Source organism: Marinobacter sp. es.048 (assembly GCF_900188435.1).
Lineage (GTDB): Bacteria > Pseudomonadota > Gammaproteobacteria > Pseudomonadales > Oleiphilaceae > Marinobacter.
This window is the reverse complement of sequence record NZ_FYFA01000001.1, coordinates 1,432,792-1,486,401: the sequence shown is the minus strand read 5'-3', so window position 1 is coordinate 1,486,401 and position 53,610 is coordinate 1,432,792. Positions and strand designations below refer to the sequence as shown.

The 53,610-nt window shown below is 55.6% G+C and carries 61 protein-coding genes and 4 pseudogenes (2 of these 65 cut by a window edge); 28 read left to right on the top strand and 37 right to left on the bottom strand.

What is annotated here, in order from left to right; genetic code table 11:
- Window positions 1-193, top strand: partial view of an MgtC/SapB family protein gene (locus CFT65_RS06865; protein WP_088827220.1) — the 3' portion only. Its footprint begins 260 nt before the window's first position; 193 of the gene's 453 nt are visible here — the last part of the coding sequence; the start codon falls outside the window, past its left edge; the stop codon is at window positions 191-193.
- Between the two features lie 83 nt (window positions 194-276).
- Here CFT65_RS06865 and CFT65_RS06860 read toward each other — a convergent pair whose 3' ends face one another.
- Complete coding sequence (locus tag CFT65_RS06860; protein ID WP_088827219.1) at window positions 277-711, bottom strand: SRPBCC family protein; 435 nt, start codon at window positions 709-711, stop codon at window positions 277-279.
- A 121-nt stretch (window positions 712-832) separates the two neighbouring features.
- Between CFT65_RS06860 and CFT65_RS06855 the strand changes: the two genes are divergently transcribed.
- On the top strand, window positions 833-1,123 hold the full coding sequence (locus tag CFT65_RS06855; RefSeq protein ID WP_088827218.1) for a DUF3175 domain-containing protein: 291 nt from the start codon (window positions 833-835) through the stop codon (window positions 1,121-1,123).
- A gap of 63 nt (window positions 1,124-1,186) precedes the next feature.
- Here CFT65_RS06855 and CFT65_RS06850 read toward each other — a convergent pair whose 3' ends face one another.
- From CFT65_RS06850 to CFT65_RS06835, 4 genes are all read right to left on the bottom strand, one after another.
- Window positions 1,187-2,215, bottom strand: coding sequence for a class I SAM-dependent methyltransferase (locus CFT65_RS06850; RefSeq protein ID WP_088827217.1), 1,029 nt, complete (start codon window positions 2,213-2,215; stop codon window positions 1,187-1,189).
- 209 nt (window positions 2,216-2,424) lie between these two features.
- Window positions 2,425-3,282 (bottom strand): ion transporter, encoded by an 858-nt coding sequence (locus CFT65_RS06845; RefSeq protein ID WP_088827216.1) that lies wholly within the window; start codon window positions 3,280-3,282, stop codon window positions 2,425-2,427.
- A 57-nt stretch (window positions 3,283-3,339) separates the two neighbouring features.
- On the bottom strand, window positions 3,340-3,804 hold the full coding sequence (locus CFT65_RS06840; RefSeq protein WP_088827215.1) for an AtaL-like protein: 465 nt from the start codon (window positions 3,802-3,804) through the stop codon (window positions 3,340-3,342).
- Window positions 3,805-3,854: 50 nt separating this feature from the next.
- A complete protein-coding gene (locus CFT65_RS06835) occupies window positions 3,855-4,157 on the bottom strand; it encodes a hypothetical protein (RefSeq protein WP_088556508.1) in 303 nt (100 codons plus the stop codon).
- Between the two features lie 83 nt (window positions 4,158-4,240).
- Here CFT65_RS06835 and CFT65_RS06830 point away from each other — a divergent pair, with 83 nt between their 5' ends.
- Both CFT65_RS06830 and CFT65_RS06825 read left to right on the top strand, forming a co-directional pair.
- A complete protein-coding gene (locus tag CFT65_RS06830) occupies window positions 4,241-4,840 on the top strand; it encodes an NUDIX hydrolase (protein ID WP_088827214.1) in 600 nt (199 codons plus the stop codon).
- Window positions 4,830-5,855, top strand: a complete 1,026-nt coding sequence (locus tag CFT65_RS06825) for an MBL fold metallo-hydrolase (RefSeq protein WP_088827213.1) — start codon at window positions 4,830-4,832, stop codon at window positions 5,853-5,855. Before CFT65_RS06830 ends, CFT65_RS06825 begins: the two co-directional genes overlap by 11 nt.
- An 11-nt stretch (window positions 5,856-5,866) precedes the next feature.
- On the opposite strand, the gene CFT65_RS06820 is transcribed toward CFT65_RS06825, so the two are convergent.
- Window positions 5,867-6,856, bottom strand: coding sequence for an aldo/keto reductase (locus CFT65_RS06820; RefSeq protein WP_088827212.1), 990 nt, complete (start codon window positions 6,854-6,856; stop codon window positions 5,867-5,869).
- 231 nt (window positions 6,857-7,087) lie between these two features.
- On the opposite strand from CFT65_RS06820, the gene CFT65_RS06815 reads away from it, so the two are divergent.
- On the top strand, window positions 7,088-7,264 hold the full coding sequence (locus CFT65_RS06815; protein WP_088827211.1) for a DUF1328 domain-containing protein: 177 nt from the start codon (window positions 7,088-7,090) through the stop codon (window positions 7,262-7,264).
- A gap of 52 nt (window positions 7,265-7,316) precedes the next feature.
- Window positions 7,317-7,766, top strand: a complete 450-nt coding sequence (locus CFT65_RS06810; protein WP_088827210.1) for an MgtC/SapB family protein — start codon at window positions 7,317-7,319, stop codon at window positions 7,764-7,766.
- A gap of 100 nt (window positions 7,767-7,866) precedes the next feature.
- On the opposite strand, the gene CFT65_RS06805 is transcribed toward CFT65_RS06810, so the two are convergent.
- Window positions 7,867-8,274 (bottom strand): glucosaminidase domain-containing protein, encoded by a 408-nt coding sequence (locus CFT65_RS06805; RefSeq protein ID WP_172408431.1) that lies wholly within the window; start codon window positions 8,272-8,274, stop codon window positions 7,867-7,869.
- Window positions 8,275-8,544: 270 nt separating this feature from the next.
- Between CFT65_RS06805 and CFT65_RS06800 the strand changes: the two genes are divergently transcribed.
- Entirely contained in the window at window positions 8,545-9,447 is a 903-nt protein-coding gene (locus tag CFT65_RS06800) for a substrate-binding periplasmic protein (RefSeq protein WP_141103804.1), read from the top strand.
- A 146-nt stretch (window positions 9,448-9,593) separates the two neighbouring features.
- On the opposite strand, the gene CFT65_RS06795 is transcribed toward CFT65_RS06800, so the two are convergent.
- From CFT65_RS06795 to CFT65_RS06785, 3 genes are all read right to left on the bottom strand, one after another.
- Window positions 9,594-11,324, bottom strand: a complete 1,731-nt coding sequence (locus tag CFT65_RS06795) for a mechanosensitive ion channel family protein (protein WP_088827207.1) — start codon at window positions 11,322-11,324, stop codon at window positions 9,594-9,596.
- Between the two features lie 302 nt (window positions 11,325-11,626).
- Window positions 11,627-12,058: a pyridoxamine 5'-phosphate oxidase family protein gene (locus CFT65_RS06790; RefSeq protein ID WP_088827206.1), complete on the bottom strand. Its 432-nt coding sequence runs from the start codon at window positions 12,056-12,058 to the stop codon at window positions 11,627-11,629.
- A gap of 33 nt (window positions 12,059-12,091) precedes the next feature.
- A protein-coding gene (locus CFT65_RS06785) for an IS3 family transposase (RefSeq protein ID WP_088826071.1) occupies window positions 12,092-13,299 on the bottom strand; the annotation gives its coding sequence in 2 pieces (ribosomal slippage) (window positions 12,092-12,972 and window positions 12,972-13,299; 1,209 coding nt in all).
- Window positions 13,300-13,660: 361 nt separating this feature from the next.
- On the opposite strand from CFT65_RS06785, the gene CFT65_RS06780 reads away from it, so the two are divergent.
- Complete coding sequence (locus CFT65_RS06780) at window positions 13,661-14,137, top strand: gamma-glutamylcyclotransferase family protein (RefSeq protein WP_088827205.1); 477 nt, start codon at window positions 13,661-13,663, stop codon at window positions 14,135-14,137.
- A gap of 46 nt (window positions 14,138-14,183) precedes the next feature.
- Here CFT65_RS06780 and CFT65_RS06775 read toward each other — a convergent pair whose 3' ends face one another.
- Window positions 14,184-14,666, bottom strand: coding sequence for an FKBP-type peptidyl-prolyl cis-trans isomerase (locus CFT65_RS06775; protein ID WP_088827204.1), 483 nt, complete (start codon window positions 14,664-14,666; stop codon window positions 14,184-14,186).
- 159 nt (window positions 14,667-14,825) lie between these two features.
- Between CFT65_RS06775 and CFT65_RS06770 the strand changes: the two genes are divergently transcribed.
- The gene (locus CFT65_RS06770; RefSeq protein WP_088827203.1) at window positions 14,826-17,486 is read left to right on the top strand and encodes a cation-translocating P-type ATPase; all 2,661 of its coding nucleotides are present in this window, start codon (window positions 14,826-14,828) and stop codon (window positions 17,484-17,486) included.
- A 52-nt stretch (window positions 17,487-17,538) separates the two neighbouring features.
- Here the strand turns inward: CFT65_RS06770 and CFT65_RS06765 are convergent, their stop codons facing one another.
- Window positions 17,539-19,308 carry a DEAD/DEAH box helicase gene (locus CFT65_RS06765; RefSeq protein ID WP_088827202.1) on the bottom strand — a complete coding sequence of 590 codons (1,770 nt, stop codon included), beginning with the start codon at window positions 19,306-19,308 and terminating at the stop codon, window positions 17,539-17,541.
- Window positions 19,309-19,589: 281 nt separating this feature from the next.
- On the opposite strand from CFT65_RS06765, the gene CFT65_RS06760 reads away from it, so the two are divergent.
- The 3 genes from CFT65_RS06760 (at window position 19,590) to CFT65_RS06750 (ending at window position 21,302) form a co-directional block, all read left to right on the top strand.
- Window positions 19,590-19,976 (top strand): DUF4398 domain-containing protein, encoded by a 387-nt coding sequence (locus CFT65_RS06760; RefSeq protein WP_088827201.1) that lies wholly within the window; start codon window positions 19,590-19,592, stop codon window positions 19,974-19,976.
- A 27-nt stretch (window positions 19,977-20,003) separates the two neighbouring features.
- Window positions 20,004-20,813: an OmpA family protein gene (locus tag CFT65_RS06755; protein ID WP_088827200.1), complete on the top strand. Its 810-nt coding sequence runs from the start codon at window positions 20,004-20,006 to the stop codon at window positions 20,811-20,813.
- Between the two features lie 282 nt (window positions 20,814-21,095).
- Window positions 21,096-21,302, top strand: coding sequence for a cold-shock protein (locus CFT65_RS06750; RefSeq protein ID WP_088827199.1), 207 nt, complete (start codon window positions 21,096-21,098; stop codon window positions 21,300-21,302).
- Between the two features lie 90 nt (window positions 21,303-21,392).
- Here CFT65_RS06750 and CFT65_RS06745 read toward each other — a convergent pair whose 3' ends face one another.
- From CFT65_RS06745 to CFT65_RS06735, 3 genes are read right to left on the bottom strand one after another with little or no spacing between them, the layout of a single operon-like run.
- The gene (locus CFT65_RS06745; protein WP_088827198.1) at window positions 21,393-21,767 is read right to left on the bottom strand and encodes a hypothetical protein; all 375 of its coding nucleotides are present in this window, start codon (window positions 21,765-21,767) and stop codon (window positions 21,393-21,395) included.
- The gene (gene yidD / locus CFT65_RS19510) at window positions 21,745-22,002 is read right to left on the bottom strand and encodes a membrane protein insertion efficiency factor YidD (RefSeq protein WP_088827197.1); all 258 of its coding nucleotides are present in this window, start codon (window positions 22,000-22,002) and stop codon (window positions 21,745-21,747) included. The genes CFT65_RS06745 and yidD overlap by 23 nt, the downstream gene beginning before the upstream one ends.
- A gap of 3 nt (window positions 22,003-22,005) precedes the next feature.
- Complete coding sequence (locus CFT65_RS06735) at window positions 22,006-22,227, bottom strand: DUF4177 domain-containing protein (protein ID WP_088827196.1); 222 nt, start codon at window positions 22,225-22,227, stop codon at window positions 22,006-22,008.
- A gap of 244 nt (window positions 22,228-22,471) precedes the next feature.
- On the opposite strand from CFT65_RS06735, the gene CFT65_RS06730 reads away from it, so the two are divergent.
- The 3 genes from CFT65_RS06730 (at window position 22,472) to CFT65_RS06725 (ending at window position 23,933) form a co-directional block, all read left to right on the top strand.
- On the top strand, window positions 22,472-22,915 hold the full coding sequence (locus tag CFT65_RS06730) for a YHS domain-containing (seleno)protein (protein WP_088827195.1): 444 nt from the start codon (window positions 22,472-22,474) through the stop codon (window positions 22,913-22,915).
- Window positions 22,916-23,036: 121 nt separating this feature from the next.
- Window positions 23,037-23,204, top strand: coding sequence for a hypothetical protein (locus tag CFT65_RS19000; protein ID WP_172408430.1), 168 nt, complete (start codon window positions 23,037-23,039; stop codon window positions 23,202-23,204).
- Between the two features lie 48 nt (window positions 23,205-23,252).
- Complete coding sequence (locus tag CFT65_RS06725; RefSeq protein WP_088827194.1) at window positions 23,253-23,933, top strand: arginine N-succinyltransferase; 681 nt, start codon at window positions 23,253-23,255, stop codon at window positions 23,931-23,933.
- A gap of 109 nt (window positions 23,934-24,042) precedes the next feature.
- Here CFT65_RS06725 and CFT65_RS06720 read toward each other — a convergent pair whose 3' ends face one another.
- Window positions 24,043-24,378, bottom strand: a complete 336-nt coding sequence (locus CFT65_RS06720) for a thioredoxin family protein (RefSeq protein ID WP_088827193.1) — start codon at window positions 24,376-24,378, stop codon at window positions 24,043-24,045.
- A 159-nt stretch (window positions 24,379-24,537) separates the two neighbouring features.
- Here CFT65_RS06720 and CFT65_RS06715 point away from each other — a divergent pair, with 159 nt between their 5' ends.
- Together CFT65_RS06715 and CFT65_RS06710 are read left to right on the top strand one after the other, a co-directional pair.
- A complete protein-coding gene (locus CFT65_RS06715) occupies window positions 24,538-24,882 on the top strand; it encodes a PBPRA1643 family SWIM/SEC-C metal-binding motif protein (protein WP_088827192.1) in 345 nt (114 codons plus the stop codon).
- A gap of 29 nt (window positions 24,883-24,911) precedes the next feature.
- Window positions 24,912-25,228, top strand: a pseudogene (locus tag CFT65_RS06710) (DUF3010 family protein).
- Here the strand turns inward: CFT65_RS06710 and CFT65_RS06705 are convergent.
- Window positions 25,225-26,268 (bottom strand): sodium:calcium antiporter, encoded by a 1,044-nt coding sequence (locus tag CFT65_RS06705; protein ID WP_228705793.1) that lies wholly within the window; start codon window positions 26,266-26,268, stop codon window positions 25,225-25,227. The pseudogene CFT65_RS06710 and the gene CFT65_RS06705 overlap by 4 nt on opposite strands.
- Before the next feature lie 96 nt (window positions 26,269-26,364).
- On the opposite strand from CFT65_RS06705, the pseudogene rlmF reads away from it, so the two are divergent.
- Both rlmF and CFT65_RS18940 read left to right on the top strand, forming a co-directional pair.
- Window positions 26,365-27,326, top strand: a pseudogene (rlmF, locus tag CFT65_RS06700) (23S rRNA (adenine(1618)-N(6))-methyltransferase RlmF).
- 410 nt (window positions 27,327-27,736) lie between these two features.
- Window positions 27,737-27,832: pseudogene (locus tag CFT65_RS18940) on the top strand (DUF3010 domain-containing protein); the annotation flags it as partial.
- Window positions 27,833-27,910: 78 nt separating this feature from the next.
- Here CFT65_RS18940 and CFT65_RS06695 read toward each other — a convergent pair.
- Window positions 27,911-29,218, bottom strand: a complete 1,308-nt coding sequence (locus CFT65_RS06695; RefSeq protein ID WP_216360412.1) for an erythromycin esterase family protein — start codon at window positions 29,216-29,218, stop codon at window positions 27,911-27,913.
- An 85-nt stretch (window positions 29,219-29,303) separates the two neighbouring features.
- On the bottom strand, window positions 29,304-29,609 hold the full coding sequence (locus CFT65_RS06690; protein ID WP_088827191.1) for a hypothetical protein: 306 nt from the start codon (window positions 29,607-29,609) through the stop codon (window positions 29,304-29,306).
- A gap of 228 nt (window positions 29,610-29,837) precedes the next feature.
- Here CFT65_RS06690 and CFT65_RS06685 point away from each other — a divergent pair, with 228 nt between their 5' ends.
- Window positions 29,838-31,829 carry a hypothetical protein gene (locus CFT65_RS06685; RefSeq protein ID WP_088827190.1) on the top strand — a complete coding sequence of 664 codons (1,992 nt, stop codon included), beginning with the start codon at window positions 29,838-29,840 and terminating at the stop codon, window positions 31,827-31,829.
- 215 nt (window positions 31,830-32,044) lie between these two features.
- On the opposite strand, the gene CFT65_RS06680 is transcribed toward CFT65_RS06685, so the two are convergent.
- Entirely contained in the window at window positions 32,045-33,349 is a 1,305-nt protein-coding gene (locus tag CFT65_RS06680; protein WP_088827189.1) for a ferric reductase-like transmembrane domain-containing protein, read from the bottom strand.
- Between the two features lie 250 nt (window positions 33,350-33,599).
- Between CFT65_RS06680 and CFT65_RS06675 the strand changes: the two genes are divergently transcribed.
- A complete protein-coding gene (locus tag CFT65_RS06675) occupies window positions 33,600-34,091 on the top strand; it encodes an MOSC domain-containing protein (RefSeq protein ID WP_172408429.1) in 492 nt (163 codons plus the stop codon).
- Between the two features lie 481 nt (window positions 34,092-34,572).
- Window positions 34,573-34,725: a hypothetical protein gene (locus tag CFT65_RS19505; protein WP_228705791.1), complete on the top strand. Its 153-nt coding sequence runs from the start codon at window positions 34,573-34,575 to the stop codon at window positions 34,723-34,725.
- Window positions 34,726-35,008: 283 nt separating this feature from the next.
- Here CFT65_RS19505 and CFT65_RS19200 read toward each other — a convergent pair.
- Window positions 35,009-35,152, bottom strand: a pseudogene (locus CFT65_RS19200) (c-type cytochrome); the annotation flags it as partial.
- A 322-nt stretch (window positions 35,153-35,474) separates the two neighbouring features.
- On the opposite strand from CFT65_RS19200, the gene CFT65_RS06655 reads away from it, so the two are divergent.
- The 4 genes from CFT65_RS06655 to CFT65_RS06640 all read left to right on the top strand — a co-directional run bounded on the left by CFT65_RS06655 (window position 35,475) and on the right by CFT65_RS06640 (window position 38,870).
- The gene (locus CFT65_RS06655) at window positions 35,475-35,798 is read left to right on the top strand and encodes a thioredoxin family protein (RefSeq protein WP_088827186.1); all 324 of its coding nucleotides are present in this window, start codon (window positions 35,475-35,477) and stop codon (window positions 35,796-35,798) included.
- A 138-nt stretch (window positions 35,799-35,936) separates the two neighbouring features.
- Window positions 35,937-36,737 (top strand): class I SAM-dependent methyltransferase, encoded by an 801-nt coding sequence (locus tag CFT65_RS06650; RefSeq protein WP_088827185.1) that lies wholly within the window; start codon window positions 35,937-35,939, stop codon window positions 36,735-36,737.
- 112 nt (window positions 36,738-36,849) lie between these two features.
- Complete coding sequence (locus tag CFT65_RS06645; protein WP_088827184.1) at window positions 36,850-38,178, top strand: DUF445 family protein; 1,329 nt, start codon at window positions 36,850-36,852, stop codon at window positions 38,176-38,178.
- Window positions 38,179-38,327: 149 nt separating this feature from the next.
- Window positions 38,328-38,870, top strand: coding sequence for a nucleoside 2-deoxyribosyltransferase (locus tag CFT65_RS06640; RefSeq protein ID WP_088828174.1), 543 nt, complete (start codon window positions 38,328-38,330; stop codon window positions 38,868-38,870).
- Window positions 38,871-38,885: 15 nt separating this feature from the next.
- Here the strand turns inward: CFT65_RS06640 and CFT65_RS06635 are convergent, their stop codons facing one another.
- The 4 genes from CFT65_RS06635 to CFT65_RS06620 are packed head-to-tail and all read right to left on the bottom strand — an operon-like array spanning window position 38,886 to window position 41,128.
- Complete coding sequence (locus tag CFT65_RS06635; RefSeq protein ID WP_088827183.1) at window positions 38,886-39,341, bottom strand: metallophosphoesterase family protein; 456 nt, start codon at window positions 39,339-39,341, stop codon at window positions 38,886-38,888.
- Between the two features lie 12 nt (window positions 39,342-39,353).
- Window positions 39,354-39,491, bottom strand: a complete 138-nt coding sequence (locus CFT65_RS06630; protein WP_228705789.1) for a DUF4174 domain-containing protein — start codon at window positions 39,489-39,491, stop codon at window positions 39,354-39,356.
- A 28-nt stretch (window positions 39,492-39,519) separates the two neighbouring features.
- Window positions 39,520-40,188, bottom strand: coding sequence for a hypothetical protein (locus CFT65_RS06625; RefSeq protein ID WP_088827182.1), 669 nt, complete (start codon window positions 40,186-40,188; stop codon window positions 39,520-39,522).
- Window positions 40,189-40,237: 49 nt separating this feature from the next.
- Window positions 40,238-41,128, bottom strand: coding sequence for an alpha/beta fold hydrolase (locus CFT65_RS06620; protein WP_088827181.1), 891 nt, complete (start codon window positions 41,126-41,128; stop codon window positions 40,238-40,240).
- 242 nt (window positions 41,129-41,370) lie between these two features.
- On the opposite strand from CFT65_RS06620, the gene CFT65_RS06615 reads away from it, so the two are divergent.
- Window positions 41,371-41,802: a tautomerase family protein gene (locus CFT65_RS06615; RefSeq protein ID WP_088827180.1), complete on the top strand. Its 432-nt coding sequence runs from the start codon at window positions 41,371-41,373 to the stop codon at window positions 41,800-41,802.
- Between the two features lie 106 nt (window positions 41,803-41,908).
- Window positions 41,909-42,655, top strand: a complete 747-nt coding sequence (locus CFT65_RS06610; protein ID WP_088827179.1) for an NYN domain-containing protein — start codon at window positions 41,909-41,911, stop codon at window positions 42,653-42,655.
- 115 nt (window positions 42,656-42,770) lie between these two features.
- On the opposite strand, the gene CFT65_RS06605 is transcribed toward CFT65_RS06610, so the two are convergent.
- The 12 genes from CFT65_RS06605 to urtD all read right to left on the bottom strand — a co-directional run.
- The gene (locus CFT65_RS06605) at window positions 42,771-43,907 is read right to left on the bottom strand and encodes a YaaC family protein (RefSeq protein WP_172408428.1); all 1,137 of its coding nucleotides are present in this window, start codon (window positions 43,905-43,907) and stop codon (window positions 42,771-42,773) included.
- Between the two features lie 92 nt (window positions 43,908-43,999).
- Entirely contained in the window at window positions 44,000-45,601 is a 1,602-nt protein-coding gene (locus CFT65_RS06600; RefSeq protein WP_088827177.1) for a GmrSD restriction endonuclease domain-containing protein, read from the bottom strand.
- A 1,145-nt stretch (window positions 45,602-46,746) separates the two neighbouring features.
- Window positions 46,747-47,322, bottom strand: coding sequence for a HupE/UreJ family protein (locus tag CFT65_RS06595; protein ID WP_088827176.1), 576 nt, complete (start codon window positions 47,320-47,322; stop codon window positions 46,747-46,749).
- A gap of 43 nt (window positions 47,323-47,365) precedes the next feature.
- Window positions 47,366-48,004, bottom strand: coding sequence for an urease accessory protein UreG (ureG, locus tag CFT65_RS06590; protein ID WP_088827175.1), 639 nt, complete (start codon window positions 48,002-48,004; stop codon window positions 47,366-47,368).
- A gap of 22 nt (window positions 48,005-48,026) precedes the next feature.
- Window positions 48,027-48,740 (bottom strand): urease accessory protein UreF, encoded by a 714-nt coding sequence (locus tag CFT65_RS06585; protein WP_088827174.1) that lies wholly within the window; start codon window positions 48,738-48,740, stop codon window positions 48,027-48,029.
- Window positions 48,712-49,254, bottom strand: a complete 543-nt coding sequence (gene ureE, locus CFT65_RS06580) for an urease accessory protein UreE (RefSeq protein ID WP_088827173.1) — start codon at window positions 49,252-49,254, stop codon at window positions 48,712-48,714. The genes CFT65_RS06585 and ureE overlap by 29 nt, the downstream gene beginning before the upstream one ends.
- 47 nt (window positions 49,255-49,301) lie before the next feature.
- Window positions 49,302-51,005, bottom strand: coding sequence for an urease subunit alpha (ureC, locus tag CFT65_RS06575; protein ID WP_062781291.1), 1,704 nt, complete (start codon window positions 51,003-51,005; stop codon window positions 49,302-49,304).
- Window positions 51,002-51,319, bottom strand: a complete 318-nt coding sequence (locus CFT65_RS06570) for an urease subunit beta (RefSeq protein ID WP_008175206.1) — start codon at window positions 51,317-51,319, stop codon at window positions 51,002-51,004. The genes ureC and CFT65_RS06570 overlap by 4 nt, the downstream gene beginning before the upstream one ends.
- Window positions 51,320-51,331: 12 nt before the next feature.
- Window positions 51,332-51,634, bottom strand: coding sequence for an urease subunit gamma (gene ureA / locus CFT65_RS06565; protein ID WP_088827172.1), 303 nt, complete (start codon window positions 51,632-51,634; stop codon window positions 51,332-51,334).
- Between the two features lie 41 nt (window positions 51,635-51,675).
- Window positions 51,676-52,572, bottom strand: coding sequence for an urease accessory protein UreD (locus tag CFT65_RS06560; protein WP_088827171.1), 897 nt, complete (start codon window positions 52,570-52,572; stop codon window positions 51,676-51,678).
- The gene (urtE, locus tag CFT65_RS06555) at window positions 52,569-53,267 is read right to left on the bottom strand and encodes an urea ABC transporter ATP-binding subunit UrtE (protein WP_088827170.1); all 699 of its coding nucleotides are present in this window, start codon (window positions 53,265-53,267) and stop codon (window positions 52,569-52,571) included. The genes CFT65_RS06560 and urtE overlap by 4 nt, the downstream gene beginning before the upstream one ends.
- Window positions 53,267-53,610, bottom strand: partial view of an urea ABC transporter ATP-binding protein UrtD gene (gene urtD / locus CFT65_RS06550; RefSeq protein WP_088827169.1) — the end only. Its footprint extends 481 nt past the window's final position; only the last 344 of its 825 coding nucleotides appear in the window; its start codon lies beyond the right edge, outside the window; its stop codon occupies window positions 53,267-53,269. The genes urtE and urtD overlap by 1 nt, the downstream gene beginning before the upstream one ends.

The following is a 53,610-nucleotide window of genomic DNA, read 5'->3' as shown; positions in this document are numbered from 1 at the left end:
CGGTGCCGGTTGCATTATTCAAGGCCGGGGCAGCGTTCAGGGCATCACCACCGGTGCCTCTATCTGGATTTCCGGAGCCATCGGGGTCGCCTGTGGTCTGGGCACTCTGGTTCTTGCCAGCATGGTAACCGTGTTGGCACTAATCATTGTGGTAGTGCTTGGCCGATTCGAACGGGACGTGATTGAGGAATGAGATCGCGGATCTGAAATATGCACTCCGCAGCAGGCAGATCCCAACCTAGCACCTTTTCGATCTCGGCTGAGTTGTAGAGCGCCTTAAAGCCGCTCAATGGCCCTTAGCAGAGATCTGAAGGCTTTCGAGAAACTGCGCTCAGCCAATCGGTCCATTACCCGGCCAAGCAGCGGTACCTGCACGTGCCCTTCTGAAATCCAGGTCACCCGGGTCTGTTCCCCCTCGGGCATTAAAACAATTTCCCCCTTTGTGTGCTGGACAGAGAAGGGGCTCGATTGTTCGATGCGATAGTGCATCCTGTTTGGCCGTTCAAACTTAGTAATGCGCTCGGTCAGCTCAAGCCGGCCGGCTCCGATAATCCGAAGGGCGCCAGTGCCATTTTTCTCGTCTCTACCTTCCTCGATCAGTAGAGACTTGCCAACCCCTGGAAACCGATCATAGCGAGCGTGGTCGGAGATGGCCTCAAAGACTGTCTCGATGTCCTTGCCAATAATCTGTTCAACGTGAATCCGAAACATAGCTACTCCTTAAAATCTGGTCTGACAGACAACATACGCTTACGCTTCTTCAAATGAATGGGTTTTCCTCGAATTTTTGATACGGTTTCGAGGCAGCCTGAGAAACTACGGGAGGTGGAGCATGGCTAGATCCGAAAGCTGGTCACAGAAAGTGACGGAATCCAGCGATGCCTTGAAGCTGGAGCATGGCGTATTTTCCCTCGACGATCCCAGAGAAATCGCCCTGTCACTGAAAAAATCCGCTGAAGAGAGTACCCGGCGCAAATCGGACCCATACCGATCCGCCATGTCCATGCTGACGTTCTACATCAACCGGGCGGGCAAACAGCTCCCGGAGGAGCAAAAAGACCGGCTGGAGGGCGCCAAGGATGAGTTGCGAGCCCTGTTTGGCAAGGCTCGTAAAAATCCGTGAAGGAAACCTGATTATGTAAAAGCCGAGGCGCATCTACCTCACGCTTTCTCTGCTCCGGTTGTCTCAGGGACAGCATACATACCAGTAATTCTGAAAATCATGTTCCAGTTCATGAACGTCGATGTGCCGGAAACCTGCCGCATGAAAGTACTCCAGGGCTTTCTCCCTTCCCCACATGGCTCCCAGTCCCTCGCCGTCTTGCGCCAAGGAAACCGTCATGCAGTGCATGCAGGAAATGGTGTAAAGCAACGGGCCTATCGGGTACTCCCGGTCACTGTGATGATGGCTTGACCCTTTGATGTCCTGAGCCAGGTAAACACCGTCATCTGCGAGCGCCTTGCGGATACCCCGCAGCACGGCAAGAGGGTCCCCCTGGTCGTGCACGGCATCAAAGGTAGTGATCAGGTGGAAAGGGCCGGGCCGTTCACTGTGCTCAAGATCACTGACGTCAAATACCTGGAAAGTTGTGTTGTCGTTCCCGAGCGCCCTGGCCTCCTGCCTGGCATAACGAACGGCATCTTCGGATATGTCGTACCCGGTAAACTGGCTGTTCGGGTAGAGCCTGGCCAGCTTGTTCAGTGCCCGTCCCCTGCCACAACCGACGTCAAGAACTTGAATGCCGTTTTCCAGGCGCTCAATAAGGCCCGGTACGAGCGGCAGGATGTCCGTTTCCAGGGCAGCAACAACAGACTGACCACTGTCTTCGGCCATCACCTCGTGGAAGCGTTCGAAACGCTCATAGGGCACCCCGCCTCCGTTGCGAAAGCAGTGAACAATGTCTTCCTCCACGGAACCAAGCAGCGGAATGTACTGAGCGAACACGGCTATGTTATCTGTCGGTGACTTCCGACACAGGTTGTCAGCGTGTTCCCTCGGCAAGAAGTAGGTTTTTCTCGCCGGATCGTTCTCAACAATGTTGCCGACGGTCATCGCTCCGAGCCATTCCCTGACGTATCGCTCTTCGAGCCCGGCCTTCTCGGCAATCTCGGTACTGGTTACCGCTGGCAGCTCCGCCATAATGTCAAACAGACCGGTTCGGTGGCCAACCGAGAGCATCAGGGCCAATGCGCCCGAGTTCAGTGTATCCACCATGCGATCGCCGCGACGAGGTCGACCCGGATGCGCTGGCTGACATGGTATCAACGGTCATTGAGGGCGGCCTAGTTCTGGGCCGGGCAACCGGCGAGCGGGCCCTTCTGCCCAACCAACTTATGCTGCTGCGAAATTATATCAAGCTATTGTTCGAGCCTGATGCGTCGCAATAGAGCGGCGCCGACTTTTCCAATCTGGGTCGGGAAACATCAACCGGAGCTACCCGGGTCGGGTGTCTCTTCATTGAGCCAGGTGCCACAGTATTTACAATACCTCGCATCCTTTTCATGTCGATGTTTGCCACATCCCGGGCAAGCCTCATCGGAGTAGCGTTCCGCACGCAGGGCTCGAATCACTTCCGCGGAAAAAACGCCAACGGGAAGCGCGATAATCGAGTAGCCCGTCAACATGATCATCATGGAAATGAACTGTCCCCAGGCAGTCACCGGCGTTATGTCGCCATACCCCACTGTCGTCAGTGTCACGATTCCCCAATAGATGGATTTGGGTATGCTGCTGAAGCCCGCCTCGGCTGGCTCAATGAGATAAAGCAAAGAAGAGAAAATGGTCACCAGCATCAGCACTGTAAACAGAAAAAGCAGGATCTGGTGCCGGCTACGAATCAGGGCATCCATAAGCAGGCGACCCTCGCCCACTACCGTCATCATTTCCAGCACCCGGAACAGACGCAGGGTCCGCAGAAGACGCACAACCACGAGAGTCTGCGCGCCCGGAAACAGTAACGCCAGCCAGGTGGGCAAGACAGCGAGAACGTCGATAACGCCGTAAAAACTTTTGAGATAAAGCTTTGGTTTCTCGAGGCAATAAATGCGCAGGGCCAACTCAAGGGTGAACAGAAGTGTTATGCCCCATTCCAACGCATAGAAGAGGTTGCCGAAGCGAGCGTGGTATTCCGGCACGCTGTCCAGGAGAATGATCCCGACACTGAGGAATATCAGCAACGCCAAAAAAATATCAAAACCCTTGCCCAGTCGGGTATCTGACTCAAAAATTACCTGAAACAGGCGGGTTTTGATCCCCAGGTCACCGGGTTTTATAGTCGCCAACCAAGTTCTCCCTCTTTACGCAATTCAAACCTGTCCAATTTTTCCAGGGACCGGATATCAGAACACCCCCGTGTCCGCCAGCTGCCGAATGATCTGAACCGTCTCAATATCTGTGGCGACATAGGCTTGTTCAAGGTACTGGTCATAGGGCATTGAATCACCGCGGTTCTCGATGCTCGCAGTTTCATACCGGAAGCGGACAAACAGCGATGCCGGCTCAGGCTCCTCGATATCCATAACAAGCGTTGCGGCCGGAAGGGTGGCCGTTGGCTGAGTCCGATACTCTATCCTCGCCTCGTGCCAGAAAGTGACTTCATCCACCACCTGCAGCCCCGGCAGTTGAAGGCTACGCTTCAGGTAAGCCGGGCCCTGATCCAGAATCTCGTAATCATCAACACCAACGAGGAACTTGTCCGGGCGTCGGGCCCTGAGCACCAGCCCCTCCCACACCTGGAATCGGGTCAGAACCGGTAGCTCTGGCTTGGTCAGGTCGTTTATCTGAACAATATGCTCGAAGGTCATCTGGCCTCCTGTCGGGTGCTTTAAACAACACTGTGCCAGCCCTTTGGCTACTACGGAACCCGCGTATAAGCTTCCCGGACCTTAATCATAGCGATCCTTGAATCGTCTGGTTCCAGCCCGTTTTTGTTCAGTTGCGCGATCACCATTCGCCCTACCCTCGGGCATTGCGAACGGGGAATGTGATGTTTCACAAAAATATCGGCTATGGCCTGAGGCGCGGGATCCCGGTTTGATTTGAACAGTGCGCCTATTTCCGAAGCACAGGCCTGATCTACAGGGTCGGTATTGTTTTTACTTCGCCAGACCAGAAACGCGACGATAAGCACAAAAATCCCACCGATCACAAACTGCATTACACTCTCCCATCTCAATATAGGGTCTAGCCTGTGAAGGATGTGTTTAACTACAACCCTCAACTACCAGAGGATAGACTTTCGTGAGCTCGAAATCCTGGGTAAGCCATCTGCGCCCTCACAAAATACCGTTTCGGCGCCGATTCGCCCGAGCTTCCGTCGCCCTTATCTTCCGAACATCAGAAAACGGCGGCAAGGAGTTGCTCTTTATCCAGCGGGCCCGCAGAGAGGGTGATCCCTGGTCCGGCGACATGGCCTTCCCGGGCGGCCGCCTGCAACCCGAAGACGCGTCTGCCCGGGCTGCCGCCGAGCGGGAAACATTGGAAGAAACCGGCATGGACCTGAGGCGCCACGGCCGCTTTCAGATCCGACTATCGGACCTGCTCACCCGCCATCACAGCCGCTGGCGCCCGATGGTGGTTACTCCCTATGTGTTCGAATGGCGAGGATCAAAGTCGGTATCACCGAATCATGAAGTCGAGCGTGTGGTATGGGTGCCACTGGACTACCTCGCTGCCGGCGAGAACCAGAGCCAGCTTCGCTGGCGCACGCGCCTTGGAACCCTCAACATGCCTTGTTGCCACTACCAGGATTCCTGTATCTGGGGGCTGACCTACAGCATGTTGCAGGAGTTGCTGGCATTGGCCTCTGACAATAATGAGAGTCCGATCCATGACAGTTAACCGTGACCGCCTTGCCGCTCTCGCTGCGGAACCGCATTTCTACCGGGGCAGGTATCGCAACCTGGAGGCCGTGCCCCGACATGGCATTGGGGATTTCCTGCGCTGGCAACTGGCCTCGGGCCGCAACTTCCCGAAGGGAAAACGCTTTACCCTCCTGCGCCCGGACGCGGGTTCGCTGGTGAATCCCCCGGAAGAGCCACAACTGGTCTGGCTGGGGCATGCCTCGTTCCTGTTTCAGTATCGTGGCCTGAACGTGCTCACCGACCCGGTACTGTCGGAACGCGCCAGCCCTTTTCAACTGGTTGGGCCGAAGCGTTACACACCGCCGGCTTTGACGGTAGCAGACATGCCGCCGATTCACCTGGTGCTGATTTCCCACAACCACTACGACCACCTTGATGAAAAAACCGTGCGCCAGTTACACCGGCGCTTCGGAGATAGCCTGCGCTTCTGCATTCCCGAAGGGCTAAGGCGCTGGTTCGAGAAACGGGACATACACAACCTCATGGAACTGGACTGGTGGCAATCCGGTTCTCTGTCTGGCAACCAGGAAGTTTTCTGCCTTCCGGCCCAGCACTTCAGCGGCCGAACCCCAGCGGATACCAACACCTCACTCTGGTGCAGCTGGCTGCTGGAGATCGATGGTTTCCGGCTTTATTTCGCCGGCGATACGGGTTTTGGGGGAATATTCCGGAAAATCGGCGAACTGTTCTCGCCCATTGATCTGGCATTGCTACCCATCGGCGCCTACGACCCGCGCTGGTTCATGGCCCCGGTGCACGTGGCTCCGGAAGAGGCGGTCGGGATTCATCAGGATATCGGTGCCCGACAGTCAGTGGCGATGCACTGGGGCACGTTCGTGCTCACCGACGAACCCATGGACGAGCCGCCACGGCGGTTGCGGGCCGCCCTGGAGAAGCAAGGGCTGAACGAAACGGACTTTCGGGTGATGCAGCATGGGGAACTGTGGTCGCCACGGACCAGTGGCGACCCGGATTCAGAAATACCCCAGTAACCTGCCGAGAATTACCGAGTCGGCGGCGCCATGAACTCGGGTCCTACGGGATCAGTAATGCACCGATCCAGAATGCCATCGATTTCGGCCATAGCATCCTTGTCGAGAGACCAGCCGTCGATTTCGTCAACGGGGTCCAGCTGTTCCGGTCTTCTCGCGCCCCACAGGGCTGTTGTGACACCGGGTTGATCCACCAGCCAGCGAAGGGCCAGGGCCAGTACATTTTTCTGGTACCGCTCTCGGGCGAACGCATCCAGTTCGGCCACGGCATTCAGATACTGCCGATAGCGGTCACCCTGGAACTTGGGATCGTTCTTACGCAGGTCGTCGCCTTTGAACTCGGTGTCTTCTCGCATCTTGCCGGTCAGCAAACCGCGACAAAGACCGCCGTAGGTGATGGTGGCAATGCCGTTTTCCCGGCAGTACGGAAGGATTGCCTGTTCGATATCTCGCTCAAACAGGTTATACGGGGGCTGCAAACTGTGCAGGGGCACGCTCTTTTGCAGCTCATCCATCTGGGACGGCGTAAAGTTACTGACGCCAATGGCGCGGATTTTTCCCGCCTGGTACAGCTTTTCCAACGCCCGCGCCGTTTCGTCCATGGGCGTCTTCGGATCGGGCCAGTGGACCTGATAAATATCGATCCGGTCGGTCTGAAGGCGTTTCAGGGAATCTTCGACCTCCCGCTCAATGCGCGAGGCAGTGGCATCCCGCCAAACTTTGTCGTGATCATCGTTCCAGTTCAGGGCCACCTTGGTGGCCAGAGCCACCTGATCCCGCCGACCATCGGCGAGGCCCTTGCCCACAATCTCTTCGGAACGCCCGAAACCATAAACCGGGGCGGTGTCGATCAGTCCAATGCCTTTATCAATGGCCCTGTGGATGGTATCTATGGATTGGGCTTCGTCGGTTCCGCCCCACATCCAGCCGCCAATGGCCCAAGTGCCGAGCCCAACCGGCGTTACCTGAATGTCAGTGTTGCCGAATGTTCGCTTGTCCATTCTCCCTCCCATTTCCTCTAAAGCCATTCGAATTAACGACGGCAGTACGGATGAGCTATACCGTAGAAATGCGGGGGAAAGCCTGTAAATTCAACCCTGGCAACCAGGAAACCTGATCTGTGGAAGTATATGTATGCCAGGTTACCGTGCCTTCACAAATACGTCTGAATGTTGCGCATACCAGAATTCGGCGCCACGCTTCGAGAACAGCTATGAAAAGGAGGACAGGAAATGCTGTATTGGACGATTGTTTGTCTCATCGTTGCAGTCATTGCGGGTGTTCTTGGTTTTGGGGGTATCGCTGGAACAGCCGCCGGCATTGCGAAGATACTATTTTTCATCTTCATCGTGTTACTGGTTATTTCACTGGTTGCTAACGCCCTCCGAGGTAAGGGACCGAAAGTTTAGGGGGGAGGCAGGCCGCTATTGTCAAGCGAGATCGATCGGTAGGAGATCGGAGATGTTCGAAAGCGAAATCCCACCGGTGGACATCCTCGTCCGCCTGGTCATGGCTGCCGGGCTGGCAATGTTGCTGGGGCTTGAAAGGGAGCTGCGCGGAAAACCCGCGGGGCTCCGTTCCCACATGCTGGTTTCGGTGGGCGCATCTGCATTCATTCTGATCGGCCTTCACATCCTGATGACAACTGCGGAAGGTGACCCCTCCGCCCGGATCGACCCCTCCCGTATCGTTGAGGGTGTTATTGGCGGTATTGGTTTTCTTGGCGCCGGCTGCATTATTCAAAGCCGCGGCAGCGTCCAGGGCATTACAACCGGCGCCTCCATCTGGATTTCCGGAGCAATCGGCGTTGCCTGCGGTCTCGGCACTTTGATTCTCGCAAGCATGGTGACTGTACTGGCGCTCATCATTGTTGTCGTGCTCGGCCGGTTTGAACGGGACGTGATCGAGTAATGAGCTGACCGAAAGGGCCTCAAAGGCGGTCTCGATATTCCTTTCGAGCCCCCATTCAACGTGAATGCGAAACCTACTAATCGCTCACCCCCTGCGACAGTCAGTCACTGCCGTCGTATCGGGTAAGGTTATTGTTACTGATCAACGTGAGTACAAGGCTTACGTGTTCGTCTCCTTGCGCCGAGTAATCGCCAAGGCCCTGGGCCAGCGCTTCTCCCGTCACAGTTTCACCCTTGTTCCGCAGATCTTCACGAATGCTGCGCAATTTCGAGTAGGCGTCGTGTCGGTTGAGGTTTCGCATGTAGGCGTGCAGGGACTCCTCTGCTGAAGCAAACACCTCAACCTCATAATCCCTACCCGCAGGACGTTCTCCCGGTACGAGTCCGCAGCCTTTTTCAAAGCACCATTGCCCGAAAAAATTATTACCTTCCCGGGCAAAACCGGAGGTACCCCAGGCACTTTCGTTGGCCGCCTGAGCAAGCGCAAGCGAGGGGGGGGGGGGGATCACGTCAACACGCCGCATCATCCCGCCAGGCCTCCAGCCTCTTTCTGGTTGCAAGAATTTCGCTATTGCGGTCTCTCACAAGAGGAAAGAAGAAAGTAGTTGAAGAAGGCCTTCTGGCGCTCTTCGATGCAATCATATTGGATCAGTACTAACTCAATCCAGCACATGCGCTGCCTAGATATTCGCACTCTAACGATTATGTCGAGATCGCCCGTTCGCCACCAAAAGCATGCTTTACACCATTGGCAAACTGGGCAAACCGAAGCAGCGTAATTGAAAGAGGCCATAGTATGGCTCACACTGAAGAATATTCCTTTCGTTTCTGGAATAGACACGATGACACAGCGGCGTTTGGCAAGCTTACCGTTAACGGCAATGCTCCTACTGCTTATTCCTGTGATAGCTGGTGCGGCCAACCAGCAAGAACACGGCGGCGTTACAAAGACGATCAATCTTGTAAGTGGGCCCGATTACCCGCCCTTTTCGGATGGGCGGTTGCCTTTGAACGGACTTGCCCCCTTTGTTGTCCAAGCCGTTTTTGCGTCCGCCAACAAAGCTGTAACCACCGAGTTACGCCCTTGGAAACGGGCTTATCTCGAAGCTCTGCAAGGCCAATACGATGTTCTCCTACCCTATGTACTCACCGAGGCGCGACAGCAACTTTTTCTTTTCTCGCGCCCCATATTCGAAGTTCACGCACATATCTATGTCCGTCGGGAGGGCAGTGTTAAAGCCCAATCACTGGAGGAGCTTAAGGGCCTCACGTACTGCAACCCCCTCGGTTTCGCAGATGGCGATGCGCTTTCCGAGGAGCGGGGCGCGAACCACATCACCCGGTTTGCGCCAGCAAGGCTCGAAAACTGTTTCAGTATGCTGAGCGCCGGTCGCATTGATTTCATAAAAACGAACGAGTACGTGGCCGAATATATGGATCATAACCACAAAATGGCTGCGGGCACTTTTCGCGCTCTGCCTTTTGCACTGGAAAAATCATCTCTGCATGCAATGGTTCCCAAGACCCACCCTTTCGCCACAACATTGATCGAAACGTTCAACCGAACCTTCGAGGAAATGGAACAGAACGGACAAATCCGGGAGCTGACCGAGCGCTACCTGGAGCATGTGAACGGCGGCGGCGAACTCCCATTACCGGAACATTTTGGGCATAGGCATTAACTCGCCATAGGTTCAGTCGGACAGAGCGGCCTCGATATCTCCCTCGGTGCGTGGGGCAGGCGTCGTTCCTCCGTTCGGGCTCTGGCCAAGGTCTGAGTTCACGCTTTTTCAAGCCTTTTTAGCGGCCGCCGATACAGGGCGTTTCATCAGGTTGAGTCTCCTGCGTCAGGGCGGCCTGCGCCGGTCGCCGGCGGGGCGGCAGAACGGGTAGTTGGGCGTTCGCTGCCCGCGATGTCATGGTTGCTGGTGACAACCAGCTGCCTCGGCCACCATTCAGGGTGGTTGTCGCGGATGAAGCCCAGCAACTTCTCACGGACATTCATTTCTGCCTCCCAGCCGGCAAAAGGTTCGGAGGTCATTAGGTAGAAAGTGACTCTCTGGGCCGCCTCGGTCTGCGCAGTGACAAAGCACGAGAGCTTGTGGTGCTCAATGACGCTTTTTTCTGCCTCGGCGAACTCCTTGAACTTCTCCCTCAGGCACTCGATGTCGGCATTCAGATGAAGCTCCAGCTCTATCATTCGGTACATCTTGGCACTCTTGACCGACAGGTTCTCGAAAGGCTTGGAGGTGAAGTACTGGACCGGTACGACCAAACGGCGTTCATCCCAGGTTCTCAAACGAATGAACGTATAAAAGATGCCCTCTACATAGCACCATTGATCCTCGAAGAGGATCAGGTCTCCAATCCGTATAGGCTTGGCGAGCGACACTTGAAACGAGGAGAGGATGTTGCCGAGCACTGCCTGACCGGCAATACCCAACAGCACCGTCAGAATACTGGCCGATGCCAGGAGGGTCATGCCCAGCGTCTCGAAGAGCGTGATCTGCGACAGCACGTAGATAGTGACAGCAACAACCGTGACCAAGATGATGCCTCGACGAAGCGCATAGAGCGACGTCAAGAACTTGCGTTCATCCCGGGGTTTGGTGTCATCGATTTCTCCTACCAGACGTCGCTTCATCTTCAGCATGATGACGTCCACGAAACGCAGCGCGATCACACCGATGCTCCAGGCCAGGATGGTGATCATCAGTATGCGGAAAGACGTCGTTGCGACGGCCGAGAAGGACACCACGGAATTGAGCAGGATCTGGGCCACGAGCGTCATGACGACGAACGCCATGGGCACTCTGACCTGGCCAGCGAAGATGCTGAGTAAGCCGGAAGGTAACCATCGTGCCGCCAGTCCAACCAGAACATGGACGAGCCACCCCACCAACGCCGTCCCCACCAGGAAAATCGGGATGATAATCCACTCCCAGATCTGGAGCATGCCGAACGTTGATTTGAAACGTTGCGGTACATGCTCTTCCAGCCAGGAGGGACCGAATTCTTTATAAAGCAGAGGGACTGGAGACAAACTGTCCGGCGTGATCAACCATACAGGATCCTCCTCGTCCACCCGATACCGGGCCAGACGAATATCATAGGATTCCCCGTTTGCACTCAGCGATGCGAGCTCAAGGTTGCGTCTTGGTTGCCCTGCCCGGGGATTCTGCCCAGCCGGATCTACAATGGCGGCATCCTGCCGTCCGGACAAGTTGGATGCATCGATCCACTCGCCACGTCTGAGAATTTCCGCCAGCTGCCTGGCTAACTCGCTTCCCTCCTTTCGTTGCTCTGCAGGAGGCAACTCGGAAAGATTAAGCAGGTGCGCCGCCGCCCCGAAGTCCTGTTGTTTTGTGAGCTCGAGAAAGCTGCGGACAGAATCGCGTGGGGTGAGCCGCTTGACCACATCAGGGGGGGCGTCAAGCCCGGTATTCAACGAATCGACGGTGAACCACCGAAGCTGATCACGTTCCTGAGTCTGTGCCAAACACAGGCTGGAAACCATGAGAACGAGAACCAACAGCCCCCTTATCGCATGTCTTTTCATCTGCGCCTTGCCGGTAGTGTTGTTTTCCCTTTATTACTATCACTATAAAGATCCTCCGGCCAGCAACTCCATACTGTACGCCTTACAATTACTTAACAGATAGGTAGCCCATCCAGTCCTTTAATGAGTTGTTCATAGATCCCGGCATTAATCCGCAGAGCCTGCGCACTGAGCCGCACGACGGGGCTGAAGAACAAAGAAAGTAACGCAGTGAGGCCAGGCCAAACTGGCCTCACGCTTGCAGCTTTTAAAATGCCGGGGCTTTTAAGGGTGGCGCAAGTATAGCCAATGGCACTGGAACTCTATTCATCAACGCCAAACTTCTCATGCTCGCCAAGATCGGGCTGCTTCCCTTTAACCTTGGCTGCGACAGTTTTGGCACTCTTGACCATCTTGCTGCTGTCGCTGTTCCAGTGTTCTCCTTTCGCGACCTTGATCTCCAGCATTCCAACATTGGGGGAATCTTTCCCCTCAGGAAACCAGGCCGAAACAAACGGATTCCAGTATTTATCGATCAACGCCTTGTCTTGGACGGCCCGACCGACACCGGTGAGCGAGACGTAAACGTGATTGTCAGGATCGGCGAACGACACACAGACATCGTTATCGCTCTCAAGCTCGAACACTTTCTCCGACTCCAGATCAGTATAAAACCACAAGGTCCCATCATACTCATCCTGCACCAGCACCATCGGCCGCGACCGAAGCTCTTCACCGTGGCGCGTCGACAACATGCTGTAGTTGCCCCCGCTAAACCAGACACCACCTCATTCATTTGATGCCAGTTCCGCCCGGTATTCCCAGGGCGATTTCATTTTCAGTCCCTTGTGTGGGTGACTGCGGTTATAGTCCTCGATCCATTCCGGCAACTTCGCCATCACAGAGGCGGCGTCGGGAAGATCGTTCAGGTAAATATAGTCCCTTTTGAACGTCTTCACGAAGGCCTCAGCCATGCCGTTGCTCTGCGGGCTTCTCACAGGCGTAGTGCACACCACAAAGCCCAGAGAAGATGCGAACGCTCGCGTTTCTTTGGCAATGTAGCAGCTGCCATTGTCCGTCAGCCATTCCAGCGGGTGTGGAACATGCTCTGACTGGCCGAAGCGGTATTCCAGGCTTTCCAGCAACAGGTCCTGGACCATCTCAGCGGTGACTCCCCCGGTCGTCGCCACATAGCGCATCAGTTCCCGATCACAGCAGTCCAGGCTGAAGGCCACGCGAACCACCTCCTTATTCCAACAGCGGATCTCGAAGCCGTCTGAGCACCAACGGAGGTCCGGCTTCAACGTAATGACCTGGCCGTTGTGACAACGCTCCTGAGGCCGGCCCGTGTAACGGGGCAACAACAGCCCATCCTGCTTCATCAGCCGGTACACACGCTTGTGGTTCACTCGCTCATCGTTGGCTGCAAGCAACCGATTCAAGCGTGCCGTAATCCTTCGATAGCCATTGGCCGCACGGACTTCACACAGCTCTCTGATAACCGGCAAATGCCGGTCATCGTCCTGTTTTTTGTATCTGGGACATCTACCTTTCTGGCGGCCGTGAAGGCGATCCAGAAGGTTGGAGCGCGATACCTTCAGTACCTCCGCTACCCGCTTCAGAGGGTATCGTCCGGTGGCAGCAACGGCATGCGCGAGATCAACTTTTTTGACTGAGCCACCTCCAGAGCTTCCCGGAGTATTTCAGCTTCCATCGTCTTGCGGCCCAACATCCGCTCCAGGTCCCGAACCTTTTTGTTCAGGGCCTTCACCTCGGATGCACTGACAACCTCATCACCGGATTCAATCGCGGACATGCCACCGTCTTTCATCAGCTTCTTCCAACGGAACAACAGACTTGCTGATATACCATGACGTCGCGCTACAAGCGACACTGACATGCCTGGCCGCTCACACTCAGCAACCATGAATGCCTTCTCCTGTGCGGAATACCGGCGACGACGTTGCACTCCGGTTATGACTTCGATTCTCTCCACCTTGGACACTCCTTTGCACTAGGTCTATGCCTAGGCCTTTGCTTCTACCAAGGTGTCCGGTTTAAATGGGGGCTACTACACATGCCGGTTTTAATATCCTTGATGAGACTCCAGATTTTTTGCTTATGCTCTGGACTGGACATAGTTTTCCTCCAGGCAACGGCTGTAATTTAGCCAGTCACCGCTAATGTATTTAAGGCATCAGAACCTTTCTTACACCAGCGCGAACGACCCAATATCCGAACTGGTTTTCACTTTATCATAGTGACTCTGGAAGGCATGGTTGGCAGTCACCGGGGCATGAATACAAAAATGCTCAATGCAGCCCAGGCCATAGATAGAAAAGGATGCGTAGAATTCCATGAGAAAACCGATTCTCTATACCCTTGCAACGCTTTCTGTCCTGCTTGGCGCGGTTATTGGCTACCTTTGGCTGACGTTCGCCAGCCCTTTCGGTTATAACCCGAGGCCCGAATACCTGCCCGCCATTGATGAAAACGCCACCTACTCCGTATTCGTTTACGGCACCCTCGCCCAGTCCTGGGTGCGCTGGCTGGTGATGGGCCGCGCGGGGGAGGCTGAGCCTGCCAAACTGCCGGGTTTCAGTAGGGAAGCGCTGGACATCAAGCCAGACGCCGGGGCAGTCACCGAAGGCGAAGTCATCACGGTAAATGCCGACGAACTCAGAGCGCTGGATCGCTACGAGAGGCTGGGTGTCCGCTATGAACGAGTGGAACTCACGCTGCAAAGCGGTAAAACGGTCTGGGTCTACCGACTGATGGATCCACTCGTTCCGGGGATTTCAGAGGAAGTAATAGACGAAGCAAACGGAGACTAGCCGCCTTCCGTCAGGCATTCAGGCGCATGTCCCCGTTTCCATTTCCTCAATGATGGTGGCCACCCGGGCCGTGAGCGTGACCATGGGCCAGCTCTTCTGAAGTCGCGGCGCGCACGTCAATCACCTCAATATCAAAGGTCAGGGTTCTGCCCGCCATCGGGTGGTTGGTGTCGACATCAGCAAACTTATGGCCGACCTTGGCAACAACCACATGGCGTGGGCCCTGTTCGGTTTGCACCTGGGCGACCATGCCCGCCTTCCAACGTTTGGCACCCATTAAATGCTTGATCGGCACCCGCTGAATGGCGTCAGGCTTGCGGGGCCCATAGGCTTTATCGGGAGTGACGGTAACGCTAAACGTATCGCCGGCATCGCGACCTTCCAGAGCTTCTTCCAGCCCCTTGATAATGCCGCCGTGGCCATGCAGGTAGGCGTTCGGCTGTCCGCCATGGGAGTCTTCAACAACGTTGTCTTGTTCATCGCGCACGCTGTAATGGAACAGGACGACCTGGTTCTTTTCGATGGACATAGGGTTCTCTGTGGCGGTTAACGATATGACATTATAACCAGCGGCGGCGCTGACTTCAGTAGCTCCTGCGGTCAAACCTGTTGATGGCCCGGGGGAAAAATAGGAGTCTACACTTCCTATGCATCGCACCCACTTTCCCGCATGGACAGAGAAAACAGCATGAACAGCGCAGCCCCAGAGCTAACCGGCACACCGGATCCCGCTGGTAACGGACTCACCCGGGCGGAAGCCAGTGCACGCCTGGAGAAATTCGGCTACAACCAACTGCCCACCCCGCCCATGCCTGGCTTGGTGGAACTTTTTGCGCGGCAATTTCTCAGCCCTTTCATTTACATCCTCCTGATCGCTTCCGGGGTTTCATTTGCACTCGGCCAGACACCCAGTGGCGTTTTTATCCTGATCGTCCTGCTGATCAACGCGATTATCGGCACGGTCCAGGAGTTTTCGGCCCAGAAGGCGGCCGCCGCGCTGAAGCAAATGATGAAAGGGACCACACATGTGCTTCGGGATGGCCAGATAATAACCGTTGAAGTGGAAGAGATCGTTCCGGGCGATGTGGTTTTACTCTCCTCGGGCGACAAGGTGCCCGCTGATATTCAGTTACTCAGCGCCAGTAGCCTGGCGGTGGATGAGTCCATGCTGACGGGCGAATCCCTGGCAGTTGCAAAGAATGCCGGTGCAACAAGCGACGACAGCACACCGCTCACAGAACGCGTAGACCAATGCTTTGCGGGCAGCATCATCACCCACGGGCGCGGACGCGGCCGGGTGATAGCAACCGGCTCGGACACCCAGCTTGGCAAGATTGCCCAGGGCGTCACCGGCAAAACGTCTGCCGAACCACCCCTGATGATCCGGATCCGAAAGTTCACCTACCAGGTTGCTTTCGGCATTCTCGTGGCCATCGGCGCCCTAGCCTGCCTGATGATCCTGGATGGTGGCTATTCGATCGAAGACATGGTGCTCATGACCATCGGCCTGGCGGTCTCGGTAATTCCCGAAGGGCTTCCTGCCGCACTGACCGTAGCCTTGGCCATCGGCATGTCCCGGATGGCAAAGCGCAATGTAATCATCCGCAAACTTGTGGCGGTGGAAGCCCTCGGATCCTGCACCCTGATCTGCTCCGACAAGACCGGCACACTGACCGTCAACGAACTCACGATTCGCAAAGTGATGCTGCCTGATGGACGCCAATTCGATGTCACCGGCGAGGGCGTTGCCCCGGGCGGCGAGATCACAGGTCATGGCGGAGCCCAGGTGGATAGAGCAGGCCAGGATACGCTGCGGGAGCTCTGTGTCGCAGGCGTCCTCGCCAATGAGAGTCATCTGGACTATAGCGGCGGCGAGTGGGTTTCCCAGGGCGATATCGTCGACATCGCCTTCCTGGTTATGGCCAAAAAGCTGGGTATGTCCATCACTGATCTGCGAACCCGGCAAGAGCAAGTGGCCCTGATCCCGTATGAGTCGGAAAAGGCCTACAGCGGTGTGGTCAACCGCATTGGTGATCAAACCGTCATCTATGCCAAAGGCAGCCCGGAAAAAATGCTGGCCATGTGCCACCAGATGGCAACCACTAGCGGCTCCACAGCAATAGACAAACCCGCCCTCGAAAGCCAATTCACCGGGCTCGCGTCCCGGGGCTACCGGATCATCGCCCTGGCGAAGAAAACATCATCATCAGGTGACCATGAGATGGCCGATATGGTCTTTCTCGGCATGGTCGCCATGATCGACCCGCTCCGTCATGAAGCCTACGAAGCCATTGAAAAGTGCCGCACTGGCGGTATTGAGGTGGCTATGGTCACGGGCGACCATCCTGCTACTGCAAAATCGATCGCCCTGGAACTGGGCCTGTGTGACGCGGACGCTACGGTTGTCACAGGGCCCATGCTTGATGAAGCCAAAGCGGGGGGCCAGGCGGCGGTCGACCAGCTCATTCGCCAGGCCCGGGTTTTTGCCCGGATCGAACCCGCCAGGAAAGCCCAGATTGTGGACAGTTTCATGCGGGACCGGCACTTTGTCGCGGTCACCGGGGATGGCGTCAATGATGCGCCCGCCATGCGGCAGGCTCATGCGGGCATTGCCATGGGAAAGCGCGGCACGGATGTGGCGAAGGAAACGGCAGACCTCATCGTTACCGATGATAACTTTTCCTCCATTGTTGCCGGCATCGAGCAGGGACGGGTGGTTTACAACAATATCCGCAAGGTAATCGGGCTGCTGGTTGCCACCGGTTTTTCGGCAATCCTGCTTTTTTTCTTTTGTGTACTGGCCGGCCTGCCAATGCCCATGATCGCGGTGCAGCTACTCTGGCTCAATCTGGTTGCGAACGGCTTCCAGGACGTAGCACTGGCATTTGAACCGAAGGAAGGCGGCGAATTGTCTGTAAAGCCGCGCTCACCTCACGAGCCCGTATTCGACAAACACATCATTGAGCATGTCCTGGTGGTGGGATCATGGATGGGTCTCGTCGCGTTCCTCAATTTTCAGTGGACACTCGAACAGGGCCAAAGCATTGAGCAAGCCCGCAACCTGACGCTGATGCTGATGGTACTCTTCGGCAACATTCACGCGCTGAACAGCCGCTCGGAGTCCCGCTCCCTATTCAAAATCTCCCTGTTTCGCAACCCTTTCCTGATGCTGGCAGTTCCCCTCGCTCAGTTGGCACACATTGGTGCCATGTACACCCCGGGGCTGTCCGATGTCCTGCAGATTCAGCCCATCTCACTGGCCGAGTGGTTGCAATTGCTCGCATTGGCTATGAGCCTGCTCGCTGTGGAGGAGCTGCATAAGGTCCTGATCAGGCGGCGGGCACGCTGATCGAGAGGCGGGCACTGCACGATTCCAGATTAAATAGTTCAACGGAGTCACCTTATTTTTCGTTCGCCTTACGATAAGCACCTCGATAATCAAAGATCCGCTCCTGTACCTGCCAATAGTGCTTTTGCTTGCGGGCGATGACGAAATCCGGGGCCGATAACAGGGCCTGCATCTCAAACACCTCTTCCGCCCTGCTGAAGGTTTTTGGAGCCTGGCCATTGGCGAAACGACGCCCGAACAGTTTGTTGAACACGGTGCGCTGCCCAGGCTTGCTGAAATCAAACGATTCGCTGAGTTCCTCGCCATCCTCATCGTGATAGGTGATCTTCAGTTTGCTGCCATCTACACCTAGCGTGATCCCGGCGCAACGGATCACCATTGAATCCTTGAGTTTCAGCGCATCTCTGAGCTGATCATCCGGATCGATGATGGCTTTGTGGCAGTACCCGCAGTTGCGCCCCGCAATATCATTCTCGCCACCACAGTGTGGGCACTCCTTGAAACGGAAACGGTAATCGCACTGTGGCGGACGCCCATTCTGCGCTGACGGTTCAATCCTTTCCGCAGGCTCCAGCAATCCCTGACAACGACGGCCGAAGTGCTCGATCACACGGCCGTCTTCGTCTGTCTTGCCCCAAAAGATATTGGCAAACCCACAGCCCGGGCAGAACACCTGCACCGGCTCACTGTCGGGGTTCGGTTTTGGCTCCCCCACTTCGGGATGATGCAGATTCACATGGTTGCCGGCGTAATCGATCACCAGGCAATCCTGTTTACCCTCGTCGAGACGAAGCCCGCGGCCTACTATCTGCTGATACAGGCTTACCGACTGTGTGGGGCGAAGAATGGCAATAAAGTCCACATGGGGCGCATCAAAGCCCGTGGTGAGCACGGAAACGTTCACCAGATATTTCAACTGCCGCTGCTTGAAGCGCTGAATCAGAATGTCCCGATCCTTCAGATCGGTGGCGCCGGTTATCAGGGCAGTTTCGTGTTCTGGCAGGTAGCCGGCGACTTCCCGCGCATGCTCCACGGTGGCCGCAAAGATCATCACGCCCTGACGCTCAGAAGCCAAATCCACAACCTGCTCAATGATCGCCCGGGTCACGCGCTTGTGTTTGCTCAGCAGCTGGTTAACGTCCCTCTCGGCGTATTCGCCAAAGCGGTCCTGGGGCAGCGCAGAGAAATCGTATTGCGCCACTGCCGCGTTCACCAGCTCCGGCCGGGTGAGATACCCCCGGTTTATCATGTAACTCAGCGGCAGCTCGTAAATGCAGTGCTGAAAGGGCTTATCATCCTCACCCCGGACAAAGCCCCGGTAGTGATAGCGATAGATCCAGCCCATGGCCAAACGGTAGGGGGTGGCGGTGAGCCCGAGCACTTTCAGGGCATCGTTCTGCTCGCGCAGCAGCTCAATGATTCGTTGATACTGACTGGTTTCTTCCACGCTAACCCGATGGCATTCATCGATAATGACCAGCGAGTATTCATCCCGAAACTGACCCAGATTCGCCGAGACCGACTGCACACTGGCAAAGGTCACCTGGTGATGGCTTTCCTTCCGCTTCAGCCCGGCGGAGAAAATTCCGCCGGTCAACCCGTAACTCTGGTATTTGGCGTAATTCTGCTCCACCAGCTCCTTTACGTGGGTCATTACCAGGATCTTCCGCTTCGCAAGGCGTGCCAACTCGGCAATGACAAGGCTTTTGCCCGCGCCGGTGGGCAGCACGATAAGGGCAGACTCATCCGACTTTCGGAAATGGTTCAGAGTGGCCTCGACCGCTTCCTGCTGGTAGGGCCGCAGTTTCAAAGGTGCGTTCATTTTGGAGGGCTTAATGGTTCTCAGGGTGACGAGGCAGCCATACTAGCAAATAACGAAGCCGTTACCCGTCAACCCGAGAGTGTGTCCCGGTTTTTGCCGTTCATTTATAAACGCTCATGTGCACAACCCTCCTGAATGCTATCTTTGAATTGAGGAAGTAGAGGCGTTTGAACTGACAGATACCCTGTGTTCTCCTCCAGGTCCGTTACCACAGATCAGCAACCTGACTGGATTAAAAGGAAACAGTCAGGCCTCCGTTTTCCAGCATAAGGAGATATTGCATGAGCAATTATATGTCGATATTGGGCGCCGCCGGGATTGCCGGCATAGCCATCGCTGTCGCCGGTTGTGCCGGTTCCGTGGAGCCACCCACCTCACAAAAACGAGCCGCCGAGTCGTCCGTTCAACAAGCGGTGTCATCCGACGCAAGAAACTTTGAGCCAGTGCTCCTGAACCAGGCCCAGAACAAGCTTGCCGATGCCGAAGAGCTGATAGACGATGAAATGAGCGAGGAGAATTATCAGACAGCACTGCACCTTTTGGAACAAGCATCAGTAGATGCTCAGCTAGCCGGGGCGCGTGCCGAAACTGCGAAAGCCAAGCAGGCCGTGGAAGAGATCAACAGGAACATCGAGTCTCTTCGCCAACGCATGAATGGAAGCCAGTAAAGGCGCCAGCTCAAACAGGAGATTGATATGAACAAGCGATACATGACTTTGAGCATGCTAGTCAGCTTTTCCATCTTCTTAGCGGGATGTGCCAGTACGCCTAAGGACAATCAGATGGTCGACGAAGCAAAGGCGGCCTATGAAGAAATTCGAACTGATCCAGACGTGGCCCGCAGTGGCGACCGCCAGTTAAGAAGCGCGAGAGATCAGCTCGCCCGCGCTGAGCGGCTACTGGAAGAAGGTGCCAGCACCGAGGAAATCGAGCATGCGGCCTACCTCGCCAACCGCCATGCCGAGATTGCCCGGGAACAGGCCGAACGTGCCAAACTGCAGCAAGAGATAAACTCCGCCGAAGAACGGCGCAAGGAATTGGAGTTGCAGGCACGCTCTGCAGAAGCTCAAGCGGCCCAGCAGGAAGCCGCCGAACTGCGCCGGCAGATGGAAGCCATGCAGGCTGAGCAGACAGACCGTGGCATGGTACTTACCCTGGGAGACGTTCTGTTCGACCTTAATCGTGCTGAACTGAAGCCGGCCGGCGAAACGACAGTAGGTCGCCTTGCTGACTTCATGGCTGAATATGAAAACCGTCGCGTGCGCGTGGAAGGATACACCGACAGCACCGGGGCGGAATCTTACAACCAACAACTGTCAGAGCGTCGAGCTGAGGCTGTAAGAGAGGCCCTGATGGAAAGAGGTATTAATCGCGCTCGGATCGAAGTGCAGGGATTCGGCGAACAATACCCGGTTGCGACGAACGAAACTTCAGCGGGGCGCCAACAAAATAGGCGGGTCGAGATAGTGATTTCCGATGCGGACGGTAATATCCAAGCGCGTTAGGAAGCGAATGCACACCGGGACAGATTTATTGCCAAGTAAACAGATCTGTCCCGGTTTTTCGAAACAAATGAAAACTTTGCTATGCAGGGCCTATTAATTAGCGTACTGTCTACCTCGTTGGAAAGATTTAGCAAAGCATTTCACGAATAAGACCTCTTGTGTTGTCACACCTTTTGTCCTGTTTTTGATCCTGCACGTTTTTTTGTTTCCCGCATATCGCTGATCAAAGATCACAACGATCATTTGACGGCACCTTATTGATTGAATTCAGGAAAGCTATTTATGTCTACAGTTACCGGCAACGTTAAGTTCTTCAACGAAGCAAAAGGTTTTGGTTTTATCACTCGTGAAGGCGGCGCAGACGTCTTTGTTCATTACAGCAATATTCAGGGTGCCGGTTTCAAAACTCTGGCCGAAGGCCAGGAAGTTGAGTTCACCGTGACTCAGGGCCAGAAAGGCCCGCAGGCAGAGAACGTTATTGGCCTGTAAATAACAGCCAATACGTAATCAAAAAAGGCAGCCCGAGGGCTGCCTTTTTTATTGAAACCAGAAGCGATTTACCGCCCCGTTTTTCATTGGTTAATAGCGCCGCAACAAATTCCGATAAAGCCGATTATTCCAGTCCTGGACAATAATCTGGGATCTGAACAGTTGCCACAACTCCCAGGAATAAACGATTGCGAGCAGGATAACACCGGGCAAGACCAAACCAGCGACAAAACACCCGATAGCAACAAGCAAAGCGCCAATATCCATCAGCCCCCATTGCCAGCGCCCCAGATAAAAATGGTGCAATCCGGTGACAAAAAACCAGTTCAGTGCAGCGTAGGTATCCGGATCCTTGACCGCTTTACCGGCCTTCCGGTAGAAATCTGCCCGCTGCTCTTCTGAAAGCTCTCGAATCGCCTTTCTGAGGGCCTCTTCCTCGGCATCAACCTCTTCTTGTCTCAACATGCCCGATATCCCACGTGACCGGCTCAATGCATTTACAGATCGCGTCCGGCCTGTTGCACCTGCGAAGACGGTGAAACGTTAACACCACTCCCTTGCGAAGACCGAACCGGCGGATAGCCTCCTCAGAATAAGCGGAGCAACTCGGCTCAAAGTTGCAGTCGATGCCAAACCATCGGGTACCACCGCCTGTTCGACGATAAAACCCGATGGCCTTCAGCGCCAAAGCCTGCAGCACCCGTTAGCGCCCCAAAGTCACAATCACGGATTCACGCTGCCAAAACAGCCAGAAGCGCTTCATCTCCAGAACCTGGAATACCACCTGCCAACCTTCAGAGGCATACCGATTCAATTCCGCTTCAATTTTTTTCAAAGGCAGGCCGGAGGAGCCGAGCAGCAACGTGCCACAACCTCCTTCTGAAATATGGACCATCTTGTATTCGGTAAAACGTTGAGCCGTCATTCCATTTCCTTATGTTTAAAAATTTGTCCCTGATTTTAGGGACTTGAAAGCCTATCCCAAATTTACAGCACGATAAACCTTACAGTTCACGGCTGGGATTTCTCAACGTACATATCTGAAATTGCCGAGCACACCGTGAGTAATAGACGAGAAACTGGATTACGATGAGACGAGAGAGGGCTATTCTTAGAGAAGCGGCGGCAAGGCTCTGTGATGAAAACTCGAATCCGAAGGGAAGACAAACATGAACAGACAGCTGGCATTCATCACCTTCGCACTACTCTTTACCGCCAGCGCATGGGCCTCCGAACCGGCCGTCTACACCGGCCTTCTGAGCAATACCGGGGCGGGCGGTTATGACACCGTCAGTTACTTCGAAACGGCAAAACCAACCAAAGGCTCGCGCGAGTACACCACAGAGCACCTGGGCGTAACCTGGCGATTCGCGAACGCAGAAAACCTGGCTCGTTTCGAGGCCAATCCTGAAGGCTACTTACCTACCTATGGCGGCTACTGCGCCTGGGCCGTCGCCCAGGGCTACCTCGCCAAAGGCGACCCTCAACACTGGGCCATCCGCGATGGTCGTCTGTATCTGAACTACAATGAGTCTGTTCAGGATCGATGGCTGAAGGACACCGAGGGATTCATTCGGCAGGCAGACATGAACTGGCCAAAGGTTCTGGAATGACGAAAAGAATTCGTCTCGGTTTAATCTCAAACACATCAGGGTTGGCCGCCTGCCAGCGGCCTGACCCGACGCAAATACCGTACTAGTCAGTCACTACTTTAAACCGGGAACGGGCTGTCTTATGGAATACGAACACGCAATCGTGAAATTTGAAGGTGACGTTGCCATCCTGCTTTACAACGGCTGTGGCGTGACGATCGCAGAGGGCACTAAACATGAGGACCGTGAGCACTACTGCACCATGTGCATGAGCGGCAATTGCAAAGCAAAATTCAAAAAAGGAAACTGAAAACACCGCGTCAAAGCGGTTTCAGCGGGCAATCAGGTGTCATCGGCAATGAATGATACAACCGACGATAAACCAGCATCAGCGCCACCGCCCGCAAAGAAGGGCTTCAGTGGCCTGCATGTCTTTGGCATTGTCCTGCTTACCATCGTCGCCACTGTCGGCATTGGTTATTGGTGGTTAAGCCACTATCTGTTCCCAGAGAACTTCGAGCCCGTAACCCTGAATGCCAGTGAACAGGATTCACTCAACAACAAGCTGAATACGCTAGGCATTGATACTCAGGGCGGCGAATCTGGCGGCACGTTGCAGCCGGAGCCATACAGTGAGGCAGGCGCCAGCCGGGAGGTACGCTTCAGCGAGCGGGAACTCAACGGTATGCTGGCCAATAACACCGATCTGGCTCAAAAGCTTGCCGTTGATCTTTCGGACAATCTTCTGAGCGCACTGCTTCTCGTGCCTCTTGAAGAAGACTTCCCCGTACTCGGAGGCAGAACCCTACGAGTAAATGCCGGAGTAGAACTCTCCTTTGCCAACGGTCGCCCCCTGGTCAAGTTAAGGGGTGTTAGCCTGATGGGCGTCCCCATCCCGAATGCCTGGCTGGGCAACCTCAAGAACGTGGACCTGGTCGACGAGTTCGGCGCCAACCCGGGATTCTGGCAATCCTTTGCAGCCGGCGTGGATTATATCCAGGTCGAAGATGGGCGGTTGCTCGTTCGGCTCAAGGAATAGCGTCTGACGCGTTTCGTGACCAACCCAGAAGCCTACAGCCCCGTCTGGAGAGGTTGGTGTGCTGCAAACCGTAAAAACCGGGAAAATTGTCTTGCCGGCATGCCCCTATTCACTTCTGTGTCATAAGTCCATAAGGCCGCTCCAGCGCAGAACGTACATCGCCAACAGAAAACACCCTGGCAAATTCGGAGAATCGCTGCCCTTCAAACCACAGCTGGACAACAGGCAGAGAAAAAATACCCTGAGCCGCACACAACGGGCCGGCGGCTTCCTGGCAATCGATGTAAGCGGTGACCAGCTTCGGGAATTCCTCGTTGGCAAGCGTCTCCAGCCGGGGCTTTATGGCCTGACAGACGCCACAGGTTGCTCCACCATAAAGAAGCAGCACCGCAGGGCTGGACCGAAGCAATTCTGATAAAGCCTCTTCTGAGCAGACGTTTTGCATAACTAAATCCTGATAAGCATGGCCGGTTTAATCTCCAGCGCTAGGCGAAGAGAATAAAAACAAACCTGTTCTGGTTTTCCCTATATCCCCGTTCCCGCAAGCATGCTAAAAGATCGCTCCCGGCAGTAGCCTGGGTATTCTCTCCATCAGGATATCAGCATGTCAGATAAATTTTTCTTCAAGGGTCGGCAGGACGCACGCCAGCACCACACCGCTTACGGCGGCTTTCAGACCAATGCCAGCCAGAAGAGTGGCAGCAAGAAATACCCGCTAACGCTGGTAGTTACCAGTGAAGCGCGCAAGCAGGAAGTTGAGGCACAGGTGGCCAGTGCGAAGCTGCACGCGACTATTTCAGTTGATACCCGCGAGGGCGCCGTTGAATCCATCAACGAACTCACCGCTATCCTGAATAAAGGGAGCACGGTCACCACGGCAAAATCACCCTCCCGCAACGACGCCTGCAACTGTGGTAGCGGACTCAAATTCAAGAAGTGCTGCGGCTGAACGCAGCCGAGGTATAGAAGGAAATGGCTATGATTGTTTGTGGTGTTGAGCTGACTGGCAGCGATGCAGTGATGTGTTTGCTGAATATGGACAGGGGGCAGTTCAACCTGCCGGGGTGCTAGGTGCGCAAGCTGTCACTGCCAAAAAACCATAGCCGTGAAGATCTGCAGCGGCTATTCAACTGATCAGTGGTTTTGAGTTGACGGTGACCCTGCTGCCCCTGGCGCTGATCAAGTCCACCCTGGCATCCAACCCGCTGCCCATTGCGTTTTCCGAGACGGGGTTGAAGGCCTTTCAGGAAACGGCTTTTACCGCCGCCTATGTAGGTCAGCTGCAAGGTCGTTAAGCCTGAAAAGTGAACATCAACACCACACCAAGCCCGTAGAGCACCATAATTGCAAGGCTCTCCGCACCGATTCGTCCAACGCCATAGCGTTCCCGGCGTATCAGTCCCATGATCAGGATGGCCGCCATCAACAGGGTCAGTGCGACCCAACGTTCCGAATCGGCGGTCATCGTATGGTAGATCGAGCCGTCCTGGTAGGCGACGTCCGAAGCGGCCATGAAAAGCGTATCGAAGGCATTGCCGCCGATGATCCCGGCCACCGCGAGCGTAAGCGCACCCCGCCTTACCGCGGCAACGGACGTTACCAGCTCCGGAATGGACGTACTGATCGCCGTCAGAAGAACACCGACGATTGTCTGGCTCAATCCGGCTTCCGAGCTTATTGTCGTGGCAGCGGGTTCCAGTACCAGCCCGGCCACGCCGAGCATTGCCATAAGCACCACAAACTCTGTCCAGAGGCGGCTCATTGGTGGCAAACGGCTCGTGCTTTCCGGCTCGTCCTGCCGCGTATCACCGGTAATGGAAGGGCGCCACATGGGGTTGTCGCCGGCACTCTGAATGAGTCGGGTGCCGTAGAAATAGAAGCCAAGCAGTACCGGGGTCACCGGGTGGATGTTCCAGATGGTGACATCCGGCAAGTTGGGCGCCAAAAGGATCAGCGCCAGGAGCGCGATCAGCAGTCCGTTCTGCATCATGTTCGGGGCTGAGGCAGCCGCGTGTTCCAGGTTCGCACGCCGGTAGACCATGTCGGCAATGGCCAGGAAAAAGGTCTGTACCGCGATGCCACCCAGGGCATTACTGACAGCCAGCTCCGGGTGCCCCCGGTAAGCGGCTGTTACTGAGAGCACAGCGCCACTCAAGGAGGTCGCTGCCCCCAAAAGCACGGCACCAGCGGCCGCCTCACCCAGCCCGGTCCGGTCGGCGAGCTGGTCGACCACTCGGGTGATGCGTGTCCCGGCAATAGTAATCACCAGGGCACAAATACTGAAAATAACGACGCTCTGAAAGAGCGTCCAGCTATCCGGGTCCAGGATCGGCACCCTCGTCCTCCCGTATGTTAGATGCGTGGCCATGCAGGTAAGCGTTACCATAGTGAACCAAGACCACCTGATTCGACGACAAAATGCAGGCTTGCCATGAACCCGAACACTAGATCTGCCCCGGTTCCTACAAAGCCTGTTCGGAAAGGTCTACACCCGAGGAATCTGCACAACCAGGGCTATGACTTCCCGGCTCTCGTAAAAAGCCACCCGGCACTGGCCCCCCATGTGAATCCGAACGCCCATGGCGACCTTTCCATCGATTTCGCAGACCCATTGGCAGTAAAAACTCTCAACGCCGCGTTATTGAACCGATACTACAACATTGTCGATTGGGATATTCCAGAGGGTGCCCTTTGCCCTCCAATCCCGGGCAGAGCCGACTATATCCATCACGTGGCGGATCTATTCAGACTTGGGACCGGGCCTGGAACCAGCCCTGAGCTTGAACAGCCCAACATCAAACTGCTCGATATAGGGACGGGGGCAAATGGAATTTACCCGCTACTGGCCTGCCAGATTTACGGCTGGCAGTGTGTCGGTAGTGATATTAATCCCGAGTCGCTCGAGAACGTAGCCACAATCATCGCCAACAACCCCACGCTCAAAGACCGCTTTGCGCTGCGCACGCAGCCCGATAAAAACCACATGTTTGAAGGGATCGTACAAGCTGGGGAGTTCTTTGACGTCAGCGTATGCAACCCACCCTTCCATGCCTCGCTCGATGAAGCGATTAAAGGTAGCCGGCTTAAACTCAATAACCTTGCTCGTAGCCGCGGTGAACAAAAAGCAAAAACCAAATCCCCCACTCTGAATTTTGGCGGGCTGAGAGCAGAGCTTTGGTGTAAGGGGGGTGAACAGCTGTTTCTGAAAAAGCTGATAAGAGAAAGCCAGGCCTATTCAACTCAATGCCGCTGGTTTACCAGTCTGGTTTCAAAAGCCGACAATGTTAAGCCTGCAAAGAAATTGATTCGTAAACTCGGTGCCGTTGATATCCGGGAATCGAGATGACGCAGGGAAACAAGATTACAAGGGTACTGGCCTGGACATTCATCTGAGCCAGTCCCGGGTTGCCGTTACCGAATACCAGGGGTGGTCGCCTATCAAGAGTCTGACCCGACCCGAGCCGCGTACTATGATGTCAATGCGCGAAAATCTGGTACGAACGGTACTTACATTAACGTTTGATAGCTCAGTCGAAAGGAGTGTGAGAGAAGGGTCGGCACACGCCGACAAGCTATCCCACCCCACCTCGAAGGATGGGGTTCTCGCGAACCATCTTATGGATTACGAACACGCCATTGTGAAATTTGAAGGAGACGTTGCCATCCTGCTCTGTAACGGCTGCGGCATCACGATCGCAGAGGGCACAAAACACGAGGACCGTGAGCACTACTGCACGATGTGCATGAGCGGCAATTGCAAAGCTAAATTCAAAAAAGGGGAATAGACTAGTCCCGGTTTTCCACAGGGGCAGTTCAATCTGCCCGAGTGCAACGTGCGCAAACTGTCACTGCCTAAAAACCATAGCCGTGAAGACCTGCAGAAATTCCAGGCGGCCTTCACCACCGCCTATGTAGGGCAGCTGCAAGGCCGATGACTCTGAGCACTACCCATCGACGTGAAGAAGCCGAGCCGGACCTCACAGCCCGAAAGGATAGGTGTCGGGCACTCCGCGCAAAGTTCCGGTCGCCAAGGGCGTGACCGCCTCAGTGCGGTCAAACCAGATGTATTCGTCGAATTGCCCGGCCAGCTGTGCCAGGAAGTAATGGCTCTGGCGCTCGGTTTCCGGGCGGTAGATCACCCCGATCGCCCGTTCGAGTCGCCTGTCGTGCAGCCGCGTATTCAACGTATCAGAAGCCAGGTGTCGCAGTGGCAATCTGAACGCCGGGAGCCCGGTTTCATGGCACAGTCGCTCCCAGCTACCGGTGAGCGAGGGCTGAACCTGCTTGATCTCCATCGGATCGCCCCAGTCTGACGCTGCGGCCACTGTGCCGGCGTCGGTGCCAAAGCCGATCAGATAGGATTGGTCGCCGTATTTATCCCGACACAGCTCCCCCACATTAAACTGCCCGCGAACAAGCATATCGGTCGCGCGGGCGTTACCGACGTGAGAGTTATGCTCCCAGACCACCACCTTGCTGTTCTCACCGCCATAGGCTAACAGTGCCTCAAGCGTGTCGAACATGTGTTGGTCACGCAAATTCCAGGAATCGCTGTATCCACTGTACATGTTGCGGTAATAACGCTCGGCATTGGCAACAAGCCGAGCATTCTGGACCGCGTCCATAAAACGGGATCCATCTTGTTCCGTGTATTTCAGGCGTTTATTGAGCAGGTCGGTGAGCATGTTCACCACATCCTCTTCACACTCACGGTGGCGCCCGGTCAGTGTGGCCCGGCCATAGGTCATCGGGTCCGACTGAAACGGCGCCAGGCAACTGTATCGCTCGCGCGCAATGGCTGCCGTCTCCTGGTCCACGTCTTCGAGGTAGCCGAGCACGGCGTCGATGGAGGTAAACAGACTGTATAAATCCAGTCCGTAAAAGCCCACGCGCCTCTCCCGATCATTGATACCGGCGTTGTGTTCCCGGAGCCAATCCACAAATTCGCGGACCTCCTCGTTACGCCACATCCAGGTAGGAAATCGGGTGAACGCCGTCCATTCAGCGGGCGGTGTCTTCATGTGACGAACGTAGTGGTCAATCCGCGCTGCATCAGGCCAGTCGGCCTCAACCGCTACAAAACCAAAGTTTTTCTGCTCGATCAGCGCCTGCGTTATCCGGGCCCGATACCGGTAAAATTCCGACGTGCCATGGGAGGCTTCGCCAATCAGAACGATGCGGGCGTCGCCGACCCGTTCGAGTAACCGGTCCATATTGTCTGACTCGACATCCTCTATGGGTTCAGCAACCCGTGCGATCAGCTCGCTGGTAGACGTGTCCTGCATAACAGCGCTCCTTTCTTTTGCTGCCAGCCAGTCTCACCCGCCCTCAACCATCATCGGCACAAACCGGACCAGTGACAGCGGCTTTTCACGAAACATTGAGAGTGGAAATACCGTCGACCTCAGTCACCGTTTTGGCATCCGCTCGCTCAATGATTTTCAGGAGGGTGGACTGAATCGTTTCATCTTCCCGGGCGTCACCGCCGCTGACAAACGTTTGCTTCTGGGGATCCGCGCCCTCTTCCTCAGTGTATGAAACAACGACCTCCGTGGCTGAATCAGGCGTTTTACCAGAGCTCGCTTTACCAAAGTACTCTAGCGAAACCAACGGATAGCCGTGAAAGCCCTTCTTAACCTGCTTTGCAATACGCTTTTTTGCTTTATCTACATGCATGATAGGGGCCTGTCGCTGCGATTGTTATCTGGGCCCAAATCAGCACCCAGTCGAAACCATTCGCCAATTCTACGCCCCTAAATCCTTCAAAAAATAGATCTCTCCCGGTTTTTCAGTGGCGGACTAAAATTCAAGAAATGCTGCGGTTGACTGGAATGAAGAAGGCAGTTCAAAAAAACAAGAACCTCAAAGTTGACACAGTTCAAGGTTCCCTCAAGGATGGTTGTTATGGCCAGAGCTAAAAATGACATCGAAAACCAGAGCAACCGTGCGCCAGAAAACCTTGTAAAGGACTTTGACGACGCCGTCAGCCGCCTTGCTGAAGTCAATGCCGTGGAGGGCGTTTCACCCGTATTCGAAGTAATTGATGCGGCAAAGCCCCTGGTGCTCAGCTTCGGAGGCCTAGAGGCAATTTACGAACGCGTACCGGCCATCGAATCGGCCGGACTCTTCGGTGGCAGCGATTGGGACTTTCCCCAGACACTCGTGCCCTCCCTGGCTGCACGCACCGTTCGACACGGTGAGCCAACCGAAACACTGGTCGAATGCCTGAGCCAGATTCGCCTGTTGGCGGTTGCCAAAGGCGACTACATACACGCCTCAATCTCGGCAGAACATGCCCATCATTTCCTCGCCCAGGTGATGGCGATGAACCTTGATCTGGTGGTCAGTGACGACCTGCAGGAGAGCGACAGGCTGCGGCCCGATCGACTCGGCCATGCCGTTCAGAACCTGTATCACTACCTGCTTCAGCACCTGGGCTATGAAAACCTGTTAGAACACCTGGTAGCCGAAGTCTGGCGAATTCTGGAGCAGCGCCCGGTGCAGGTTGAGGGCGTTAAACACATGGTGACCCAGATCGCCGTCTGCCTGGAAAAACCGGACGCCCTGGGCGGCGAAGTCAGCGACGACGCACTGCAACTGATCAACGCCCTGTTCAGCCCCACCGAAGGTTGCCGTGAAGACCCCGGCTTTGAGGTCTATTCTGAACGACTGGCGGAAATGGACGACGCCACCCTGATGCGAGAGGCCATCGCCTTTGCCCAGGCCATGCACAACACCGGCCTGGTGTCAGCCTACATGCCGGTGTTCATTCGGTACCTTCGTGATCGCTGGAATGCCCTGATTCCCACAGCCCTCGGGCTGAGTTACACCGGTGCCGATGCGTTTCACTGCTACCCCGCGCTGATACACCGCCTGATTGACGACGCCGTATTTCCCGAAACCAGCCAGTGTACCTATGGCCTGGCGATGATGCTGGAACGGGGCATTCTCTACTCGCCCCCGGTGGCGCCATCCCTGTGGCGCCAGATACGCATGACGCTCTGCGACGCCGCAGCCGAGAAAGTCGCGACCGTCTTCGGCAGTGGTCGCTCACCCGAATGCTTTTTACTCGCCGACGTACTGAACGTACTGGGACTGCCACTGGGCGTCGGCCAGGGCAACTACCCTACCTGCCAGTCTACCCGAGCGCTGTCCATGTGGGCCTACAACATGCCTGCGGAATTACTGCGCATCCTTGCCTGGGCGGCACGGGACGATGAAATCATCATGCGTTTCGAGGGCAACAGCATTTCTTCACGGGAGCTTGGTGCAGGACTGGCAAGCGAGCCATCCGTTGATGTCGATGCCGTATCCCTGCTGACTGTGCCGCATCTGGACCGCATCTATTTTGAAATGGGGCGGCGCAGCGTTAGCCGAGGGGAAGACCCTCACAAATGGGTCAACGCCGAATTTCACGGCGACCACGTCGGCCATGGATTTCGCATCGCCGTGGACGTCTTTACCGGCGGCCTGAAAGACTTCGAAGGGTTTGTCCGGGATTTCTACGCCGCCTATGACCCTTTCTATAACGGCAACATTCCCGTGATCAATCCACAGCCGGCCGGCATTGCAGTAACCGACAGCGCCACACGTTTTCTTGGCTGGCACGCCATCACCATTCAACGGCTCGCAATGGATAAAGAAAAGACCATGCGCGTCTACTTTTTCAACCCCAACAACGACAGCGGGCAGAACTGGGGCCAGGGAGTTATCACCTCCACCCACGGCCACGGCGAGCTGTTCGGCGAAGCCTCCCTGCCCGTCGCCGAATTCGTCTCCCGACTGTATGTGTTCCACTACGACCCGATCGAAAAAGGCGATCCGGGTGATGTCCCGGCCGATGAGGTTAACCGGGCCATGGAACTGGCCCGAGGCAGCTGGGCTTCAGCGCGATAGTCAGCGTCTCCTCACGTTACAATCTCTACTAGATGGGCGCTCGTGAATTGGCCATGCTGATCGATGTGTCCGCCAAAGAACGCGAGAGGGACAGAAAATAGATCTGTCCCGGTTCTTAGCGCAACACAAAAACCAGCAGGATCAGGACCAAGGTAATATTCAGCCCCCAGATGACCAAAGAAAGCCGCCGCCGCTGAGTCAGCCGCTGGATTGGATTAGTCATAGCTGAACCGCTCCGAGAGAATCCGGTGAGCGGGTGTACCCCGCTTGATCAGGTGATCTTCAACAACATCCATCATGACCGCCGGCCCGCACATTACAAACACCCAGTCACGGAACTCCTGCTCTGAAAAGACACGATCCATCAGCGCTCCATCAATGAAGCCGGTCTCTCCCTGCCAGTCCTCTGGCGGCTCTGACAGCACATAGACCACGCCCTCATCACCCAACTCTTCATGATAGGCGATCTGCTCGGCGATCCGGTTGCCGTAGACCACCTTCACCTTGCGCGAATCGCCGGTCAGGCGCATTTGCCGGAGTATGCCCAGCAGCGGCGCGAGGCCAACGCCACCGGCGATGAGCGCGACCCCGGTTTCCTCGCGACCATCGACCGTAAGGTTGCCATAAGGGCCATCCAGATAGGCGACGGTGTCAGGCTTTATCTCGCCAATAGTATGGGTGAAGTCGCCAAGCTCCTTGATCATGAAGGAGACGTTCGGCCCGGCCGCCGGTGCTGCGGAAATGGAGAAAGGATTTTCCTTCATCGAGAAGGGGCTATGCCCCACATTCAGCCAGGCGAACTGCCCGGCCTGGTAATCCAGACCACGGTGACCGTTGGGGGTCACGGTCACTTCCCATTGCTTTGGCGTCAACCGGACGACGGACGTCACGCGCCAGGGGCGAGCCTTCTGCAGCCAGGGAACCACCAGGTACACCATCAGCAGTGACCCAACCGCCACACCCGTCATGACCAACCACACCCAGGTCATCACCGGCTGTGACCCATACCGCCCGGCATACACGGTATGGTGCAACAGAAGTACCGCGATCAGCAGCGCGCCGAGCCCGTGTAACAGGCGCCATGTTTCGTATCGGTAGCCCAGCTGGGTGCGCCCGATGGCCATGACAACAAGGCCGGTAAGCAGTAGCCAGGCGACAATGCCTGTCGCCAAATCGGAAAAATCCGTCGTGAGCGTCAACTGGCGCGTGGGGTCCCATGGGCGCTGCCCTCCTGTCGGCGTCCCCTGGTAAAGAAACGGGTGCAGCAGAGCAAAAGCCAGGGCCGTGCGAGCCATGACCTGGTGAAACCGCATGGTTACATCCATGCCGACGTCATTTGAAATGGCCCTGAAACGTCCGGACAGGATGAATTCCACGAGGATCATCGAGAAGGCAAGAATGCCAAGGCCGGAGGCCAGTTCCTGGTGGAACTGGCGTGGCGCGCCTCCGGTCCAGGCGGACAGGAGCAACGGTAGGGTGACAGCGGCAAGGTAAGCAACGATCAGAAGGAGCGGTTTCATCTGGCTAGTCTGTTTCCCTTCCTTTGATCATGCAAGATACCCCTAATGATAGCCAATACTGTCAACTTGTGGAGCCCCCGAGCTCCTCCGAAAATAAAACTGTCCCGCTTTCCGCAATGCATGAGCGGCAATTGCAAAGTGAAATTCAAAAAGAGAACCTAGACAAAACAGTTCGCTGTGCCTGAGGGCGAGACCAATCAAAGCACAATGGTTACCTCCAACTCATCGCCTAAGGAGTTTTGTAAAGCCCATGCCCGAATCGACCCCACTTCAAACCCTGCTGGACACACTTCCCCAATGCGGCCGCGTTGAGTGGATTGGAATCCGCCCTGCACGCGGTGAGCCCATGCAAGTGCTCGAGAGGGTGATGGTCACCCCGGGCAAAGGGCTGGACGGAGATCGATTCAAGGGCCGCGACACCAGCAAACGGCAGGTGACCCTGATCCAGAAAGAACACCTGCATGCCATTGCCTCGTGCCTGGTCCGGGATGCTATTGAACCCGAGGTTTTCCGGCGCAACATCGTCGTCTCTGGCCTGAACCTGCTGGCCCTGAAAGGCAAAAGGTTCCAGATCGGTGGTGTGGTGCTGGAATACACGGGCCTGTGCCACCCCTGCAGCAAGATGGAGACTGCCCTCGGGCCGGGTGGGTACAACGCGATGCGTGGGCATGGAGGCATTACGACGCGGGTGGTTGAAGGGGGCGAGCTGGCTCCTGGTGACAAAGTGCAGGCATTGCTATAACCCCAGCCCTGAGTCATCAGCGCGCCTGGCCATCGTGACCGGGAACCAGCAAAACGTTCACGCCCCGCCCGGTAATTGCCTCGGCGGCGGCCTCTGTGCATGGTTATGACGAACGCTTTCAGAAAATAGGCCTATTCCGATTCTGAGCGGTCACGACCGGCCAGTCATAAGCCATAACAACAAGCCAGCAACCCCGAAAAGAAGCACTGCAAAATGGACAGCCAGGTTCTTCCGGATATCTGGGGCGGGCTTAGCGGTGAAACTGAAATAATCCTCACCAAACAGCCCAACACCGCAGCGCTCACAGTAGTTTTTCGAGTAAGAAACCCTGAGCTCAGATGGCTCAAACCTTTTCCGACAGCTGTAACAACTGGGCTTAATCACTTCGGGCTCCGATTTGTCTGATGGTTGAAATAATCGGGTCAAATGGCAGGAAATCAAGCGGCAAGCCAAACCCCTGACTGAAGAATGAGGCGACCCGATGATCACCGGCATTGGCTGGGTGTCTGAACTGATCGGCATTGCCGGTGGCGAGGATATTTTCCCGGAACGGGCCGCCGAGCCGAGCGCCCAGGTTGCGCCGATATACCTGCAGTGGCAAACAACCACCTGTACGAGATCAAGTCACCGCTGATTCTTCAGCCTGGACCAGCTGCGCTGACGGATGGGTTGGATGCGTTGTGTGGGATTATTGACCGGGTGTGACCTAACAAAAACAGGACACCATCATCCTAGCCTGCTTTAGCTTTAAGCCATAGTAGAGGAGGGGGAAATAAATCTGTCCCGGTTTTGCCGCTTTCCCCGAATCCAGGCGTAACCGGAGAAATGCTGACTTCGAGCAGCACTATCGACTGACCTGTAAGTGTTCACTAACCCGAACCGTCGCCTAACGTGTGCCCTCTGACGGTCTCGTTGTTGTTGATCCGGTGCATTCCAGCCCCCCAGTTGTAGGCTCCGGCACCCCAAAGTGGCGAAAAAATCTGGCGGCCATCGTCCGCGAGTTTCCCACTGCCGTCACTGCCATGACAAATGGCGCATTGATTCTGGTACACCTCCTCACCACAGTATCAGAAGTGAGAAACCAAACAGTCCACGCGTAAAACGGCAACGACCATGCATCGGGATGCCTCCTGGCAAAAAATATACCCCTGTCTCCCAGCTTAGCGCCATCTAGCTGGACACACACTAAAATCATAGTCCCGTGCGTCACTTTCTGATACCACTAATCCATCCAGCGTAATCCGGGACGGAATACCGCACCACCACGTGACCATCCACCTGCCATAGCCCCTCCAGAGTCTGGATGACTGAAACCGCTACACTAAACGGTAGCATCCGAGTGCGGGCGCTCCAAGATTGCCGATAACCCAACAAGGAGACACCATGTCGTACACCAGCCGATATACACCCGAAACCCTGAGCCGTGATGAGCTGGGCCAGAGCACGGGCCCAATGGTGATCGAATTCGGCACCAACTGGTGCGGGATCTGCCAGGGTGCTCAGGCGGACATCAAGGCGGCAATGGACAATCACCCAGACGTTCCGAATGTGAAGGTTGAGGATGGCAAAGGCCGCAGATTGGGACGGACGTTTGGCGTTAAGCTCTGGCCGACCCTGATTTTTTTGAAGGATGGTGAAGAAATAACGCGGGTCGTCCGCCCACAAGACAGCAGCGACATCGAAGATGCACTGCTAAAAATTCACTAAGTCCGGAGCCGACTATTGCAGGCTTGGCAGGAACAATACGGAAACTGGAAAATAAATCTGTCCCGGTTTTCAGAAATAGAATGAACTGATCGATCGCCGAAGCGCAGCGAAGGTCAGCAGCACAAAAGGGAAGAACTCATGAGCAAAAAAATCGATCTCTACAATAGCTCGTACAGCAATTACTCGCTGGAAACCTACAGCAAGATCCGGCTGGAAACATATGGCGAGGACTATGGGCAAACCAGTTGGGTTTCGACTGAGGAATCTCACGAGATACCTGAGTTACTGCAGCTGACATCCGATTCATCGGTCCTGGACATAGGGTGTGGATCTGGCGGGTACGCTGTCGGCCTGGCAAGGCGTATAGGCTGTCGGGTTGTAGGGTTCGAGATAAATGCGTCGGGCGTGAAAACAGCTAATGCTCTGGCCGATAGTGAGAAGGTCACCGACCTGGTGAAATTTGAACAACACGATGCGTCTAAAGAATTGCCCTATGAAGATAATTCGTTTGACGCCATCTATTCCACGGATGTCCTGTGTCATGTCCCTCTTCGGAGAGAAGTTCTCTCCAACACAAAAAGGTTGCTCAAACCCGGTGGGAAATTCGTTTTTAGTGACGCTTTAGTTATTGGGGGACTGATTTCATATGAAGAGCTTGAGAATCGATGCCCAGACGGTATGTATTTTTTTAGCCCCCCTGGTATCAATGAGCAATTAATACAGGAATCCGGTCTCACGCTGCTTGAAGCTCGTGATACCACAGAGAATTGTGCTCTGTTGTCCAAACGTTGGCACGATGCGCGCGAAAAACGAAAAGACGCACTCATCGCCTGTGAAGGTAAGGAAAATTTCCTGGGGGTGCAGCGATTTTTGGCCGGCGTTCACAGGTTAACGAGCGAGAGGCGTTTGTTGCGTTTTTTGTATACGTGTTCGAAATAGAGAAAACCTCTAAACGCCGTCCCTTACAGATACCGGTATAGTGCGTATTATCGCGGAAGCTGAAACTTACATTCACTATTAGCCCGCTTAACAGGCAATAGAGGATCCAGGTATGGACAGGGACTTGACCCAGTGGGATCAGAATTTCCGGCGTGGACTGCTCGGCACAGCGTTGGTCTTTGGTCTGCTGGATTACTGGTTTTCCGGGCACAACATCTGGTTTCGGGCCGGCTTTGTCATCACGGTTGCGGGCATGGTCGGGTATTTCACCAATTTTCTCGCCATCAAGATGCTGTTCCAGCCCAAGCATGGGCAGGTGCTCGGGTGGCAGGGACTGGTTCCGAAAAACAAGGATCGGATCGCACGCAGCCTTGCCGAGAGCGTCCAGGAACAACTGTTGTCGCCTGACATCATTCTGGCCTATATCCGCGAACGCAAACTGATTGAAAGCGGCGCGGAGAACCTGGCCGAGTGGGTGGACGAACACCTGCAAGACCCGGACGTACGCAAACGCATCACGGGTTTTCTTGTGAATGTGATGCGTGATCGTGGCCCGGAAGCGCTCAACCATTCGCTCGATCTGGCCGAATCTGCTCTCCAGGACCTGGCGCGAGACCCGGAGCACATTGAGCTGTGGTGGAACCGACTGCGTACCTCGATGGACCAGTTCCTGCAGTCACAGTCCAACCGGGAGTGGTTGGCTGACCGGGTGCGACACTGGTTCCAGCAGGAAATCCCGACTATCGCGGGCTGGCTGAACCGAGCCCTGGACGACTATCTTCGCCATAGGCGGCGCGTGGGTAGCCTGGGACTGGGACTGAAGAACATCCTCTCCTTCGACCAGCAGGCCATAGAGCAAGTGCTGGAGAGTTTCGTCAGTGATCCACAAGTCTCCGACGACTTCATGAAGATGCTGGATGCCGTTGTTGATGAAATCCAGCGCGAAATGGAAAGCCCAGAAACCCAGCAACGGATCCAGCAACGGCTGGAAAACTGGGTGGGATCACTGGGCACAACCGTGCGAGAACGACTACTGCCGGCACTGATCGAACGCACTGATCAGTATCTCAGTGATGAGTCGAACTGGGCGCGGATCGAGGAATCACTCGTCGCCGCCATCCAGTGGCTCAAGCGACAGGGCATGAAAGCGCTGCACTCCGAACGCGGGCAAGACTGGGCTACCCGGGCGATTGAGCTGGCCGTCAAACGCCTTAACGTGACCAATGTGGTGGAGCAGCAAGTCCGCCGCCTGGACACCGACGAGCTGGAAAAGATGGTACTGGACAACACCGGTGGTAATCTGACGATCATCCAGATTCTGGGCGGGTGCCTGGGCCTGATGCTGGGCACGGTGCAGGTACATCTGGCCTTTGCGCTCCCCCTTGCCCTGTTGGTGCTGGCAGCATGGGTGGCCTGGCGACTCAACGAGCGAAAAACGTAGCCACGGCTCGAATGGGAAACCACAGGCCGAATTGATAAAGACGGAAAAATAAATCTGTCCCGGTTTTCCCCATGACCATGCTGCACCATTTCTGCTACCTCGAAAATACTGGTGCTATCCTGCAGTTTCATCAGCTCTATGAGGCAGCCATGACGAAGCCAAAACGAATCTACCTCGCCGGCCCGGAAGTATTCTTCCCCGCCGCTGAACATCAGGCCATCGTGGCCGAGAAAAAACGCCTGCTTCAGGAATACGGACTGGAGGGCATAGACCCGCTGGATACTGAACTGGCACTGTCCGCCAACGAGGCGAAATTCAGGCGCGGGCATCGGATCTACCGGGCCAACCGGGAACTGATGGACAGCTGCCAGGCCATCATTGCCAACCTGACCCCCTTCCGCGGCATCAGTGCGGACCCGGGCACCGTCTTTGAGGTGGGTTATATGATCGGACAGGGTAAACCCGCCTTCGGGTTTACCCTCGAAAGCCGATATTACCGGGAACGAGCAGGCGCCACAGACCTGGACGAACTGGGCCATACCATTGAGGACTTTGAAATGAGCGACAACCTGATGATCGAGGGCGGAATCTACAGTTCCGGTGGCCAGCTCTTCGTGGCAGAGCAGCCCGGCGAACACCGGTACTTTTCGGCCGAGCTGTTCCGCCGTTGCGTGACGGCGATCAGAAAATAAATCTGTCCCGGTTCTTTAAACCGCCAGTTCAATAATCTCACCCACCACGCCGTCTTCGCTCACCTGCAGCCGTCCCACCGTGATCGGCAGAGTAAAGCGTCGTGGTCCGGCGCCACCTGGGTTGAAGTAAAGCACATCGCCAATCCACTCATTACGAGGCTTGTGGGAATGGCCGGCAATGACCACGCGGTAACGGTCTTGCGGATCAACGTCGAGGGTTTTGACGTCGTGGAGCATGTGGAAGGCGTGGCCGAGAAATTCCAGGTCCTGAACGTCGGGAAGGGTCGCTGCGCGGCCTGTCTTATCGATATTGCCACGAATCGCAACTACCGGGGCGATCGCCTCCAGCGCTTCCAGAACTTCGTCCCGCCCCACGTCACCGGCATGCAGGATCACATCCGAGCCTTTCAATACATCCAGGGCTTCGGGACGCATTTTGCTGTGGGTGTCTGCGATCACTCCGATTTGCATGCTTACGCCTGTTTAATCGCGGGTGTTGCTTTGATTGGTGCGCACCTCGCGACTGCGCATCGGCATGGCATCGATACGGCGGAAAATGGCGTCGAGGTTGAGGCTGGATTCGCGGCTTTTGATGCCGCCGTCTTTTCCGATCAGCAGCATTGCCAAAAACCTTCGGCCATTGTTCAAATCAGATCCTCCGCAACGCATCATCAAAGTCCATTTTACGAAACGTTTGACGCAACGTGTCGCTGGCCAGTCGCGCCTCCCATTGCCTGCGCTGTTCCAGCATCGATTCGTCGGCAGGCACGGAATCGAGAACGGGCAATGCATAACCCCGGAGCAGTTCACTCCGGCATTCGATGACAAGATCGAACGACGCCGCAGTACCGGACTCAGAGTAGGCAAAGCAGTGCTGGACATTGCGCCTGGCGCTTTCCCGTTCAACCGGTGAGATCGTGACCTCGCGCGCGTCCGCGTCGTTGTCGGGAACCAGTAAAACGTTCACGCCCCGCCCGGAAATGGCCTCGGCGGTCCCCTGCGCGTCGTGTGGAACGTGGACATTCTTGTGGTTTGGCCAGATGTCGAACATGCCATAGTCGGCACAGGGGGCCTCTCGCTGAAACGTAAAGAAATCCGGGTAGGCATAAAACTCTGGCCCGCGCTCCCGAAAACGGTCATAGAACGCCGTGACGTAGGCCATGATGAGGTTCATCGCACCAATGCCCTCAAACCGACGAGGGACAAGGATGCCAAGGCGATCCGTATCCTGAAACGACGAAAACAAGTCCGCGTGCGGAATGGCCTCGCCATCCTGGGTGATTTTGAAATCCCTGCCTCGCAGGCTGCTGCTATGCATAGTTATGTCGAACGCTTTTTAAGGAATAGGCCTGACCCGGTTTTCGCCTTCACCGTAAAAACCGGGCCAGGAAATCCAGCTGGTCTTCAATGGACTGATCCAGAGCTTCGCCCCAATAGACATCAAAATGGCCGACCGGATAGTGCTTCACTTCCGCGTTCGGCATTCTCCCGGCCGCTTTGGCCGCAGCACTCGCCGGGGCGACGGTATCGTGGTCACAAATTAACACCAGTGCCGGACAGGCGACTTTACTGGCCAAACGGATGGGCCGGAAAAGAGGAATGGCATAACTCACACCCGCTGCGACGTAATTCGACGCGTTATCGGCCAGCAAGGGAACATACCCCTCCTGGCAGTCCTCAGCCGTCATCATGCCCAACTCGCCGGGGCGGCCGGCCGAAGCAATATACCGGGGAGACATCCCCAGCCCGCGACGAAGCCAGTCAACCGTTCCGTGCCAGGTCAGGCGCATCGCCTGCATGAGACCGGCATAACCGACAACCCCCAGCAAAGACGCCAAGCCATCCATCATCGGGCATTGAGAGATGGTGCAATGCACGTTTCCATCCTTTGCCGCAGCCGCAACCACCAGCCCGCCAGAAAACGACGTTCCCCACAGGCAAATGCGGCTGCCTTCGATACGATCGAGCTGCCGCACAAAATCCAGTGCCGCCAGCCAATCCGCCACTTCCTTCCGAGGGCTCAGCGTCTGCCGTGGCTGGCCGTCACTGTCACCGAAATGGCGGTAGTCAAAGGCAAAGACCGCATAACCCGCATTGCAGAAAGCTTCTTTGAACGGTGCCAGACCGCTGGCATGAGTCAGCCCAAAACCATGGGCCATGACGACACACGGTAAACCTTTACTGCCGGCATCCGGCGTGTAAAGAACACCGCGACAGGTTGTACCATCGCTCTGAAATTCCAGGGGCGTTTTGATCATTGTTTGGCTCGCATGCTTGCAGGTCGAGAGTCTCAGGATAGCTCATTGCTTCAAGATCTAACCGGAAGTTCAATAATCTCACCAACCACACCGCCTTCACTCACCTGCAACCGCCCCACCGTGATCGGCAGCGTAAATCGCCGGGGCCAGGCAGATAAGCGTTGCTATAGTGAAACAAGTCCGCCTTTCTCCCATAGTGGCGAGATCCAGTGCAAACGTACAACCCATGGCAGGAGCTTCCCATGCCCACTTACACCGTCACGGTCGCTAATCTGTCTCTGTCGCCGCAGCAGAAATCACAGATCGCCGCGGCCATAACAGCGGCCCACAACGCTCAAACCGGCGCTCCCCGGTTCTTTGCCCAGGTGTTGTTTCATGCGGCCAATGAGGGCGAGCACTTTGTAGGAGGCAGAGTGAACACAGCGCCTCAGGTGTATGTGCACGGCCTGGTGGGGGAGGGCAGAAGCATCGAGATCAAACAGGCCCTGATGAGCCAGATGCTCGAAGAAATTGCCCAAATCGTGGGCATCTCAGATGAAGATGTCTGGATCTATCTGCAGGACATGCCTGCGGCTCAGATGATCGAGTTTGGGCGGTTTTTGCCAGCGCCGGGAGAGGAAGCTGAGTGGAAAAAGGGAATGTCTCCGGAAAAGCGGGCCAGCTTACCCAAATAACCGAAGTAATGGATCTGAAACGGTTTTCCGGTCGCGGTTTTCCGCGGTTCCGGCTTTACTGCTAGTATTCAGAACCACCATCTGAGACAAGGACAGCTCAAGCACGATGAACAGCAACTACAAAATCGCTCTTCTCATCGACTGTGACAACGTCAGTCACCAATCCATCGAAGGGGTACTCCAGGAGCTCGCCAAATACGGAGCTGTGAACGTGCGCCATGCCCACGGAAACTGGAACGGTCCGCAACTGGGTGGCTGGATCGAAAAGCTCCACGCCAACGCCATCCGGCCGGTTCAACAGTTCGCCTATACCACCGGCAAGAACGCGACCGATGCCTCAATGATCATTGACGCCATGGACTTACTCTACAGCGGGAACGTCAATGCCTTCGCCCTCATGACCAGCGATTCCGACTTTACGCCATTGGTAATGCGAATTCTCGAGGCCGGCCTACCTGTCTTTGGTTTCGGCGAGCGCAAAACACCTATGCCCTTCGTGAACGCCTGCTCGCAGTTCATCTACACGGAGAACCTGCGCGAAGAAGCTGAGGAGCCCGATAACGCCGACAACGGCGGCACGCCAAAACCAACGGTCGAAACCAAGTGGGGGCGAAACAAACTGAGGGGCGACACCGTGCTGGTCCGGACTCTACGAACTGCGGTGGAACAGACTGCTGACGACGATGGCTGGGCCCATCTCGGCAAGGTTGGCCAGTACATTTCCAATAACAGCTCTTTCTCCCCCGTGAACTACGGGTACAAGAAGCTAAGCGATCTTGTCCGGGCCAGTGAGCTCTTCGAGATGAGTGTGCGGGATAAGAACGTTTTCTATATCAAAAGCCCCAACAAATAGGTCTGTTTGCTTTGTGCTTTGTGCTTTGTGCTTTGTGCTATGTGACTTCACCCCTTCGCAATACTGAAGGTAAGAACTAAGCTTGAGTGCGTCGGCACAAGGACATTAGTTTTGCTCATTCCCTAAATCCCGTAACTCTAAAATCGTTTCCGGTAATTTCAGAAGATATTTGATCGATGAACTGATAAATTGATTTGTTAATAAACTCTGATATTAACCAACTAGAATCCTTGCTCAAATGCTTATCTAGAACCTGAGGATTATATCGAGAAAGCTCGCTGAGGCGGTGCATAGCCGCATAAGTTAAAGTAAGCGTACTTTTGTCGACGATGTCGTTTTTTAGATCTTTACGCTTAACATACCACAAAGAATTGGGGCTATAGATATATCTAAGCTCCTTCCGACGAGCTCTATGATAATCATGTAGCTTCTGCAAACTTTCCTCTGTAGGAACCCCTCTCGGCGCGTCCCAATCGAAGCACTTATTCCTCCTCATCGTATATTGGCTACTGTTTTCGTAAAGATTATCGAGACTATACCCGATGAGCCTCCCGAGGGTACGTTTTGAAGAGTGCTCCTCTTCAAGCTTTATCTCTAGCCACGCCTTCTTACGAGATTTATCGAAAACAAAACGTGGCTCAAGGACCGGAATAAAAAGCTCTGCCATGTTTCCATAGGTAAGCGTAAACGCGCGATGGATGTATGCAAGATTGTAAAAAATCTGTTTTAAGGTGAACTCTTCGCCACCTGGAGGAGTTCTTTCTCCAAGATAGTCTCCTAACGCAGCGCCCACTCCCCGAGGCTGAAACTTAACGACCTCGTTGAGAATATTTATATGCCCATTAAGCCTTTTTCCTGTTACTCCATGTGACAGGTCGTAACCCCAAGACTTGGATTCTAGCAGTGCTTTCGTCGCGTTCAAAAAACAATAATAGGCTGTCAGCGGTTTAGAGACTAGAGAAAGGGATGTTGTCGCCTCATAGAAGTTTCGAGCTTGTTGCCAAAAAAATAGTGCTTCATTCTGACCCACTGACTTCAGGTAAATTTCAACATATTGCCAAGTAGAGTCTGTCAGAACAGTTCTACTAAAAATATCAGCCGAAACTTTAGGCTTACGAATGGTAAGCTCCTTGCCTCTAACACAGACAGATGAACGACTATCATTACGACTAAAATCGCGGCGAATAGCCTTCAAGGCTTGTTTTTGTTCAGCTAACTCTCTTTCTAACTTTTCGACCTTTCTTTTCGTCAAAACATAGCTCACATGATTGGTAACAAATGTAATGCCTGCATTTTCAGCTTTCTCGAGGTGAAATCAAGTATATGACTGAAAAAAAACGACCGTTATATGCTAAACCCCTTTGCCAGCCTACTAATTGCATCCAAAAGAAGCTCGGATCTCGCTTCCAGGAATTCCTCATAATTTAAACTGGAATAATCCGTGGTGCTTGGCGATGGAAGGAAATTCGATTCAAAAACTGCCTCGGCATTTTCTCCAAGCTCTCTCGCAAGCTTTGGGAGGTATTCATTTGGATGATCATCACTGACCGAATTATTTTCTGATGCGGCTAACATACAAAAGTTCGCTAAGCTATTGTGCTCGCCTGGCGCCTTTATTCGTTTCAAGTGTGCTCGGGGGTAAATATGGTGAAATTGCTTTTTATTGTAATTAGAAAGGGCAATCTCAGGATCAATTATAGCTCCATTGGTTATGTTTTTAGGGGATTTAAGAGCTAAAACAATAATCAATGCTCTTGATCTAGAGTTGTTACTCCTAAAGCTCAGATTCTTGAAGCTGCTTGTAGAAGGAATGCTCCCAAAAGATTTTCTCGGTTCTTCTCCATTCACTACAAATGCGTCTATTGCTTCTAGATCTTGAGACACAAAAGATTCAGAAGCTCCTCTATATCTCTCAGAAAAGGAGCTCAACCAGAACCACTGTCGCACTCTACGAACATCTTCAAGACTTAACGATTTTCGTTTCGAATAAATATATGAAAGAATAATCGCTATTGCTTCGTAAGGCAAAAAGTCCCAACTATATATTTTAAAATCAGTTTTTAGTAAATCCACAGTCTTCAGCAAAGCTGATTTAGCAATCTCAACTAAATCATCCATCTCCTCTTTAGACAGATTTCTCAGAGATAGAACTTGCTCTTTTTTTATACCCTTATGCTTTATCGCCGACAAGCATTTGAGAACTGTATTACCATCTATGTCATCAAAACCCTTTGGCTTCAGAGATGCGGCTATTTTTTGAGCTTCGTCATTTAGATCAAAATTTTCAGTCCAAGTCGCAGCAACCATTAAATCGTATGTGGACAACCTAGTACCCGAACTATTTATTCTTTCAAATATCGGGCAAACCTCTTCAACTGTAAGCTCTTTCAATGTAACAACTGGTATTCTGTAATTTGTTATTACATCGATCAGCCCATCAAGCCGCCTCTGAAGCTCCTCTGCATTCGGATAGCTTACCAAACCGGATCGAAAATTCAGGAGCTTGGTAGTATTGTATATTATCCGTAACGGGAATTGCGTCTGATTGAATTCGCCCGGCGCTTCCAAAAAACTCTGCTCATTTAAATCGTATACCGCATCAAACCCATCTTTTCCTTCAGCTGCTCCTAAAGCAGAGTATATAACCGTTAGCCTTTGCTGCCCGTCAAGCACATAGTCCGTAGGTGACATATCATCAGTTTCCGGGAGCTTAAAAGATCCGATATTTCGCTCGACGGCTAGCGAATTTTTCGTTCTCCACAATAGCAAACTTCCGACCGGATAATTGCTTGATATTGAATCAAGCAACTTTAAAGCTTGCTCTTCCTTCCACACAAATTGCCTTTGAAACTGAGGCACCTTAATTTGCCCCGAGTTAATATCGGCGATAAGATCTTTAAGAAAAGGAGTTCCAGTCTCCAACCTGCTAGCTATGTTTCCAGTCATGCTAATCCTTGATTTTAATTTCCGCGATACTTAAAAATAAAAAATATTTTTAAAATTCTTTACTTTGACAAGACATGCTATAAATAAAGCTCTAATATCGATACTCCTAAACAGAAGCTCTCATGTTGAACCACCACTAGCTATGCGAAATGCAGATTCCTTTGGAGCGTCACTAATTCCGAAGCCTCCGTTTTGAAATCATGAGTCACCGACATTCCCTCGACATGTCGCCCTTCTTACTTTCGAATAATTTCCTCCGTGCGTGCGCTGAAGCATTGCCGACAAACCGGTCAGCCTCAATGACTACAATTATCTTTTGAAACTTCGAATCCTTAACCTGCTTTAGCACGTGCGTTTGAACCACTGGGAACTCAGGATAGCTAAAAGTAGCGCCAAGGGTATGAGGTACCAGAATGGCAAAAGAGGCTCAATCAGTACTGAAGGATCCATCGCCCGTCATCCTTAACAATTGGTGCTTCCGTAGTGTTTAGCTACCTAAGGTAGACCATCCCTCCGCATCCTGTATGCTCCCTTTACAAAAATATATAAATCTTAAGCCACAAAAAAGCTGCCTGGCATTACCACGCAGCTTTTTGTTTTCCCGATACTTTCGAGTAGGCCTGCCCATTACCGAGCAATTTGGGGACCCGCCAATGTGAGCGCTAGTCTTGCCCGTCCCGCTTGTGCCGCATTACGGCATAAGGGGCCACGGCGGCAGCCGCGCCAGCCGTCAGAAAGCATTTCATTTGCACGCCATCACTCAGCGCTTCATGTCTAGCGTTGCCAAAAGCTGCGACTGAGATCGGGAGCCGGCCGTCAGTCAGATTCTGTTGGTTTATCAGTTTGATAGTTTTTTTCTCCGCAGCTCATTTGAATCCCAGAATTCGATGTCTTCACGCATTTTCAGCAACCTGATCAGGCCAAGCTCCACCAACGCCTTCCGCTCCATCACGTCCAGAGAGGCATGCCCCCGGTCGGCGATGTCGACCTTTCTGATGATCCGCAGGTTGGATTTGGTGATACTGGAGCCTCCTTTTCAGGGGATTGCGAAGCCCGAGAAACAATTGTTTTAAATTTGATTAAAAAAAGCCGCCCGGTTTCCCAAGCGACTTTCTCGCTATCTTTTGCTAGTTTCCAAACAGGGATCAGGCAGCCGCCATAAACGCTCCTACAAGCGCCAGTAAACCACCAATACCACGACTGAATCGGCTATCAGCTTTCAGCATCAAGCTACCCAGCCCACGGCCAACCAGAGTGATCGCAAGCGTAGCGATTGAGAAACCGGCCAGGTAAGCGGCGAGTGTCGCACCTGCAGGCATTTCCGCCCCATGTGCAAAACCGTGAAACAGCATAAACGCGCCAACCAGAGTGCCACCCACAGCCGTCGGCAGTTTTGCAAGAGTGACAATCAGGATACCGGCGACCAGTACGGAGAAGGTAATCCCTGTTTCCACGCCCGGCAGACTCAGGCCGCCCCAGGCGAGGGTGGCGCCGAGAATCATGCCGCCGATCACGAAGGCCGGGGTGGCGTTTTTCATGTGCTTGCTCTGGCGCACACTCCAGAAGCCGATGGCGGCCATGGCCAGCAGGTGGTCCAGGCCCAGCATGGGGTGCAGCAGGCCGCTGGTGAAGCCGCCTTCGGCGTGGCCGGAGTGGGCCATGGCAGTGGCGGAGGCAGTCAGCAGGGCGGCAACGGTGAGGAGGTTGGCTGTGAGTTTCATGGTTTTCTCCTGATGGTTCTCAAGTCGTTCGAAGTCGGTTGGCTCAGGCGGTTTCCGCCAGTTTTTCAGGGCGGCGTTCCGGCAACATGCCCCGCTCCAGAATGAAGCTGATGATCGTCTCCAGCCCTACCCCGTCGTACAGGTTGGTGAACACAAAGGGCCGTTCGCCGCGCATTTTTTTGCTGTCCCGCTCCATCACGTCCAGGGAGGCGTGCACCTGTTCGGCGATGTCGATCTTGTTGATGATCAGCATATCGGATTTGGTGATGCCGGGGCCGCCTTTGCGGGGGATCTTGTCGCCGGCGGAAACGTCGATCACGTACAGGGTGAGGTCGCTCAGTTCCGGGCTGAAGGTGGCGGAAAGGTTGTCGCCGCCGGATTCCACCAGTACCAGTTCCAGGTTCGGGTGGCGGTTTTGCAGGTCGTCGATGGCCGCCAGGTTCATGGAGGCGTCCTCACGGATGGCGGTGTGCGGGCAGCCGCCGGTTTCCACGCCGAGGATGCGGTCTGCGGCCAGGGCTTCGTGGCGCAGGAGGAAGTCGGCGTCTTCCCGGGTGTAGATGTCGTTGGTCACCACGGCGATGTCGTAGTGGTCCCGCAGGGCTTTGCACAACTGGCGCAACAGGGCGGTTTTGCCGGAACCAACCGGGCCACCCACTCCAACTCTCAGACAATGTGTCATGGCAGATCTCCTCAATTGTTATTCAGCTTCTGAAAAGCCGTGAATACTGTGTTTCATGCAGGGCACTTCCGAGCGCCAATCCCGGCAGGATGGGCCCGAGTTCGTGATCGTTTCGTTCCAGGGCCGTGTCCACCGCCACCGCCAGCTGTGGTCGCAGCCGTTCGATAATGCGCTGTGCGGCGGTGTGCCCCAGGGGCAATGCCTTGCAGGCCACGGCGAGCTGGTTCTCCAGCCAGGCCCAGGCAAAGCCGAGCAGCGTCTGGCGAACGGGCACAAAACGTTTGTGGGCGGCCCAGGCGAACATGGTGATGTAGCCGGGCTCTTCCGGAATCAGGTGTGGCTCGGGCAGCAGCTCCAGGTTGCGCAAAAGAGTGACGAGGGCGCCGCCGAGGCGGGTGTCTTCATCGCTCAGTTCGGCGGTTTCCCGGGTGGCGTGCAGCCAGTCGTTCCACTTGGCCAGCGTAATGGCATCGCCTTCGGCCCAGGCGGTCTGCAAACGCACCAGCAGGGGCAGTTCGCAGCGGCTGAGGCCGTCTTCCAGAACGCCTTCAATCCAATGGGCCAGTTCGGCTTCGTTGTTTACCCAGCCCAGTTCAAAGGCGCTCTCCAGGCCCTGGGACCAGGCGAAGGCGCCGATGGGCAATGCGGGGCTGACCAGTTGCATCAGGCCCAGCAATGCCAGGTCGTCCACCTGCGGGGTGGCGGCCTCAGTGGGTGTGTTTGTGACTGTGGCCATGGCTGTGCCCGTGGTCGTGATCGTGTGAATGGCCGTGTCCGTGCCCATGAGAATGGCCAGCCTGGGAGTAGGCGCCGGGCTCGGGATCAAACGGGGCGGTGTGGTGCACCACGGTGGCGCCGAGGCGCTCGGCCAGCTCTTCCAGTACGTGATCCGGTGGGAAGCGCACGAAGCTGCCCTGCTCGTCTTCACCGATGGCCAGTGTCACGTGGCGGTTGCCCAGGTGATAGCACAGGCGGGCCAGCGGCTGGCCGGACTTGATGCGCGCCGTCACGACCTGCTCTTCGGCGGCGCGTATGCGTACGATCTCGCCGGTTTTGGCCTGCAGCAGGTCGCCGTCCCGAAGGACTGGGCCTCGATCCAGGAACAGGCCTACGTCCACGTTGGTTTCGGTGGTGGCGCGCAGCCGGCCACGGATACGCAGCTCGTATGGCAGGATCAGGTTGTCCAGAATCTCGCTGGTATCGATGCCGGTGGATTTCACGTCACCGATGCGTTCAATCAGTTCCAACATAAAAATGTCCTCTTATCCCGGCTCAGAACAGCCTTGAGCTGTATTGACTAAAAGAGATGGTAGCGCTGGGCCAGGGGCAGCTCGGTGGCGGGCTCACAGGTGAGCAATTCGCCATCGGCATGCACTTCGTAAGTTTGCGGGTCCACGGTGATGTGCGGGCACGCGTCGTTCAGTTTCATGTCGCCCTTGCGCACGTCACGCACGCCCTTGCAGGCGGATAATGGGCTATCCAGGCCAAGCTCTTTGCCGATACCGGCATCAATCGCGGCCTGGCTCACAAAGCTCAGGCGGGTGGCACTGGCCGCCTTGCCGAAGGCGCCGAACATCGGGCGGTAATGCACCGGCTGGGGCGTGGGAATCGAGGCGTTGGGGTCGCCCATTGGGGCGGCTGCAATCATGCCGCCCTTGAGAATGGTGGCGGGCTTCACGCCGAAGAACGCCGGGTTCCAGAGCACCAGGTCCGCCAGCTTACCCACTTCCACGGAACCCACTTCATGGGCAATGCCGTGGGTGATGGCCGGGTTGATGGTGTACTTGGCGATGTAGCGTTTGGCGCGCAGGTTGTCGGCGCCCAGGTCTTCGTCCTCCGGCAGCAGGCCGCGCTGCTGTTTCATCTTGTGGGCGGTCTGCCAGGTGCGGCACACCACTTCGCCCACCCGGCCCATGGCCTGGGAGTCAGAGGCGATCATGGAGATCACGCCCATGTCCTGCAGGATGTCCTCGGCGGCGATGGTCTCGCGGCGGATGCGGGAGTCGGCGAAGGCAACGTCTTCCGGGATGTTCGGGTCCAGGTGGTGGCACACCATCAGCATGTCCAGGTGTTCGTCGATGGTGTTCACGGTGTAGGGCCGTGTCGGGTTGGTGGACGACGGCAGCACGTAATCCTTGGAACAGGCGGTGATGATGTCCGGTGCGTGGCCGCCGCCGGCGCCTTCGGTGTGGTAGGTATGGATGCAGCGCCCCTTGAACGCGGCCAGGGTGTCTTCCACAAAGCCGGATTCGTTCAGGGTGTCGGTGTGGATCGCCACCTGCACGTCGTATTTATCCGCCACGGTGAGGCAGTTGTCGATGCTGGCCGGGGTGGTGCCCCAGTCTTCATGCAGCTTCAGGCCAATGGCGCCGGCCTGGATCTGCAGTTCCAGGGATTCCGGCAGGGAGGCGTTGCCCTTGCCCAGGAAGCCGATGTTCATGGGCAGGGAATCCACCGCCTGGAGCATCTTGCCAATGTGCCAGGGGCCCGGCGTGCAGGTGGTGGCGTTGGTGCCCGTAGCCGGGCCGGTGCCGCCGCCGAGCATGGTGGTAATGCCGCTCATCAGCGCTTCTTCCACCTGCTGGGGGCAGATGAAATGGATGTGGGCGTCAATGCCGCCGGCGGTGAGGATCTTGCCCTCTCCGGCGATGATTTCGGTGCCGGGGCCGATCACGATGGTCACGTCTGGCTGGGTGTCCGGGTTGCCGGCCTTGCCGATGGCGGCGATGCGGCCTTTCTGGATGCCCACGTCGGCTTTGACGATGCCCCACCAGTCGAGAATCAGGGCGTTGGTGATCACGGTGTCCATCACCGCCGCATCGGCACGCTGGCTCTGGCCCATGCCGTCGCGGATAACCTTGCCGCCGCCGAATTTTACTTCGTCGCCGTAGTGGGCGGCATCGCTTTCCACTTCAATCCACAGATCGGTGTCGCCGAGCCGCACCCGGTCGCCGGTGGTTGGGCCGTACATGTCGGCGTAAGCTTGTCTGGTGATTTTCATTTCTGGCCCTCCAGTTTGCCCATGACTTCCTGGCGGAAACCGTAGATTTCACGGCCACCCGCGAACGGGATCAGTGTCACTTCGCGGCTCTGGCCGGGTTCGAAGCGGATGGCCGTGCCGGCGGCTACATCCAGGCGGTAGCCACGGGCTTTGGCGCGGTCGAAATCCAGCGCCGGGTTGGCTTCGGCAAAGTGGTAGTGAGAGCCGATCTGGATCGGGCGGTCGCCGGTATTGGCCACGTCTATCTGGATGCGCTCGCGGCCTTCGCAGAGTTCGATGTCGCCGTCTTTGAGCTGGTATTCACCGGGGATCATGTCGTCTGCTCCTTAGACAATCGGGTTATGGACAGTGACGAGCTTGGTGCCATCGGGGAAGGTGGCTTCCACCTGCACTTCGTCGACCATTTCGGCGATTCCGTCCATCACGTCTTCGCGGGTGAGGACTTCGGTGCCGGCGGTCATCAGCTCGGCCACGGTGCGGCCTTCACGGGCGCCTTCCATGATTTCGGCGCTGATCAGGGCCACCGCTTCCGGGTAGTTGAGCTTCAGGCCCTTCGCTTTACGGCGCTCGGCCAGCAGGGCTGCGGTGAACAGCAGCAGCTTGTCTTTGTCTCTTGGCGTTAATTCCATCGTTGTTTGCTCCGTTGATCGCGTCGCATTCTGCTTGTTATTCAGGTCAGCCAGATTCGGGGAACGCTGGCAGGCTGGCCGGTGAGTCTTGGCCGGATGAGTTCCCAGGCTTGCTGGCACACCGCCCAGGCTTCGTTTCGTTCCTGCCCCAGATAACGCAGCAGCACCACACCCCTGCGGCGCGTCACCGCCCAGCGTTTGCTCTCCGGCAGGTTCTCTCTGAGTTCTTCAATGGCGCCGGCTTCATCCTCCAGGCCGACCACCCAGAGGGTGGCCTGCACGGTAGCGCCGCCCTGGCCCCAGTGGCCTTTGAACCGGGCGTGGTTCGGATCCATCAGCTGGCGTTCCAGCCAAAGGGGGCGGCCGTCCATCAGCAGGCGGAATTTCTGTTCCAGGTGGCCGGAGATGAACGGCAGTTTGCTGGCCGGGCGGCCGAGGGCGAGGATTTCCCAGCCAATGCATCGGGCGCCGGCTTCCAGTTCGATGGTGGTGCTCTGTTCGCCCCGGGAACCATCAAACGCCAGGGTTTCCTGGGGCAGGTATTCGAGAATGCCGCCCTGTTCCACCTTCAGCCGGGTGTGCTGGGCCCAGGCCACGCCATGGCTGTCGGCCTTGTAGAGCTTGGCCGCCGCTGGCGTGGTCAGCAGGGTGTGTGAGTCTTTACCTATCCGAGCCTCGATACTGAGGGCATCGCCACTCACCAATCCGCCCGGTGGATGCAGCAGGTACACGTGGCAGCAGCCATGGCGGCCTTCCGGATAGAAGGGACGTTGCACCCGCAAAGGGCCTTTGTGGCGAACATGGGTCATCCGGGTGGCGGTGTTGCTGCCATCCGGCCGGGCGTCGAAGCCCAGGGCAATGGACGCGGCCCAGTGCCGCCCGGCGTCGAACCGATGGCCGGAGTCGTGGGCGGGTTCGATGCGTTCAAAAACCGTCATACCGTCAGGTGCTTCTTGATGAGTTCATCGGTGAGGCCGGCTATCTCGTCTTCCGCCACGCGGCGACCGCGGTCGAGGATGGCAAAGCGGTCGGCGTATTTGCGGGCGAACGGAAGCTTCTGCTCCACCAGCAACACGGTCAGGCCGTCTTCTTCGATGAGCTTGCGGATTACCTCGCCGATCTGGGCCACGATGTTGGGCTGAATGCCCTCGCCCGGTTCGTCAAGGATCAGCAGGCGCGGCTCGATCACCAGGGCGCGACCGATGGCCAGTTGCTGCTGCTGGCCGCCGGAAAGATCACCGCCGCGGCGATGGCGCATTTCTTTCAGCACCGGGAACAGCTCGTACACCCGCTCGGGGATTTTCTTGCTGCCGTCCTTGCGCACGGCCAGGCCGGTGCGCAGGTTTTCTTCCACGGTCAGCAGCGGGAAGATCTGCCGACCCTGGGGCACGTAGCCAATGCCGAGGCGGGAGCGGTCCTCGACCTTCTTCTTGGTGAGTTCCACGTCACCGGCAAATTCAATACTGCCGTTCTTGGTGGTTTCCTCACCCATGATGCATTTCATCAGGGTGGTCTTGCCCACGCCGTTGCGGCCCATCACGCAGGTGCACTGGCCCTGGGGCACGTCCAGGTCCAGATCCCAGAGGGTGTGGCTTTCGCCGTAGAACTGGTTGAGCTTTTCAATCTTCAGCATTACGCCTCCTCCCCGAGATACACCTTGATCACTTCCGGATCGTTGGAGACCTGGTCCATGGAGCCTTCCGCCAGCACACTGCCCTGGTGCAGCACGGTCACCTTGCGGGCGATGGAGCGCACGAAGCCCATGTCGTGTTCCACCACCACGACCGACTGTTTGCCGGCGAGGCTGGTGAGCAGTTCGGCGGTGCGTTCCATTTCCTGTTCGGTCATGCCCGCTACCGGCTCGTCCACCAGCAGCAGCCGGGGTTTCTGCATCAGCAGCATGCCGATTTCCAGCCACTGTTTCTGGCCGTGGGAGAGGATGCCGGCGAGCCGGTCACGCAGGGATTCCAGGCCGA

Coding starts and splice junctions, on each gene's coding strand:
- CFT65_RS06750 (WP_088827199.1), top strand. CDS start 21,096: ATGTCTACAGTTACCGGCAACGTTAAGTTCTTCAACGAAGCAAAAGGT.
- CFT65_RS06725 (WP_088827194.1), top strand. CDS start 23,253: ATGAATGATACAACCGACGATAAACCAGCATCAGCGCCACCGCCCGCA.
- CFT65_RS06655 (WP_088827186.1), top strand. CDS start 35,475: ATGTCGTACACCAGCCGATATACACCCGAAACCCTGAGCCGTGATGAG.
- CFT65_RS06585 (WP_088827174.1), bottom strand. CDS start 48,740: ATGGCCACAGTCACAAACACACCCACTGAGGCCGCCACCCCGCAGGTG.
- ureG (WP_088827175.1), bottom strand. CDS start 48,004: ATGACACATTGTCTGAGAGTTGGAGTGGGTGGCCCGGTTGGTTCCGGC.
- CFT65_RS06780 (WP_088827205.1), top strand. CDS start 13,661: ATGAGAAAACCGATTCTCTATACCCTTGCAACGCTTTCTGTCCTGCTT.
- ureC (WP_062781291.1), bottom strand. CDS start 51,005: ATGAAAATCACCAGACAAGCTTACGCCGACATGTACGGCCCAACCACC.
- CFT65_RS06810 (WP_088827210.1), top strand. CDS start 7,317: ATGTTCGAAAGCGAAATCCCACCGGTGGACATCCTCGTCCGCCTGGTC.
- CFT65_RS06595 (WP_088827176.1), bottom strand. CDS start 47,322: ATGAAACTCACAGCCAACCTCCTCACCGTTGCCGCCCTGCTGACTGCC.
- CFT65_RS06745 (WP_088827198.1), bottom strand. CDS start 21,767: ATGTTGAGACAAGAAGAGGTTGATGCCGAGGAAGAGGCCCTCAGAAAG.
- CFT65_RS06615 (WP_088827180.1), top strand. CDS start 41,371: ATGCCCACTTACACCGTCACGGTCGCTAATCTGTCTCTGTCGCCGCAG.
- CFT65_RS06675 (WP_172408429.1), top strand. CDS start 33,600: ATGCCCGAATCGACCCCACTTCAAACCCTGCTGGACACACTTCCCCAA.
- CFT65_RS06860 (WP_088827219.1), bottom strand. CDS start 711: ATGTTTCGGATTCACGTTGAACAGATTATTGGCAAGGACATCGAGACA.
- CFT65_RS06765 (WP_088827202.1), bottom strand. CDS start 19,308: ATGAACGCACCTTTGAAACTGCGGCCCTACCAGCAGGAAGCGGTCGAG.
- CFT65_RS06770 (WP_088827203.1), top strand. CDS start 14,826: ATGAACAGCGCAGCCCCAGAGCTAACCGGCACACCGGATCCCGCTGGT.
- CFT65_RS06560 (WP_088827171.1), bottom strand. CDS start 52,572: ATGACGGTTTTTGAACGCATCGAACCCGCCCACGACTCCGGCCATCGG.
- CFT65_RS06735 (WP_088827196.1), bottom strand. CDS start 22,227: ATGACGGCTCAACGTTTTACCGAATACAAGATGGTCCATATTTCAGAA.
- CFT65_RS06680 (WP_088827189.1), bottom strand. CDS start 33,349: ATGAAACCGCTCCTTCTGATCGTTGCTTACCTTGCCGCTGTCACCCTA.
- CFT65_RS06760 (WP_088827201.1), top strand. CDS start 19,590: ATGAGCAATTATATGTCGATATTGGGCGCCGCCGGGATTGCCGGCATA.
- ureA (WP_088827172.1), bottom strand. CDS start 51,634: ATGGAATTAACGCCAAGAGACAAAGACAAGCTGCTGCTGTTCACCGCA.
- CFT65_RS06835 (WP_088556508.1), bottom strand. CDS start 4,157: ATGCAGTTTGTGATCGGTGGGATTTTTGTGCTTATCGTCGCGTTTCTG.
- CFT65_RS06645 (WP_088827184.1), top strand. CDS start 36,850: ATGGACAGGGACTTGACCCAGTGGGATCAGAATTTCCGGCGTGGACTG.
- CFT65_RS06795 (WP_088827207.1), bottom strand. CDS start 11,324: ATGAAAAGACATGCGATAAGGGGGCTGTTGGTTCTCGTTCTCATGGTT.
- CFT65_RS06820 (WP_088827212.1), bottom strand. CDS start 6,856: ATGGACAAGCGAACATTCGGCAACACTGACATTCAGGTAACGCCGGTT.
- CFT65_RS06825 (WP_088827213.1), top strand. CDS start 4,830: ATGACAGTTAACCGTGACCGCCTTGCCGCTCTCGCTGCGGAACCGCAT.
- CFT65_RS06640 (WP_088828174.1), top strand. CDS start 38,328: ATGACGAAGCCAAAACGAATCTACCTCGCCGGCCCGGAAGTATTCTTC.
- CFT65_RS06715 (WP_088827192.1), top strand. CDS start 24,538: ATGTCAGATAAATTTTTCTTCAAGGGTCGGCAGGACGCACGCCAGCAC.
- urtE (WP_088827170.1), bottom strand. CDS start 53,267: ATGCTGAAGATTGAAAAGCTCAACCAGTTCTACGGCGAAAGCCACACC.
- CFT65_RS19000 (WP_172408430.1), top strand. CDS start 23,037: ATGGAATACGAACACGCAATCGTGAAATTTGAAGGTGACGTTGCCATC.
- CFT65_RS06730 (WP_088827195.1), top strand. CDS start 22,472: ATGAACAGACAGCTGGCATTCATCACCTTCGCACTACTCTTTACCGCC.
- CFT65_RS06690 (WP_088827191.1), bottom strand. CDS start 29,609: ATGCATGTAGATAAAGCAAAAAAGCGTATTGCAAAGCAGGTTAAGAAG.
- CFT65_RS06600 (WP_088827177.1), bottom strand. CDS start 45,601: ATGACTGGAAACATAGCTAGCAGGTTGGAGACTGGAACTCCTTTTCTT.
- CFT65_RS06755 (WP_088827200.1), top strand. CDS start 20,004: ATGAACAAGCGATACATGACTTTGAGCATGCTAGTCAGCTTTTCCATC.
- CFT65_RS06840 (WP_088827215.1), bottom strand. CDS start 3,804: ATGACCTTCGAGCATATTGTTCAGATAAACGACCTGACCAAGCCAGAG.
- CFT65_RS19505 (WP_228705791.1), top strand. CDS start 34,573: ATGATCACCGGCATTGGCTGGGTGTCTGAACTGATCGGCATTGCCGGT.
- CFT65_RS06695 (WP_216360412.1), bottom strand. CDS start 29,218: ATGCAGGACACGTCTACCAGCGAGCTGATCGCACGGGTTGCTGAACCC.
- CFT65_RS06720 (WP_088827193.1), bottom strand. CDS start 24,378: ATGCAAAACGTCTGCTCAGAAGAGGCTTTATCAGAATTGCTTCGGTCC.
- CFT65_RS06635 (WP_088827183.1), bottom strand. CDS start 39,341: ATGCAAATCGGAGTGATCGCAGACACCCACAGCAAAATGCGTCCCGAA.
- CFT65_RS06815 (WP_088827211.1), top strand. CDS start 7,088: ATGCTGTATTGGACGATTGTTTGTCTCATCGTTGCAGTCATTGCGGGT.
- CFT65_RS06630 (WP_228705789.1), bottom strand. CDS start 39,491: ATGCTGCTGATCGGAAAAGACGGCGGCATCAAAAGCCGCGAATCCAGC.
- CFT65_RS06620 (WP_088827181.1), bottom strand. CDS start 41,128: ATGATCAAAACGCCCCTGGAATTTCAGAGCGATGGTACAACCTGTCGC.
- ureE (WP_088827173.1), bottom strand. CDS start 49,254: ATGTTGGAACTGATTGAACGCATCGGTGACGTGAAATCCACCGGCATC.
- CFT65_RS06625 (WP_088827182.1), bottom strand. CDS start 40,188: ATGCATAGCAGCAGCCTGCGAGGCAGGGATTTCAAAATCACCCAGGAT.
- CFT65_RS06790 (WP_088827206.1), bottom strand. CDS start 12,058: ATGTTGTCGACGCGCCACGGTGAAGAGCTTCGGTCGCGGCCGATGGTG.
- CFT65_RS06610 (WP_088827179.1), top strand. CDS start 41,909: ATGAACAGCAACTACAAAATCGCTCTTCTCATCGACTGTGACAACGTC.
- CFT65_RS06685 (WP_088827190.1), top strand. CDS start 29,838: ATGGCCAGAGCTAAAAATGACATCGAAAACCAGAGCAACCGTGCGCCA.
- CFT65_RS06850 (WP_088827217.1), bottom strand. CDS start 2,215: ATGGTGGATACACTGAACTCGGGCGCATTGGCCCTGATGCTCTCGGTT.
- CFT65_RS06775 (WP_088827204.1), bottom strand. CDS start 14,666: ATGTCCATCGAAAAGAACCAGGTCGTCCTGTTCCATTACAGCGTGCGC.
- CFT65_RS06570 (WP_008175206.1), bottom strand. CDS start 51,319: ATGATCCCCGGTGAATACCAGCTCAAAGACGGCGACATCGAACTCTGC.
- CFT65_RS06855 (WP_088827218.1), top strand. CDS start 833: ATGGCTAGATCCGAAAGCTGGTCACAGAAAGTGACGGAATCCAGCGAT.
- CFT65_RS06650 (WP_088827185.1), top strand. CDS start 35,937: ATGAGCAAAAAAATCGATCTCTACAATAGCTCGTACAGCAATTACTCG.